This is a genomic window from Williamsia sp. R60 (assembly GCF_054063855.1).
Map to the genome: position 1 here is coordinate 1,022,234 of NZ_JBSSGR010000002.1, position 56,643 is coordinate 1,078,876.

The following is a 56,643-nucleotide window of genomic DNA, read 5'->3' on the forward strand; positions in this document are numbered from 1 at the left end:
CGCGGCCAACTCCGGCGGCACGTCGTGATAGAACAGCGCGACAACATCGTCGTAGTGCGTGCGCTTTTCGTCGCCGAGGCGGGTGTTGGTGAAGTAATCGCCGGGTGCCTCACCGGCGGTCGGGATCATCGGCGCGACCAGAACGAGCAACTCGACGGCGACCCGCTCACAGACGAGGGGAGCGGTGAGTCCGCCCGCCGAATGCGCGACGACAACGATGTCGGACCGATCGCTCACCGCAGTGGCAATCGTGTCGGCATACTCGGCGACGCCGGCTGAGTCGTCCTCGCAAGGCAGATCAGGCGCCACGGTGTCGTGTCCCCGCGTGCGTAGATCGGATTCCACGAGGTGCCAATACCAGCCGACATCCCCGGCCCCGTGGATGAACGCAAAGGTGGCCACGGCTTCCTTCCTCGGCTCGATCGAAGTGCGTCCCGGCCCTGCACCCACGTTGCCGGTTCATGGCGTACGCCACGGTGCGGTCGGGTTTGCGAGTCGCAGATCGGAGGTATCAGTACTCATGCGGCCCGTGTTTTCCCGTGAAGAAGCGTATGCCGGTTGGTCGCGTCTGCACGGCGGTATCGATCCCCGGAGTTCGATGTGGATCAGCGGCTGGGTTCGTATCGCTCACATATGCGCCACCCCGTTGGTACGCGCAGGTGTCAGCCCCAGCACGGTCACGGTCGCGGGAGTCGCGGTCATGGCGGCCGTTCCGCTGATCGCCTCGGCCGGTGCCGCGTGGCCCATGGTGGCCATGCTCGTGATCCTCGTCGGCGCTGTGCTCGACGGTGTTGACGGCGCGATCGCGGTACGCGCAGGCAAGGCGTCGCGGTGGGGCCGGGTACTCGACCCGTTCGCCGACCGCTGTTCAGACCTGTTGCTGATCCTCACCTTGGTTGTCCTCGGTGCCCCTGCGTGGCTCGGGGTTTCCCTCGCCCTGCTCACGTTGCTGCTCGAATCCGTGCGCGCGCACGCGCAGGCCACCGGGATGGAGGGGCCCGGAGTGCTGACATGGTGGGAACGTCCGTCGCGGGTGATCGTCGCATCCTTCGCCACCGCGACCAGCGCCATCGAGTGGGGTGCCAGGCGCTCGGGGATCGACGTGTTGCCCGCACTCGACGGCATCACCCTCGTGACCATCTACTCCATCATCGCAACCGTATTGGCCGTTGCGGGCCTGGCCCAGTTACTGGTCTCTGTTCACTCGGAACTCGAGGACTGACTGCCCTCAGCGTCCCCGATCATGTCGGCCACGATCTTGGCCGACATCATCACCAAAGGCAGGCCGCCGCCCGGATGGGCCGAGCCGCCGACGAGGAACAGGCCAGGAACGGGCGATCTGTTGGCCGGCCGCAAAAATGCCGCCATCGCACCATTGGACGAAGTGCCGTAGATGGAGCCACCCGGTGTCATCGTCCGTCGCTGCAGATCGGCCGGGCTGATGATCACCCGGTTCCTGACCTCGCCACGTACATCCAGCCCGCGGTCGGCCATCAGGTCCAAGATCTGGTCGGCGTACCGGTCGCCCAGCCCGGGGGCGTCCCAATCGGTACCCGATTCGGGGTCGTGCGGAGGCGCGTTGACAAGAACGAACCACGCACCCGCGCCCTCGTGCGGAACGATCGCCGGGTCGGGGGGAGCGCTGACATAAATCGTCGGACGAGGAACCGGACGGGCACGACCATGACGGCCGAAGACCGCGTCGAACTCGTCGTCGTAGTCTTCGGCAAACATCACATGGTGGTGTGGCTGACCGGCAGGGGCGTTCTGCAACGCCAGCAGGATCACGAAGCCGGACAACGAACGGGTGGTGCGACGCAGGCGCCATCGCGCCTGCCGGATCGGCCAACGGCGGGCCGTGAGCAACGTGTTGTAGACCTGGTGTGCATCAGCGTTGGCCACCACCGCATCCGCGGAGATGAACCCGCCGTCGTCGACCCGAACACCGGTGACACCTGTTGCGTGCGAGACGATCTCGGTGACCTTCGTACCAAGACGCACGTCGACGCCCAGGGTCAGCGCGCGATCGAGCAGCGCGGCAGCGATACGCCCCAGACCTCCGGCCACGTACCAGGAACCGAAAGCCTGCTCCGCGTACGGCACGCTCGCGAGTGCGGCCGGGGCACGGCGGGGATCAGACCCGGTGTACGTCGCGTATCGGTCGAGCAACATCCGTAGGCGGGGATCGGACAGGTACGACTTGCCGATCCCGCGCAATGAGCGCCACGGTGCCACCGCCGCGAGCTCATCGAGGTGGCGGGAGAGTCCGAGCATCGTGCGGACGTCGATCGGTGATTCCAGGAACGGGATGCGGGTGACGTCCCAGATCCGTTGGGCACGCTCGGATAATGCACTCCACTGTGCGCCTCGGCCATCGCCCAGTGCCGCGTCGAGCGCGGCGGGGATGTCGCGCATGTCGCCGGGGAGATCGAGGACGGCGCCATCGGGGAAGGTGTACCGGCAGGCGATGTCGAGGCGTTGGAGTCCGAGTTCGTCGGATGCCGAGCCGCCGCCGGTTGCGGCGAACAGATCGTCGAGGACCTGGGGGAGAGTCAACAGGGATGGGCCCGTGTCGAACACGAAGTCGTCGATCTTCTCCACACCGAGCTTGCCGCCGACCGTGGCGGCTTGTTCGACGAGGGTGACAGCGTGCCCCTGTGCCGCCAGACGTGTTGCCGCGGCCAAGCCGCCCACACCCGCTCCGACAACAACGATGTGGCTCAAGCCTTCTCCTCCGGGTCATTGTTGGTGTGGTCGGGTTCGGCCCCACGCCGGCCGTCCACCACGGTGTCGAGGGATCGTGTCACCGCCCACCCCATGATCACCACCATATGCAGGATCCAGAGCCACAGACCGACCGCGACCACACCACCGATGACATCGAGACCCGCGTAGGGGATCCCGACGTCGATGGGCAGCGACAGGAACAATGCGAAGCCCTGGAGGAATCCGGCCATGAACGACGCGGTGGTGACTGCGCCCACCGCTGCCACCCACCATCTCGGGTTGCCCGGTGTCACAGCGCGATACACCCAGACGAGTGCCACCGAGAGCACCAGCCACGTGGCGAGGAAGCCGATCCAGGTGCGGAAGATCAGGTCGCCCGCGCTGCCTGTGCCCCCGCCCTCGGGTGCGAAGGTGACGAGTTGCTCGCCCACGGTCCGGAACACCAGTCCGAAAACCGGTATCGCGACGAGCAAGGCCAAAACGCGGGCCCTGGCCCTCCAGCCGGTGAACCGGTCGGGTTCGGGTGAGATCGCGAGACACGCGCGCCGCAGACCTTCGCCGTAGAACGATGCCGGGAACAACAGGACAAGTGCTTTGAGTGGGTCCATCTGTACCCCCGCCTCGACCAGTGCGTCGTACGCCGGTCGTGCCCCCATGTCAGGCGGGATGAGAACCCGCAGCGCCAGCAGCTCCTGCTGGGCCTGTAGGTCGGGTTCGAACCACGTGGTGCTCCACACCGCGAGCAGGAACCAGGGGACGATCGCGATCGCTGCGAAGTAGGTCAGCGTGGCAGCAGCACCGGCGATGTCGCCGCCGGCCAGACGTCGTCTCGCTCCGCGGAGAACAACGGCGGTCTCGCCGGTCAGTGTGCGCAGATCGATCACGGCGACCACTGCGCGGCTCGAGTGAACGGCTGCACATCCACCCTGGTCAGCGAGGCGTGATGGGCGGCTCGGTGGACCAGGGGAAGTTGATCCAGCGGTCGGTGTACCGCCAGGTGTAGTCGGCCTTGATAACCGATGCGGGCTTCTCGTACAACACCGCCGTCCGTACCTCAGCGGCGTGGTTGCGACAGAAGGTGTGTACGAGTTCCAGTGTCTTTCCACTGTCCGCGACATCGTCGACGACGAGTACGGTCAGGCCGTCCAGTTCGGTGGCATCGAGGATGGGCGGGAGTATCACCGGCTCGTCGAGCGTGGTGCCCACACCGGTGTAGAACTCGACGTTCATCGTGAACAGTGATTTGCAATCGAGCGCGTACGCCAGCGCGCCGGCAGGCACCAGGCCCCCGCGCGCGATACCGAGCACCACGTCGGGCGCGAATCCGGAATCGGCGACCGTCTGAGCGAGGTCACGACTCGCCGCCCCGAACAGGTCCCAGGTGAGTACTTCGCGTTCGCTCATCGAGACATGGTCGCACGCAGGCGCAGGCGATGTCAGCGCCAACCGAGGGCGGGGGCGACGTGCGTCAGGATCGATTCGATGACGTGTGCGTTGTGGTCGGCGCCGAGCTGATTCGGCACGGTGAGAAGGAGGGTGTCCGCTGCTGCGATCGCCTCGTCCTCGCGGAGCTGTTCGATCAACCGGTCTGGTTCGTCGGCATAGCTCCGGCCGAATCGCGCCGTGGTCCCGTCGATGATGCCCACCTGATCGGCATCCTGTCCGCCACGCCCGAAATAGGCGCGGTCCCGATCGTCGACAAGAGCAAAGATGCTGCGGCTGACGGACACTCGCGGCTCGCGCTTGTGTCCGGCCGACTCCCAGGTCTCGCGGAAACGCTCGATCTGTTCGGCCTGCAGTTGATGAAAGGGCACTCCGGTGTCTTCGGTCAGCAGGGTTGAACTCATCAGGTTCATCCCTTGCTCGGCTGTCCACTCCGCGGTGGCGCGTGTACCGGCGCCCCACCAGATGCGGTCTCGCAAGCCGGGCGATTGGGGCTCGATGCCCAGCAGGCCAGGGGGATTGGGGAACATCGGCGACGGGTTCGGTTGGGCGAACTTGGCGTTGTCGATGACCTTGAGGAAGACATTGGTGTGCTGGCGGGCCATGTCCGCGTCCGAGGCGTCCTCGTTCGGCGCATAGCCGAAATACCGGTAGCCATCGATCACCTGCTCGGGCGAACCACGGCTGATCCCGAGCTGCAGTCGGCCGCCCGAGATGAGATCCGCAGAGCCGGCGTCCTCGGCCATGTACATCGGGTTCTCGTAGCGCATGTCGATGACGCCGGTCCCGATCTCGATGCGACTGGTCCGCGCGCCGACTGCGGCAAGAAGTGGAAATGGCGACGCCAGCTGACGGGCGAAGTGATGCACACGGAAATAGGCGCCATCAGCGCCGAGTTCCTCGGCCGCGACCGCGAGATCGATCGACTGCAGCAAAGTCTCCGCGGCTGACCGGGTCTGCGAACCGGGTGAATCCGACCAGTGCCCGAACGACAAGAATCCGATGTTCTTCATGACAATGTAAATGAAACCACGGTCCGTTTAATTCCGTGCCGTGACCCCGTCAAGAAGACGCCGACAACAAGACGCCGGCAACGACGGGCTGTCGGTCTCTCCGACCACTCGTCGTTGCCGGCGCCCATGCACCAGTTCCAGGTCAGCCGAGGTCGGCGAGGATCCTCTGCGCAAGCGGAGCGGACGACGCTGGGTTCTGGCCCGTGTAGAGGTTGCGATCCACGACGACCTTGGGTACCCAGGGCTCGCCCTCCTGGTAGTCGACGCCGAGATCGATCAGCCGGTCCTGGAGCAGCCAGACGGCCTTGTCGGCCAGGCCTGCCTGGGTTTCCTCGGCATTGGAGAACCCCGTCGCCTGGTAGCCGGCGAAGGTGAACGATCCGTCATCGCGGGTGGCGGCCAGCAGTGCTGCGGGAGCGTGGCACACCACGCCCAGTGGTCGCCCGGAATCGATGGCCTCGGTCAACAGTCGACCGGACACCTCGTCGACCGCGAGGTCTTCCATGGGGCCGTGACCACCGGGGTAGAAAACTGCCACGTAGTGGCTCAGGTCAACGTCGTCGAGAGAGATCGGATGCTTCAGTTCTTCATTCGACTCGAGTTTCGCGGCGATCGCGTCGGCGTTGTCCTGTCCACCGTTGGCGTCCGCGGCCAAGCTGCCCTGGTCCACCACAGGCACCTTGCCGCCTGGGGTCGCCACCACCACCTCGTGGCCGGCGTTCGTGAACTCCTCGTAGGGCGCCACGAACTCCTCGGCCCAGAAACCGGTCGGATGCTTGCTTCCGTCCTTCAGGGTCCAATGATCGGCGGCGGTCATCACGAACAACACCTTTGCCACAACATGCTCCTTTGCACTTTTGTCCGGTTCAGCCGTCTGTTCATCGGCCTTGTGGTGCAAGTCCGGACCCCCGGCGGGTTATTCCACGGGTACCCGCGTCGCGAGTTGTGAATCGCTCTTGAGCCGCCCGCCCATGTTGACCGCCACCAGCCCCGACAGCAGTACGGCCGCGCCCGCAAGTTGGGCGACCGTCATGGTCTGGCCCAGCAGCCACCACGACACCACCGCGGACGACAGCACCTCGATGAGCGCCACGAACGACGCGGGAGTGGCGCCGAGGAGCCGAACGGCATGTACGCCGGTGACGTACGCGAGGCTGGTGGAGATCCCAGCTATCGCCAGTGCGACCACCCACCAGGGCACCGAGGTGTCGGCGAGCACGGTGGACCCGGTGCCCGCGGCCATGGGCAGCAGACCCAGCGCGCCGGCGATGCCGATCACCGCTGTACCGAGCAGCAATCCACCGGTGGTCAGGGCCAATGGCTCCACGCTCTGACCCGATGTGCCGAAATCCTCGGTGGCCAGGATGAAATAGGCCGCGAGCCCGACGCCGGCGATGACGGCCCACACGAACCCGACGGGGTCGATGTCACCGATGTCGCCCCCGCCGACGATGACCATCACAAGCCCGGTAAGTGCGATGACACAGCCGATACCGGTCAAGGTCGTCGGCGTGCGTCCTCGGATGAGCCAGTCGTACGCCACGACCAGGATCAGCCCCGAGTATTCGATGAGCAGGGCAACCGGCACGTCGAGGTATCGGACCGCGTTGAAGAAGCTGAGTTGGACGACGGCGACGCCGAGGATGCCGTAGGCGATCACGAGCATCGGCGATCGGGCCCACTGGGCAAACAGGTTGCGGCGCAGCAATATCAGCGGAACGAGGAGTAGGAGCGAACCGGCGCCCAGCCGTACGGCCGTCACCGCGGCCGAGGACCAGCCGCTGTCGATAAGACCCTTGGCGAGCGGTCCCGAGGTGCCGAACGACACGGCCGACGTCACGCCCATCACCAAGCCGAACCCGGGCAGGGTGCGCGCATCAACGAACTTCAAGATTCCTCCGATGAGGGTGACAGGAGTAAAACTGCTTACACTCATGACAGCTAAACGGATCGCTGGTAAGGAGTCAAATGCTATTTGCTCATGACACCGATGTTGCGCTGGTGGCGACAGCTGCTCTGATCAACACCGGACGGGGCGACACGGACACCTTGGCGACCACAGATCAGCTCCGCGGCTTTGTCGAGGAGTTCGTCTACACGGGCCGTCGTGACGGTGACGCCGCCGAGCTCGATGCCGTGCGAGCACTGCGCACCCGGCTCGACACCCTCTGGCAACTGGAGGTCGACGACGCCGCACGTGAGGTCAACGTGATGCTCCGCGAGTCGGAGGCCCGGCCATATCTGGCCCGCCACGACGGCTGGGACTGGCACATCCACGTCACCGAACCCGGCGCGCCGCTGGCCGACCGCATGGCCGCAGAGAACGCGATGGCCTTGATCGACCTGATCCGCACCGATCAGCTGGGCCGACTGAAGACATGTGCAGGAGAGGGCTGCCGGCTCGTCTTCGTCGACTTGTCCCGCAACCGGTCTCGCCGGTTCTGCAGTGATGGGGGATGTGGCAACAGGGCCCACGTCGCGGCATACCGCAGGCGCCGGGCCGAACAGGACTGATCGGGTCGATCAGAGGCGGAACAGCATCGTCTCCGCAGTCAGGCCCGGCCCGAATGCCATCGCACTTCCCATCCCGGTCGGACCGCCTGCGGCTGCCCGTCTCATCATCTCGGCGAGCACGAACAGCACGGTGGCCGACGACATGTTGCCGTAGTTGTCGAGCACGTACCGCGACACCTCCAAGGCGGAGGGCTCGAGTTCGAGTGCGTTCTCCACCGCGTCGAGAATGGTGCGGCCCCCCGGGTGGATCGCCCAGAGATCGATGTCGTCGGGAGTGCGCCCGGCGAGGATGAGTTTGAGGTTCTCCTGGTTCAGTGCGCGGCCCAACTGTCCGGGGACCTTGCCGGAAAGAACCATGTCGTAGCCGGCGTTGCCGATGCGCCAGGTGATCAGCTCCCGCGTATCGGGAACCATGACCTGTTTGAACGAGTCGAGCTCGATGCCCGATCGATCGGCCGAGATGACGGCGGCGGCACACCCGTCCCCGAAGATCAAGAACGACAACATCGATTCCAGGCTCTTGGGCTGCTGCATGTGGACCGAGCACAGTTCGACGCTCACGAGCAGGACTTTCGCCTGTGGGTTCGCGCGGACGATGTTGTCGGCGGTCTTGAGTCCGGTGATACCGGCGAAACAGCCCATGAAGCCGATCTGGGTGCGGTCGACGTTGGGGCTGATGCCACAGGTCTTGATGATGTCGTAATCGATTCCCGGAGAATAGAATCCGGTACAGGTGACGATCACCAGATGGGTGATCTCGTCGGCCGCGTCACCGAGATCGAGGCCTTCGACGGCCTTGCGTGCCAGTTTCGGGGCCTTGTCCTCGTACTCGACCATGCGTGTCTCGGTGTCGACCGAGCTCGGGTTTCCGCCGTAGAAAGTGATCGGGTCCTCCACCGCGGACCACCGATGAGAGATCTGGGCACGCTCTGCCATCCGCCGGAACAACAGCATCTTGCGCCGTTCCTCGATCAGTTCGGGCGCGTGGTCGACGAAGATGTTGTGGACATCGAGGTCGGGTACAGCGGTGCTGATCTGGTTGACAAAGGCAGTAGCCATGAGATGAAGTCCGAATCTTGTCTCAAAAGAACTGGGGCAGTCGTTTTCTCGCATCCGTGCGAACGTCGTGACTGACGCAAACGTAGGTCCGATCGGGTGCCACCGCAACCGTGTGACACCGGTTCGACCGTGATTTTCAGGAGATCTTCAGGGCGTGTCGTTCAGCCGCTCGACCTTTGGGCTGCCGATCCGTCGCGGAGACGTCGACGATGGTGCTCTTGTGGCAACATCGGGAGTTCGGTGGGGCTGGAAGGACGAGGTTCGCAGGTGCCCGGTGTCTTGTTGTGCAGTGCGCCGCTGACAGGCCATGTGGCGCCGATGATCGCCATCGGCCGACAACTCCGACTGGACGGCTGGACCGTTGTGGTTCTCACCGGCAGCCGGTTTCGCCGCCGCATCGAAGAGGCGGGACTGGCACACGTCCCGCTTCCTGCATCGTGTGACTTCGATGACCGCGACCTCGACCGGGTCTTTCCCGGCCGCCACCGGATGCCCGGCGTCCTTCGGTCGCGTTTTGACCTCGAGCATCTGTTCGCAGCAAAGATCGCCGACCAATACCGAGCGCTGTCGGCGCTCGTGGACGAGACCGACGTCGATGTGGTGTTGGCCGAAAACCTGTTCCTGGGTGTTCTCCCACTGCTCCGGCGGGCCGGCCGGCGGCCGAGAGTCGGTTCGGTCTGTACGTCGCCGTTGATGGTGAACAGCCAGGACACGGGTCCGTTCGGGCCAGGGATTCCGCCGTCGACCACACGCCTGGGCATGATGCGCAACCGAATGCTGACCGTGGGCGCCGAACACCTCGTGCTGCGCCGGGTGCAACACCTCGCCGAGACCGCGGTGCGTGAGTGCGTCGGGCACGGTGCCGGCGCGTTCATCCTGGATTGGCCGCTGCTGGCAGACGACATCTTCGTGCTCACCACGCCATCGTTCGAATACCCGCGACGGGACCTGGCCGGCCGACTCGATTTCGTCGGACCGGTTCTCGATCCGGTTGGCAGCCAGCATGATCCGCCGGAATGGTGGCCTGAGGTGACCAGCTCGAGGCGAGTCGTGGTGGTGACGCAGGGCACCCTCGACAACGGTGACCTGAGCAAGCTGGTGGAACCGACCCTGGCCGGTCTGGCGGACATGGATGCCGTGGTGGTCGCTGCAACAGGTGGCAAGCAGCAATCCTCGGTGCGGGTTCGAACGGCCAACTCGATCGTCACGGAGTTCGTTCCGTTCGATCTCATGCTGCCGAAGGCAGACGTGCTGGTCACCAACGGCGGCTGGGGCGGGGTGCACTACGCCTTGAGGCACGGCGTTCCGATGGTGGTTGCCGGGACAACCGAGGACAAGAACGAGGTCGCCGCCCGAATAGTCCGGTCCGGGTGTGGGATTCGGCTCCGATCAGCGCGACCGCGAGCGATTCGTCGCGCGGTCGAGACGGTGCTCTCCGCACCGGGGTACCGTCGGCGTGCTCGTGAACTGGGTAATGAGATCGCGCAGCTCGATGGGCCGGCCAACATCAGCCGGGCGCTCACCCGGCCGCCTCGGGGACAAGCGCGGTCGGCCGGATGACAACGGTGCCGGCGGTGGTGGTCGGGGCCGGACCGACGGGTCTGACCGCGGCCTGCCTGCTGGCCGCACACGGCGTTGATTGTGTAGTCGTCGAACGACGGCGGGGTGTGCATCCGTTGCCTCGCGCTGTCCACTTCGACGACGAGGTCTACCGGATACTGCAAAGTGCCGGTGCCGCAACCGAGTTCGCGCCCAGCGGGCGAGCCGCACATGGCTTGCGCTTGGTGAATCCGCGGGGCCGGGTGTTGATGGAGTTCGCACGTGATCGCACCGTGGGTCACAGCGGCTGGCGTGAGACCACGATGTTCGATCAGCCGGACCTGGAACGGGCACTGCGCTGCGCCCTGGCCGAACACCCGGGAACCCAGGTGATGGAAGGTTCCGTCGTAGAGGCGATCACACCCGGAACCGACGGGGCGGTGGTGAGCGTCCGACGGGACTCTGGTGCCCGCGCCACGCTGCACGCACGCTATGTCCTCGGTTGCGATGGCGCTTCGAGTGCGGTGGCGCAAGCCATCGGAGGGATATGGCGCGACCTGCGATTCACCCAGGAGTGGCTGGTCGTCGATGTCCGTACCTCCCACGAGGTGACGATGTGGCCGGGCGTGCACCAGGTCTGCGCCGGGTCTGGAGCATCGACGTTCATGCGAATCGGAGCTGACCGGTACCGGTGGGAGTTCCGGCTCCCGACCGATCTGGACCGCGAGCCGGACGCGCTATGGGCACTCGGTGAGATACGGAGGTCGCTGCCCGACAGCTGCGACATCGAGGTGGTCCGGACGGCGCGATACCGGCACGCCGCGCGGGTGGCACGGCGTTGGCGCGCAGGCCCACTGTTCATCCTGGGCGATGCCGCACATCTCACCCCGCCCTTCATCGGTCAGGGACTCGGCGCAGGACAACGCGATGCGATGAACCTCACCTGGAAGCTCGCTGCCGTACTCGACGGCCGCGCAAACGACCGTCTGTTGGACAGCTACCAGACCGAACGCGCACCGCACGTCCTGCGGTCGGTGGTCGCGGCAACAGCGCTCGGCAGGGCCATGTCCATCGAGCCCGGACCGGGCAGAGCGGCCGTGGACGCGGTGTTGCGTGGGCTCGGCGGTGCGCCAGGTGCCGCGACCATCGGGCCGCGGCTGATCTATCCGCGGGTCGGCAGAGGAGGCCTGCCCGCACGGGAGCGCATCCGACGGCGCAGTGGTCGACTCGGCGCGTTGTTCCCCCAATTCGTTCTGCGCTCCGGCCCCGACAGTGAGATGGTGGCCGGCTCCGACGACGTGCTGGGGCTCGGCCCGGTGCTGGTGCACCACGGTCGGTTCACCGACGAGCTGGCCGACCACGCGGATGCCGTTGGCGCACGCAGAGTCGTGGTCGGCGAATTCGGCCCGGCCGCACCCCAACTCACCGAGTGGCTTCGCAGCGGCCAGCTCAACGCCGTTCTCGTTCGACCGGACCGGGTGATCGCTGCCGTGGAGTCGACGTCCGGCCGGGTCACCGCGTTCAGGACATGCGCGTTCGGGACATCATCGTGAATGTCGCAGCCCGCGGCGTGCACTGCGCCCATGGGTGTCGCTGGTAAGTTCCTGCCGTGGGTTTGACGAGGCGAGCGGTTGCACTCGCCGCACTGGTTGTGGCCCTTGTGCTCGCCGGCTGCGGCGGCGAGGCGACCTCGTCATCGAACGGCGAGGAGACGAGCTGGACCAACCCGGCGCATCTCCCGTTCCCGGGCCCAGGTGACGTGGTCGAGGTGACGGACTGGGTGTCCGGTGGCGCCGAGGCTACGCAGGTGTCCGGCAAGCGGATCCTGTACCGATCCACCGACATCGAGAACCGGCCGATCGTCGTCTCGGGAACCGTGTTCGTGCCGTCGGGGGAGGCGCCGGAGGGCGGTTGGCCGATTCTTGCGATCGGCCATGGGTCCACCGGGATCAACGTCGACTGCGCACCTTCACTCACCCCGGACCTGTACGGCCTGCTCCGATTGGTCCGCAACTACCTGCGTGCGGGGATGGCCGTCACCTTCGCCGACTACTCCGGGCTCGGAACGCCGAGTGGACCCCACCCCTATCTCGACCCGTATGCGGCGGCCCGAACGGTGATCGACTCCGTACGCGCCATCCGACACGTCTTTCCCAACATGTCGTCGACATGGGCGACCTACGGCATATCTCAGGGTGGAGCAGCCAGCTGGGCGGTCGACGAGCTCGCGGCGGACTATGCGCCGGAACTCCGCCTTGTCGGAGCTGTTGCACAGGTTCCGTCGACGGACAAGACCCCGATGGTGGATCTGGCCGCTGCCGGCACCTTGACTCTCGAACAACAGGGCATCCTCCAATGGCTGGAGGAGTCGTTGGCGCGCAGGCATGCCGATTTCGACCTGAACAACTACCGCCAGGGTGGCCTTGCGGAGCGGTGGACCGATCTCAGTGGCTGCGGGCGGTCGAACGCGCGCGAGCGGGCGCTACGGCAGATCTCTGCCTCCGAGTTCGCGCCGTCGAGTCCTGCCGCCGCCGAACGCTTGCGCACGTTGCTGCAGTCGATGGCGTTGCCGCGCACACGGTTGTCGGCCCCGCTGTACGTCTTGTACGGCGGCGCCGACCGGTTCAATGCCCCCGAGTGGATCACCGCCGGAATCCGGAAGGCGTGCGAACTCGGTGGCCCGATCACCATCACCTACAGCCCCGGGGCCGGGCACGGCAATGTGGACACGAGCGGCATCGCGCGGTATCTGGCCGACCGGGTCGCCGGCGTGCCGGTGCGCGATGATTGTCGTCGATGACCACCCTCTCGAACATCGCGACGAACAAGTGGCTTGTCCTCGGCTGCGCCATCGTCAGCGAGGTCAGTGCCACCCTTGCCCTGCGCGCGTCGGTGGACGACGCGCGGTGGCTGGTTCTGGTGGTCGCCGGATACCTCGGCGGGTTCGCCTTCCTCGCGCTTGTCCTGCGGGCCGGGATGCCGGTGGGGGTTGCCTACGGGATCTGGGCGGCCGTGGGGGTCGCACTCACCGCGGTGCTGGCCGCCCTCATCTTCGGTGATGCGTTCACCGTGGGCATCGGAGTGGGTATCGCGATCGTGATCGGTGGAGTCCTCCTGGTCGAATTGGGCTCGCACGGCGGCCATGAGACTGCGGACGAACTCGAGGCGCCCGAATGACATGGACGTACCTGGTGGTCGCAATCGTCTTCGAGGTCGGGGGCACGCTCTCACTGCGAGCGTCGGACGGCTTCCGCAAGATGATCTGGCTGATTCCGACCGTTGTCGGCTATCTGGTTGCGTTCGGTGCCCTGTCGCTGACCTTGGCCGGCGGCATGCCCGTCGGTGTGGCCTACGGGATCTGGGCCGCGTGCGGCGTCGCATTGACCGCGGTCGTCGCGAGGTTGGTCTTCAAGGACCCGCTGACCTGGGTGATGGGTGCAGGCATCGTCCTGATTGCCTGTGGCGTCCTGGTCATCGAACTGAGTTCTGCGCACCACTGACGGGTCGCAGGCCTTGCGCCGCCGGGCCTTTCGTCGAGGACGCGGCCCCGGGCATCGAACCCGGAGCCGCGCTGTGACCGCGCGCTGGAACTACGCGCTCGAACTATTTCGCGAAGTTCGCACTGATCCGCTGGTGCAGATAGTCCTTCGCGGTGATCGGCGGGTACTTACCGCTGGGTCCCTCGATGACAACCTCGCTGTTGGCCTGGGCGAAGAAGGCGATGGAATACCGCGCACCACGGTCGTCCCCGGCCCCGGGGCTGCGCACCCGATGAAAGTTGGACGGTAGTACGTCGTCGCTCCACCGCATCAGCATGTCCCCGATGTTGCAGGTGATCGCATCATCGGAGGGTTCGACCGACGTCCATTCCTGTGAATCCATCTCCTTGCCCGGGCACACCTGCAATCCGCCCTGACCGTTTCGCTGGAAAAGCAGTGTGAGGCAGTCGAAATCGGTGTGCGCTCCCGCTCGCCACATCCCGGTCAGCTCTGCGTCCTGCGGGACCGCGAAGTAGTGCAGCAGACGCAGGGTGCTCTGGTAGGTGGCCGATGTCGGGTCGTGGGCCGCCGCGAAGAAGTCACGGTGGAAACCCATTTTCTCGGCGAACAGCGACAGCAGATCCATCGCCAGGCGCCAGCATTTGGCTTCGAAACCTTTGATGGTGTCGGTGAACCCGACGAGTTCGTCGTCGGAGGGCCAGAGTCCATCCATGTTCGAGAGGGTGACCTGGTAGGACTCCTTCTGGTCCGGGGTTCCCACCGACGGCCGAACCTGGGTCATGCTCTCCCAACCGGAGTTGAATCGTTTCGGATAACGGGCCTTGACCTCGGCCGGCAGTGCGAAGAATGCTTCTGCCATCGCGAAGGCCCGGCGTACCTCGGTCAGGTCGATACCGTGGTCGACCACCTGAAAGAAGCCGATGTCGGTTGCTGCCGACCACAATTCATCGGCGATCTCGGCGCGTCTGGTGCTGAGGTCGGCCAGCGAGATGCGCCGCACCTCGCGTGTGCTCTCGGTGCCGATTGCGCCCATTCGGCGTTCGCGCTGCAATTCGGTCATGTCGTACGTCATGAGCTGAGGACTTTCCGTTCTGAGGTCTGAGGTCTGAAGGAACACGCTGAGTTCGCGCTGCTGCTGGTCAGGGAATGGCGATGGCGGGGTCGGTGAACTGGTTGCTGAACATCTGCTGCGCGGTCATCGAGGCGGGCACACTATTTCCCCCTGCGGCCAATACCGGTGTCAGTTCTGCGACGTTGCGGCTGGTGCGGGCGTCGTCGTACACACCGAACGCGCCGTTGTCCTCGTTCGCGAGCAGACCCTTCTCCTGTAAGAGATCAGCACTGAAAGCGGCTTCGCCCTCGCTGTAGGGCGAGTAGGTCTGGTCTTGCGACACCACGTCGACGATGACCTTGTTCGTCGCCTCGGGCGAGGTGATGTAGTCGACGCCCGCTTGCTGGATGATGGGCACCAGCTTCTCGAGGCACGGCGAGAACTCGGCGAGTTTGTCAGCTCGCACAGAGACATTCGAGGCGTAGATGTCGTAGCCGGCATCCTTGATCAGGCCGTAGGACACCGGTTTGTCCCACGCGGGCGTCTCCTCCTCGTACGTGTACGGCTCCGAGTTCGCGAACCCCTGCTGGGCGATCGCCGGGTCACCGACGAACCTCGATGGTGCGCCGTCGTAGCTGGTGTCGATCTGGGACGGCTTCAACAGACCTTTCGCCACCATCCACTGCGGGAAGATCTGGTCCTTGGAAACCACCACGGTGGCATCGCCGGTGCCCACATCGCTGACGGATTTCCATTCGGGATGCGTCTGCGGATCCCACATCAGAATCGCCGGGCTGTATTTGAGCAGTGGGGTCACCCCGACCACAGGTTGGTCGGCGGCCGCCGACACCAGCTGATCTCCGTGCACCACACCGAGCATCGCCGAGTCGTCCACATACAGCTGCGAGGTGACGGACTGGAACCCGATCGCCGGTCCGCCGGACTTCAGTGTGATGTCCACTCCCGTGTCCTTGCCTCCCGCCACCAGCGGGCCGGTGACCGATTTGTCGTCGGTGTTCACCTGGTAGCCCGGGCCGAGCATGGCAAAGAGAGCGCCCATGTCGGACTGTGGCTGCCACTGCAACTGCACGCCGACGTTTGCCGGACACACATCGGCGAGACTTTGCTCCGCTGCCGCCGGTTCGATCGAGACCGTTTCTGCCGCGTCGTCGGACCCGAATGCGCAGGCGGACAAGGTCAACGTGGTGAGCGCTACGGCAGTGATGCCGAAACGCCGGCGGTGCGAGAACGTCATGGTTTCTCCTCGAGAGATGGTTGGGGGTGGTCGCGGACGCTCACCTGGATTGCGATCGAGCATGTGCTCGCGCCGCCCGGTCGCCTCGTGCGCCGGAACAATTACATGCAATCAGTAGCGTGTTGCGACGTTGTTACCGCCTGTTAAAACCGTAGGCAGCATCCGATGGAACTTCAAAAAGCCAGTTAGACAGCCCGCAGGGGAACCGATGTCATGAGAACGTAACTGCGTGCAACTCGATTGTCATGCATGTAATCCACCATGGTGAGGAACGAACAGCCCACTGTTACATGTACAAGCCGATCGTATGGAGGTCGAGATGAGACTCGCGGACACAGTGCGGGACGCAGACGCGCGCAGGCTCACGAAGAACACGCAGATCGTCTTCGCCGATGTCGGCAAGCAGTTCGACACCGGGACGGTTGCCGTGGAGGGAGTCGACCTCGAGGTGCGCCGCGGGGACTTTGTGGCGGTTGTCGGGCCGTCAGGGTGCGGGAAGTCCACGCTCTTGCGGATGGCAGCCGGTCTCGAGGAGCCGACCGCGGGATCGGTCGCAGTGGCTGACGATTCGGTCGGCTTCATCTTCCAAGAACCCACGTTGCTGCCGTGGCGAAGTGTTCGGGCGAATGTCGAGTTGTCGGCCGAGTTGCGTCGCGAGAATCGTGCCGCCGTCAAACGTCTTGCCGCCGAGTCGATCTCCGCGGTGGGCTTGGAGCACTTCGCGGATCAACTACCCAAAGCACTTTCTGGTGGCATGAAGATGCGTGTGTCGTTGGCGCGGGCGCTGACGCTGTCGCCGGCCACGATGCTGCTCGACGAACCGTTCGGCGCACTCGACGAGATGACCCGGCTGGACATGCAGGTCGAACTCCAAAGGCTCTACGCCGAAAGGCAATTCACCGCCATGTTCATCACACATTCGGTGTCCGAGGCGGTCTACCTCGCCAATCGGGTGGTGGTGATGACCGCACGACCGGGACGCATAGCCGCTCAGTTCGACATCGGCTTTCCTTATCCGCGCAGCCCCGAGCTGCGATTCGACACCCGCTTCACCGACCACGTCTCCGAGATCTCGGCGACCCTGCACAGGAGCAACCGATGACCCAGCTCGATGCCACGCTCGCCCGGCCAGGCAGGACATATACGGCGACGGCACGGCCGGGCGCGCCGTCCGGTCGACTGTCCAAGCGGCGGATCCGCACGGCAACAACCGTTGTGCTCGGCCCCTTTCTGTCGTTCCTCGGCGCTCTGGTGCTGTGGTCGATGGTCAGCTACTGGGTGCTGTCGCCGGAGCGGAGATTCCTGTTACCGCCACCGGGTGATGTGCTGAGGAACTCCCTGATGGACTGGACGCACCTGCGGCCCATGCTCGAAGCGCTGGCGGTGACGGCGCAGGTGGCGATGGTCGGATTCCTGGTGGCGGTTGTGGTGGGTGTCGGCACCGGAGTGCTGATGAGTCAGGCCAAGTGGATCGAGCGCATCATCTACCCCTACGCCGTAGTGATCCAGGTGATCCCCATCCTCGCCATCGTTCCGCTCATCGGTTTGTGGTTCGGATACGGGATGATGTCGCGCACCCTGGTCTGTGTGCTGATCGCCGCCTTCCCGATCATCACCAACACCCACTTCGGGATAAGGTCGGTCGACCGCGGACTGCACGAGCTCTTTGCGCTCTCTCGTGCGTCACGGTGGGACCGGTTGGTCAAACTCGAACTGCGGGCCGCACTTCCGGCCATTCTCACCGGTGTGCGCACCGCGTCGGGACTGGTCGTGGTCGGCGCCATCATCGGGGACATGTTCTTCGCCAAGGGACAGCCGGGAATCGGCACACTGCTCGACGTCTACCGCGGCCGTCTGCAGTCCGATGACCTGATCGCGGCCATCGTGCTCGCGTCGATCTTCGGAGTCGCGGTGTTCGGTGTCATGGGGATCGTGTCGAAGTTCGCAGTCGGCAGCTGGCACGAGTCCGGGCGTGACTCGTGAACGATCCGTATCCCGAGACCACAGAGAATCGATCATCGACAAGGGAGCATTCCGTGCCCGGCACACCGTTTGAGGTACCCACCATCGACATCAGCCCGTACCGCGACGACAAGCGCCGCTCGGATCCGTCGGCGCGGGCAGAGGTCGCGTCCGCGCTCGACCGTGCGTGCCGCGACGTCGGTTTCGTCCAGATTGTCGGTCACGGTATCGACACCCACACCATTGCGGGACTCGCCGACGCGCTCGATGATTTCTTTGCCCTGCCTCTGGCGGTGAAGAAGCAGTACCGACGGGACCCGGCGACCAATCGTGGCTACTCTCCGCCCAAGTCGGAGTCGCTCAGCATGAGCCTGGGCATCCCGACAGCAGGACAGATGAACGACTTCTACGAGGCATACACGGTGGGCACCGAAGCGGCGGACTTCATGCCGCTCGAACTACCCGAGACCAGCTACGCACCGAACAACTGGCCCGACGCCGCGCCAGGGTTCGCTCCCGCGATCCAGGCTTACTTCGCTGCAGCACAAATACTCTCGCGCATTCTGATGGGCGCCTTCACCGATGCGCTGGGTCTGCGACCGGGGTACTTCGAGAATCTGATCGACCACTCGATCGAAGCGCTGAAGATGAACAACTACGCCTTGCCAGAAGGCGACACCGAGTTCACCGGTGACCTGACGGGGATGGGGGCCCACACAGATTTCGGGATCCTGACCATTCTGTGGGCCGACCGCGTTCCAGGTCTGCAGGTACTCGACCGCGAGGGACACTGGCACGATGTCCAGCCGGCCGAAGGTGCGCTGCTGATCAATCTGGGAGATGCGATGTCGCGCTGGACCAACGACCGCTGGATGTCGACCATCCATCGCGTCGACCCTCCGGTGGTCGACGGTCAGATCGCGCGGCGTCGTTCGGCGGCCTTCTTCTTCGACGGCAATCACGACGCGGTCATCGAAGCTCTTCCCGGGACGTTGGCAGAGGGCGAGACGGGCTACCCTCCGATTACGATTGCCGAGAACATCGCCATGAAGGTTGCCGGCCTGCGTACCGGTGTGGCACCTGCGACGCAACTTCGCGAGGCCGCGCGCGTTGCCGCGGCCGAGAAGTAGGGAGGGGAGCAGAGGTGACGGCATCTGAGCGTGCCCTGCTCACCGACTCGGTGCACGACGCGCTGCAGGAGATGATCTTCTCCGGCGAATTGGAGTCGGGGAGCCCGTTGAGTGTGCCCGCATTGGCCGCTCGGCTGAAGGTGAGTCGGACTCCGGTCCGAGAGGCGGTGCAGCAGCTCATCTACGAAGGTCTTGCGTCCCATACGCGCAACGCCGGTGCCCGGGTGGCCTCACTCGATGCCCAGACGCTCAAGTCCGTGTTCGAGGTCCGGGAGGTTCTGGACGGACTGGCGGCGTACAACGCCACCCTCACCGCCACACATCAGACGGTGGCGCACCTGCGCAAGATGGTCGAGGTGCAGCGTGAATTGCTCGAGGATCCGGCCGACTCCCGGCGGGACGCCTCCCTCGACCTCCAGTTCCATACCCTCATCCGTGAGACGGCGAACAATCGTCCACTGGGCGAAGCGCTTTCGCGGCTCGATGGCCAGTCGCACCTCTTCCGGTCCGACGTGTGGACCGCCGACCTCAATCGCCGTCTCGCCGTGACCGAGCACGAACGGATCGTCGCGGCGATCGAAGCAGGAGACGCCGAGGGTGCCCGCACCGCCGCGTGCGCCCATGTGGCCGGGGTGTTCGTGCGTACCCAGCGGGTGTGACAGGCGCCTCCGCATCACTTCTCGCCCCATGTGCAGATCAGAAGGTTGAACAATGAATCTCTCTTTGCCGCAATCGCTCTCGCAGCTACGCGGCGCCGTGCTCGCCGACGGATCCGTGGTCGACGTCGACATCTCGAAAGTCGATGGTCACGCGGTCGTGACGGCTGTGCGACCCACAGACGAGCGCGCGGTTGCTCCGGACCGAGCCGACGTACTCGACCTGCGTGGGTACGTTCTGCTCACCGCACCTGCCGAGCCTCATGCGCATCTGGACAAGGCACTTTCGTGGGATGTGTTGCGGCCGCCCCTCGGCGACCTGCACGATGCGATCGCGAACTGGAAGGAAGGCAGCGCCGGTCTCGACGAGGAGTCATTCCGGACACGCGCGCGAACGGCCGCCCTGGCCTTGCTGCGCAACGGCACCACCGCCGTCCGGTCGCATGTCGACATCCTGCTCGGCCCCGACCCCCTCCGGGGGATCCGGGCCATCGACCGGGTTCGAAGGGAACTCGAGGGGGTGATGGACATCGAGATCGTAGCGCTGAGCAAGGTGTACGCCACCGACGAACTGGTGCATCAGGCACTCGACGCAGGCGCCGACCTCGTGGGCGGCTCACCGCACAGTGCGCCGGACCCGCTGGGCGACCTGGACCGCCTGCTGGCGATCGCCGAGGCCAGGGGAGTGGGCGTGGACCTGCACACCGACGAGTTCCTGGAGGGCGATCACCACACCATCGGGGCATTCGCCGAACGCGTGGCGACATGGCCGGCGGGCCGGATCCGCACCGCCGGACACTGCACCCGGCTCGGCACGATGAGCAGAACAGAACTCGCAGGACTGTTGCCGGTCATCGCCTCGAGCGGCATCGGGGTGGTGGCCAACCCGATCACCAACCTCTATCTGCAGGGCAGAGGTCACCCGGTCTCGACTCCGCGGGGAATCACCGCCATCGAACCGCTCCGAGAAGCGGGCATCCGGGTGGCGGCCGGTGCCGACAACGTGCGGGACGCGTTCAACCCGGTTGGGCGCAGCGACGCACTCGAGACCGCGATGCTGGCCATCACGGCAGCGCACGTACACCCGGACATCGCCATGGCGATGGTCACCGAAGACGCGCGGGCAGTGATGGGGCTGCCCGAGGCAGGCCCACGCGTGGGGGCACGCGCAGAGTTCCTGGCCGTCCGAGGAACGAGTGTTCTCGACGTCATCGCCAACGCCCCCGCCGATCGGGTGGTGATCCACGACGGCAAGCTGGTGTCGGTGAGTGAGACCCGAACCCAGATGGCAGTTTCCGCACACTGACTCGGACATTCCGGGCTCATCCGGCCCCCGCGGAAGATCGTGAGCGTTGCTGACGTTGAGGTGCCCGTGCGCACCAGCGAGACTCACCGACCGAAAGGCTCTGCCATGACTGCTGCCGGTGCCGGAGTCGACACCCACACCGGACATCCGGCGCCGGGCCGAGGACTACGGCTGATCGCCTTCCCCGCGGCGGTGTACGCGTTCGCGGTGGTGATGATGGGCACCACGTTGCCGACCCCGCTCTACCCCGAATACCAGCGGGAGTTCGGCTTCGGCAGCTTGATGACCACCGTAATCTTCGCGACGTATGCGGTCGGGGTCATTGCCGCGCTCATCGGGGTGGGACAGTTCTCGGACACGATCGGCCGCCGCCCGATGCTCTTCGCAGGCGTGGCGCTGTCACTGGTCAGCGCGGTCTTGTTCCTGATCGGTGGCAGTGTCGAGATCTTGTTCGTCGGGCGCTTGGTCTCGGGATTTTCCGCGGGCATCTTCACCAGCACGGCAACTGTCGCGGTCATCGAGGCTGCGCCTGCGACTCGACGCCGGATGGCACCGGCGATCGCCACCGCCGCCAACATCGGCGGCTTGGGCCTGGGTCCTCTGGTCGCCGGCGTGGTCACCGAGTTCGCGCCGTATCCGACGCGGACGGTTTTTGTTGTGCATGCCCTCCTGCTCGTGATCGCTGGTGCCGGCCTCGTCACCGTTCCCGAGACGGTGAAGGTGCGCAAAGGGGCTCGGCCGACATTGCAGCGGATCAGTGTGCCGCCCTCGGTGCGCGGGATCTTCCCGCAGGCCGTGATCGGAGCGGTAGCCGGGTTTGCGGTGTGTGGTCTGTTCACCGCGGTCGCCCCCAACTTCATGACCAAGGTCCTGGACATCTCGTCGCCCACGATCACGGGGCTGGTGGTCTTTGTCCTCTTCGCGTCCTCGGCTGCCACACAGATCGTCTTGTCGAATGCACCGGTTCGCCCATCACTTGTCGCCGGATACATCTCACTCACCGTGGGTATGGCCGTGTTGATCGTCAGTCTGGAGGCTGCGTCGCTGGCGGGATTGATCGTCGGCGCCGTGATCTCCGGGGCGAGTCAAGGCCTGTTGTTCAGCAAGGGGATCGCCGCCATCGCCGCCCGGGTGGAGCCCGAGCGCAAGGCCGATGCCACATCCGCCTACTTTGTTGTTGCCTACCTTGCCATCTCGGTACCGATCATCGCGGATGGCTTCGCCGCGCAGGCGTGGACGCTGACCACCGCCGGCGTGGTGTTCGCCTCGGTCATCACCGTGATGGCTGTGGGCGGACTGATCGCCCTGCTGATGCGTCCGCGTGACGCGATCTGACGGGCGTCAGCTGAACGTGTCGTCCAGAGCCGCGGACAGGTCGGCGATGATGTCGGCGGGATCCTCGAGCCCGATGGAGAAACGCAGGTGACCCCACTCGCGGAACTCGCTCGGGTAGTTCGCGACTCGCGCGCCTTCGGTGCCGACGTGCACGATGAGTGATTCGTCGTGTCCGAGCGAGACCGCCGAGGTGATCATCCTCAGGTTCGCAACAAACCGGTTCTGGGTGTCGGAGTCCCCACGGACGGCAAACGCCATCATCGCTCCGTGACCTCGACCGCCGAATTGGCGAGAGGCCAACTCGTGCTGGGGATGTGAGGCCAGTCCCGGATAGGCGACGTAGGCCACCCGATCGTCGGCCTCGAGGAACTGCGCCACCTGCTCGGCCGAGGTGAGATGTCGGGACAGCCTCAGCGGCAGCGTGATCGAACCGCGGCTGATCAACCACGCATTGAACGGCGAGATCACTCCTCCGACATCGACCATGGCATGAGATTTGATGGGATCGATCAGACTGCGTGCGCCCACCACGGCACCGCCCATCGCGTCCCCGTGCCCGTTGTAGTACTTCGTCAGTGAATGCACCACCAGGTCGGCCCCGTCGGCGAGGGGCCGATACAGCGGGGGCGGGGTGAATGTGGAGTCGACGACGAGCAACGCTCCGCCGTCGTGCGCGATGGCGGCGACCGCGGCGATGTCGGTGACCTTGGTGGTCGGGTTCGCGATGGCCTCGACATGCACCAGACGAGTGGTCGGGAGCATGGCCTCTTCGACCGCTCGCGGATCGGATGCGTCGACGAAGGTCGCCTCGATGCCGTATTTGACCGGGAGTAGTTCGGTGAACAGTTTCCACGTGGCCTCGTAGGTGACGTCGGCGACCACCACATGGTCACCGGTGTTGAGATACGTGAAGAAGACCGCGTGCAGCGCGGCAACCCCCGAGGCCAGGGCGACTGCGTCTTCCGCCTCTTCGAGCGCCGCCAACTTCTTCTGCAGCGCAATCTGATTGGCGCCCGAGTTGCGGGTGTACAGCGGGATGTCGGTCCCGGACCAGCTGACGTTCGACGGGTCGTCGGGCAGGGCGTACGAGTTCGCCATCACGATCGGCGTGCGTACGGCGCCAGAGCCCTTGTCCACCGAGTTGCCCGCGTGCACCGCGCGGCTGTCGAAGGACAGGGTGGACGGGTCGTCGTTGTCGGGGCGGCTCATGAGCTCAGATTACGACGCGGGCACCGATGTCACGCGGGCACCGATGTCGCGGAAATGGCTTTGCGTAGGCTCCGCAGTGTCATCGTCTGCACCTTCATGCGGGTGCCGGATGCACGATTGACGTGATCAACGCTGGCATAGAGCAGTGCCCACATCATGTTCACGATCCACTCCGCTTCGAGTTCGGCGTCGATCGAGCCGTCGGATCGTCCGCGTTCGACGGCTTCTATGACCGTGCCGTCCGTGAAGGCGATGTCCTGATCATTCACCCCGGAAGCGAAGAACAAGACGGCGAGCACATCGGTGAGTTCGAAGTACTCCTCGCATAATCGCAAGATCGCTTCCAGACCCGTGCCCCGTGCGAGGTCGGCGCGCTCGCCGGCGTCCGCGACGGACTGCTCGGCGAACCGCGCAACCGCACCGAGCAGATCGGAACGTTCCGGAAAATAGCGGTGCAACGTGGTGCGGCCGACTCTCGCGCGATCTGCGATTTCCGCGAGCGGCGCAGTGGGGGACTTGGCGAGTGCGGCCACAGCCGCGTCGAGAATTGCCCGGCGAGTACGCTCACGCGCTCCGGACTCCTCGGCGGTTGAGGTCGCGACCATGACGTGAGCATAGTCGCGCTGTCATCAACGACGGGTTGTCGCCGTACCGCGACGAACAAGTCGGTTTCCAAAATGGAACATGTGTGTTCCACTTGGGCATGGACACTTCGATCGCAGAGAACAGCCCTCCCGCGGCGGCATCCGGTGACCTGAAGAACATCAAGGTTCTCGCCGGGTTCGCGCGTCCTCACCTCAGATCGATCGTCCTGGGCCTCGTGCTGGCGCTCAGCGGTTCGGTCACCGTCCTCGCGACGCCGATGGTGACCAAGTGGATCCTGGATTCGCTGGGGAACGATTCCTCGATCGTCACCCCGGTCCTGGTGCTCGTGATCTTCCTGGTGGTCGGGGCGGTACTCGGCTGCGCGCAGTGGATCGTGCTGGGAACCGCTGCGGAGTCGATCGTCTACGACGCTCGTTCGTCACTGGTACGCCGGTTGCTCGGATCCAGCGTTCCGTCGGTCCAGGCCCGGCCGGTGGGCGAGTTGGTCACTCGCGTCACCTCCGACACGGTGTTACTGCGCGAGGCGGCGTCGAGCGCGGTGGTCGGGGTCATCAACGCGACCTGCGTCGCCGTCGGGACCATTGTGCTGATGGGTGTGCTGGACCTGGTGTTGCTCGGGGTCACCATGGTCGCGATCATCTGTGTCGCGGCGGTGTTCACGGTGCTGATGCCACGAATTGCCAAGGCGGAAGCGCGCACTCAGGAAGCACTCGGGCATCTCGGCGGTGTCCTGGAAGGCAGTCTGCGCTCGGTGCGAACAGTGAAGGCGGCCGGAGCGGAAGACCGGGTGGGCGCGGTCATCGGCGACAACGCCGCTCGTGCCCGCGCGCATGCGGTGGCCGCGGTGCGTGTCTCTGCCGGCGCCATGACGGCCGGGTGGACCGGCGTGCAGGGCGCGATCATCGCCATCCTCGCACTGGGGGCGTGGCGTGTGGAAGCCGGCTCGATGGATGTGTCGACACTGATCGCTTTTCTGTTGTACGCCTTCACCTTGATGGGGCCCGTGTCGGAGTTGACGCAGAACATCACCGCGCTGCAGTCCGGGATCGCCGCAGCAATCCGTATCCGGGAGATGGAGAGCCTGGAGTCGGAGGTCTCGGCTCCGGCGGTGAAAGTCCCACTGCCCCAGCATGGTGGTGCAGACAGCGGGGGAATCGTGTTCGACGACGTGACATTCCGGTACGGCGACGACCTGCTGCCCGCGCTCGACCGGGTGTCGGTCGAGATCCCCGCCATCGGTCACACTGCCATCGTCGGACCGTCCGGTGCAGGCAAGACCTCGCTCTTCTCGGCGATCCTCCGCTTCATCGAACCCGACAGCGGCGTTCTGCGACTCGGGGGCTTCGGGTATGCGGAGATGACGGTGGCAGAGGTGCGAGAGCAGATCGCCTACGTCGAACAGGAATCGCCGCTCGTACCGGGCACGGTGGGTGACAACCTGAGGTTCATCCACCCCGAAGCCGATGACAGCGAACTCGCAGAGGTGCTCACCTTGCTCAAACTCGACTCGACCATTGCCGCTCTGCCGGCGGGTGTGGACACGCCGATCCGTGACACGGACCTGTCGGGCGGACAACGCCAACGGATAGCGATGGCGCGCGCGATGATTCGTCCCTCGCCCATCTTGTTGCTCGACGAGGCGACATCACAGGTCGACACCCTCACCGAGGCGGTGATCGTGGACTCGATCAGACGACGCGCCCACACGGGCGCCGTGATCACCATCGCCCATCGCTTGTCGACGGTGCGACATGCCGACACGATCATCGTCATGGACGAGGGGCGGGTGAGCGCGGTGGGCAGTCACGACGTGTTGATGAAAACCGATGATTTGTACGGGCGAATGGTGCGAGCCGGAGGATTCGAACTCTCTCACGACGTACATCCGTCGACTCTGAGCTGATGCTCAGGGGAGTAGGTTCATCCGTCGTGCTGCGACTACCGCTTCGTGCCGGGTGTGGGCATCCAGTTTGCGCATGGCACTACGCAGGTAGCTCTTCACCGTCTCGGGACGTAACGACAGTCGCTTGGCCACATCGATGTTGGAACCGCCGAGCGATATCGCGGAGAGGACGTCGATCTCACGGGGGGCGAGTGCCACATCGCCCGGGGTGTCCATGTCAGAATTGATGATTCGGGCGAGGCGTTCGGACATGTCTCGCAGCCGGGTGGCCGCGCGGTTGTCGAGCGTTGCGCCCAACTGGCGCAACTCGGCATGGATGCTCCGGAGTTCCTCTGTGGCAACAGGATCGGTGTGTTGCGGGATGGCGGCGACCGCGGTCATCATCGCCACACGTCGGTCCACCTCGTCGCGGATTGCGATCTCTGCCGCAAGTCGTCGACAGGCCTCGACCACCGCGTCCGTGGTGCGCCCTCCAATGGGTGCGGCGTCACGCCGAGCTGCGTACAGGACGGCGCGCGGACGGTTGTCCACCACCACGGGCACGGCCAGCACCGATCGCAGGCCTTCGCCCAGAACCGGCCGGTCGTAGTGGTGGGTGATGGCGGAGGCGTTGCGGTAGTCCGAGACCGACGCCGGACGCAGTCGGTCGACCACACGGCCGCCCAGCCCCGACGACGAACTCACGGCCAGACCCCGCAGCCCGTTGGTTCGGGTGCCGACGAACTCGCTGAGGATCAGGGTGCCCGCGTGGACCTCACCGCCGAACAGCACCGGCGTCTCCGACCGCGTCGCCACCTGACGCATCTCGCTGCGTAGAGCGTCGGTGTCGCGTGGACGGAGTACGGGGGACGAGCTGGTCATGTGTCACCCCTTTTCGGGGGTAGCGGGCGGACAAGTGTGACCTGGATCCTACTCGTGTGTGGAACGAGCGAGCGAGAAGAGGACTCCGCAGATGAATGCCATCGATGACCGAGTGGCCGAGTTGCTGGCCCAGTACGACAATCCGCAGGCGTGTGCTGCCGACCTGCTGTGTGATCGGCACCCGGGTGATGCGATCGCGTTCACCGTCATCGACTCCGCAGGCGCCGGAAACGTGACGTCGGTGGACCTCACCTATGGCCACCTTCGGGAACAGTCCTCGAGATTCGCGGCGGCCCTTGCCGACCTCGGCGTCGAGCCGGGGGACCGGGTCGCGACGCTCATGGGGAAGTCCGCCGATCTCATCGTTGCGGCACTGGGCATCTGGCGTCGCGGAGCGGTGTATGTCCCGCTTTTCACGGCCTTTGCTCCCCCCGCCATCGCGTACCGACTGCAGTCCAGCGGTGCCAAGATCGTCATCTCCGACCTCGACCAGCTGACCAAGCTCGCGCCCGGCGAGGACATGCCGGCCGACGCGCCGTGGCAGGTGATCGCCGCCGGTAACACCTCCGACGACCGACTCCAACTGTCTGCGCTGATCGACGCGCACACGTCTGACGAACCGGGTGCGGCCGCGGTGACGGTCGGCGGCGACGGCCTGCTGGTCGAACTCTTCACCAGCGGCACCACCGGCACACCGAAGGGCGTCCCGGTCCCGGTGCGTGCACTGGCGTCGTTCCACGCCTACCAGGAGTTCGGCCTGGACGTGCGGCCGGAGGACGTGTTCTGGAACGCCGCCGACCCGGGCTGGGCCTACGGGCTGTACTACGCACTTCTCGGGCCGATGGCCTCGGGCACCCGAAGCCTGCTGCTGCACGCGGGATTCTCGCCTGCCTTGACGTGGCAGGTGCTCCGAGAGTTCGAGGTGACCAACTTCGCCGCGGCGCCGACCGTCTACCGCGCACTGCGAGCGGGGGATGCGCCGCCGGAGAAGATCACGCTGCGCCGGGCGTCGTCGGCCGGTGAGCCGCTGACCCCGGACGTCGTCGGTTGGTCCAGCGATGCTCTGGGTGTGGCGGTGCGAGATCACTACGGGCAGACCGAGCATGGCATGTTCATCGTCAATGCCTGGCACGATTCGCTGCGCACCGATGTACCGGCCGGCTCGATGGGACGGGCACTGCCGGGCTGGTCATGTGCGGTGCTGCAAGAGGATTCGGATGACGTGGCCCCCGCCGGAACGCTCGGGCGGGTGTCGATCGACACCTCATCCAGTCAATTGCTCTGGTTCAACGGCTATGTGAACGCGCCGGAGAAGACGGCGAGCCGCTACACCGGCGACGGCCGGTGGTACCTGACCGGGGACTCGGGGGCGGTGGACGGTGACGGCTTCTACTTCTTCTCCTCGCGCGACGACGACGTGATCATCATGGCCGGTTACCGGATCGGGCCGTTCGATGTGGAGAGTGTCCTTGTCATGCATGACGCGGTCATGGAGGCGGCAGTGGTCGGCAAGTCCGACGAATTGCGCGGCGAGGTACTCGAAGCGTATGTGGTGCTGCATGATTCGGCCGAACCCTCGCCGGAGCTCGAGGCAGACCTGCAGCAACTGGTGAAGAGGAAGTTCGCGGCCCACGCCTATCCGCGCAAGGTTCATTTCATCGATGCTCTGCCCAAGACTCCGAGCGGAAAGGTCCAGCGATTCGTGCTGCGGAAGCGGTGAGAAACGGTCGGAGCCGATCAGGCCTCTGAGCGCGCTCCTCCGCGCGGTTTGGCCGCGGGTGTCTTGGCGATCGGCAGGGCGCCGTGAATCTGCTTGGTCGCCTCGCGGACGATCCGTCTGGCCGAAACCCGCGCCTTGGCCGATGCGTTGCCCGCAGAGGCGATGCCTGCGGACTCGCCGAGAATTGCCACGGCCAATGCGGGCGATGTCCGGTAAGGGATGACCAACAACGTCGCGGTGCGTTTGAGACCGGTCAGGCAGATGATTCGTTGGGCGACCGGGATCAGCGAGTTCCTGATGCCGTCGTAGTCGACGGCATCGAGATCCGGGAACGAGTCGGAGCGCGACCAGTTCACCGACACATCCCGAACAACTCCGAGCAGCGGATTGAGGGCACTGACCAACAACGGCAGTTCGTTGCCGACGCGGGCGGTCTCGGGCCACCAGGCTCCGTCGATGTTGGCGCCGCGCTCGCGGGCGAGCGTGAAGCGGATCGGCGCCGACATCGGTTTACTCATGGTCAGCCACGGTCCGATACGAATGTGGATTGCGCTTCTTGGCGTTTGGCCTTCGGGTCGATCACGAGATCGGAGAACACCGGTTGAGGGATGTCGCCCGACGGGGCTGCTTTGTGCGAGTCATCAGAATGGCTCAGTTCGCGGTGCGAGAAAAGGTCTCGATCCTGCATGTTTGTCTTCTTTCTGGTGTGAGTGCCGATTGTGTGGCGCTCGAGTTTGTGGGCCGCGGCGAGGGGAATGGATCCAGCGGTCGCCGTCGGCGGTGAAGCATGAACACGATCTGCGAGACGAGCCGGGCATCCGGCTGCGATCTAGGGAGTGAACGAGCGGTGTATCGGTTTCAGGTCTGCTACCCGACACCGCAGCGGTATGGATCGGCCTTTCGTAGCCGCTAGCCATTTCATGCCGCTCACCTGGGCTGATGGCCCATTCCGACGCCTTCTCAGGCCAGGTGGGAGAGACGGCGGCCGGTGGATGTTCGAGCACGAACAGCGTTCGTAATGTGTCCGACGTCTCTAGTGTACGGGTACCCCGGCCACAATCGCGGCTGTGGGGCCCGCCTGTCGGCCCGCGCAGTTCACCTGCATGTGTCGCAGTAGACGCGCGCCGCGCGTTGACGACGAACAAAAGGAGAGAAGGATGGTCGGGGAACGCGAAAAAGGAGGTTCAATGGTGAGCTCGACAATTGTTGTCGGAATCGATGGATCGGAGTCTGCCCTCGAGGCAGCGGTGTGGGCGGCACAAGCTGCCGAGCGGCAGGGAAAGTCGTTGACGATCCTGGCCGCCTACGAGACACAGGCCGCGGCGTACGCGCCGGCGTTGGTCATCCCGCAGGACGTCATCGACATCATCCGCAAGGAAGCCGAAGAGAACGTACACAAAGCAGCAGCGAAGGCGCGTGAAACCGCTCCGTCTGTCGACGTGACCGGAAAGGTCGTGGAGGGCCGGCCCAGCCCGGTGTTGATCGACGCCTCGCATGACGCGGCTCTGGTGGTTGTGGGCAGCCGCGGCCTCGGTGGCGTTCGTGGTCTGTTCCTCGGATCGGTCGGTGTGGATGTCGCAGCTCACGCGACGAGCCCGGTTGTGGTCTACGCGGGCCCGGGTGGCCCCGGCCCGGTGGTGGTCGGGATCGACGGCTCGGAGTTGAGCGAGGCTGCACTGTCTGCCGCCTTCGAGCAGGCATCTCAGCTCGGGACAAAGCTCAAGGTGGTGCACACCTGGACAGACCTGGCATCGGACGCGCTGAACGGGTACGGACTCGATGCGGACCAGTTGCAGCGGCTCGCGGACGAAGCCCACGAAGTCGTCGCCGAGCGCATCGCCGGATTCGGCAGCGATTACCCGGACGTCGAGATCGAACGCGTCGTGGTGCCGGACGGCCCGGCCAACCAACTGATCGAACATGCCACCGACGCTCAGTTGCTCGTGGTGGGTAGTCGCGGCCGAGGCGGGTTCCGCGGGCTGCTGCTCGGTTCGACCAGTCAGGCCGTGTTGCACAAGGCCACGTGCCCGGTGCTCGTGGTCAAGCCGGCGCGAACAAAGTAGTCCTCTCACCCGGACAGCCGGACTCCGAGGTTCATCGTCCCTTTGCCGCGCGGTGGCGAAAACCCGTGGCAGATGTGGTGATCTGGGCCTAACGTATGCAGCTGTGCAGGTCATCTTCCGTAGAACAGGTCAGCGGCAATACGCCGTGGAAGCGCGTCGTCAACACGCCGACGATGTGGTGATGAAGCCGGCCCCCGGCTACGACGACCATCTGCCCCATGACCTCATCCACCTTCTGGTGGAACGTCATTGGCGGATCCAGGACGGCATCTTCGGACAATTGGCAGCAGGCGGCGACGCGCGCACCTTCGTGCCCCTCGATGCCCAGCGTGACAAACGATGGGCGAAGCGAAGTTCGAAAAGGAACGTGACCGCAGGACACGGTGTTCAGCGTTCGGAGTCGCTGGCTTTTGTCATTCATGTGCGGTGGCACCAGCGTCATGACGGACATCTGGTGCCACCGCGGCTGGATGATCGGATCGAGATCGCCGGCGCCACCGCGCGCCAAATCGATGACTGCCTCACCGAAGCTGATGGCCTGGCCCGCCGCTGGCGGCAGCTCGGCGTCGGCGGCGAACTGCAGTTCGATTGGCCGTGGCCCGAGCGCGGTCGTGTGAGGCGTGTCGTCGCCTAGCGGTGTTCAGCCCGTTTCCGCGGCGAGTTCGGTTCGTTCGGCGGGCTCGGCCGTTCTGAGCGGGACTGCTGTCCGCGGGAGAAGGAACGACGTCACAAGCGCCGCGACGAGCAGGCCCAATGTCAGCAGGTAGGTGTCGGCTACGGCGTCGGCGAGTTCCGGCCCTGCGTCCGATCGTTCGGCTCCCGAGAGCCCGAGCGCCGCGGCCATACCGCCGTGGTCGAGCAGGGGCACCCGATTGTTGAGGTGAGTCGTGAGCACTGTCGCGGCCGCCGCCGCGCCGATCGCGGCGGCGAACTGGTTGCCGGTCGTCAATATCGTTGTACCCGAGGGCATGTGATCGGCCGAGACGCCACGTAGGGCGGCAGTCATCACGGGCATCAACGTGGAACCGATCCCGATACCCATCACCACGCCGATCAAGGCGACCACGACGTACGAGGTGTTGTCGTCGAGGATCGTTGTCATCAACGACATTGCGACCACCGTGGCCGAGATCCCGAACCACACCACCATTCGCGGGTCCACACGATCGACCAGACGGGTGGCGATCTGCACCACCACGCCGGTGGTGAGTGCCTGGCCGATCATCAGTAGGCCGGCAGTGGTCGCGGTGTCTCCCCGAACTGCCTGGACGTAGATGGGCAGAATCATCATCGAACCGAAATACGCCCCGGCCACCAGCAGCATGGTCAGCGCGCCCGTCGACAACGACCGCTCGCGAAGCAACCGGAGGTCGAGCAAGGGACGTTCGGTGTTCAGTGTTCTCCGCGCGAAAAACGCCAACAGCAGTGCCCCGGCCCCGGCAGGGGCGATGACAGCGAGCGTGAGAGGGTCCCCGTGGTCGCCGGCCTTGGCCAGGCCGAACACGAGCAGTGCGCCACCGGGTGCCAGCATCAGCAGGCCCGCCCAGTCGAGGGGGCGTATCTCTGTTCCCTTTGTTCGCGGGAACACCTTGATGGCCAGGATGATTGCCGCGATCCCGATCGGAACGTTGATCAGGAACAGCGATCGCCAGCCCACGCTGTCGACGAGGAACCCACCCGCAGTGGGGCCGAGGACCGGCCCGATGAGCAACGGGAGGCCGAGCCAGCCCATCATCTTCCCTCGGTGCCGTTCATCGACGAGCTGAAGAGCTATCGTCATGCCGACCGGTTGCAGGAAACCTCCGCCGAATCCCTGAACCGCCCGAAAGGCGATGAGGCTCTCCACATTCCAGGCCAGACCTGCCAGGGCCGATCCTGCCACGAAGATGGTCAGTGCGCAGATGTACACGCGTGCGGCACCGAATCGTCCGATCATCCATGCCGCTGTCGGCATCACGGCGACAAGTGCGAGAGCGTAGGCGGTGGTCACCCATTGCACGGTCGCGAGATTTGTGTCGAACGAGTCGGCGAGCCCGGGGATCGCAACAACGGTCACCGTGACGTCCAGCATCACCATCAGGGTGCCCAGCGCGAGAATCGCTGCCACCTTCCTTGCTCGAGCATCCATGATCACGCCGCCCCTTGATCCGCCACGCGTGCCGATTTCAACAACTCGGCCCACCAGGTCAATTCGTCCATCGCCGCCCCGGCGGAGGTGACGGCGGCATCGTCGAGTTCGAGCGTTCCGTCGACCAAGTGGTCCCACGGCGCGTGGATCACCACGCCATTGCGGGTGCCGACCGAATAGAGTTCGGCGAACACGGCGCGAAGATGTTCCACGGCACGAAGACCGCCCGACATCCCGCCGTAGGACACGAAAGTGACGGGCTTCTTCTTCCACTCCTCACGGTGGGCATCGATGAGGATCTTGAGCTCGCCGGGGTAGGAGTGGTTGTACTCGGGGGTGACCACGACGAAGCCGTCGGCGGATGCCAAGACGGCGCTCGTCCGGGTGTCGCTGGGGTGGGCGAGGTCCACCATCTCGAAATCGGCGTCGCGAGAACGCATGTGCTGTAGGAACCACTCCGCGACCTTGAGGCCGATCCGGCCCGGACGGACCGAACCGACGATGAGAACGAACTTTGGCTGTGTGTGCGTCATGGAAAACGAGTATTCAAGTTCAAGTGAACTTGAAGTCAAGCTACGATGTGGTCATGCCACCGAAGAAATTGGAGATGACGGTCGGGGAGCTGGCCATCCGAGCAGGGGTCGCGCCATCGGCGGTTCGATACTACGAGGATCGCGGATTGATATTCAGCAGGCGCACGACAGGTAATCAGCGCCGCTACCACCGGGCGATGTTGCGCAGGGTCGCGTTCATCCGCGCATCGCAGGCGGCAGGCATTCCGCTCGCCACCATCGGCTCGGTACTCGAAGCTCTCGGGGAGCACGAGTCGCCGACCAAGTCGATGTGGCACCGCGCGTCACAACGATGGGTCGACGACCTCGACGAGCGAATTGCTCTGCTGCAACGTATGAGAGACCTGATGGACTCGTGCGTGGGGTGCGGCTGCTTGTCGATGAAGGCGTGCATGCTGCTCAATCCCGGAGATGCCTATGCGCAACAGGGGTTGGGCAACAACCGGCTGATCACCGACTCCTGCGAACGCAAACTCGAGGCGACCGACTAGCGGCAGCCGGCCCACGGCGTCGCCGGGCGCGTTCGGCTCCGGATGGCTGGCCGTCCCTGTTGCGGTGTGCGCAGCGGTGTTGCGCACTACGCTGTTGTTACCGCAACGAGCATTGACCGGAGGGCGGACTCATGATGAGTGCACAAACGCACGCCGATTGGACACCTCGAACCCCGTGGCCGACCGTCCGGCGCAAGTCGGTTGCCGGCAGTCGCGAGGTCGTCGAGTTGATTGCCCAGAACATCACCGCCGACCCCCTGGACGACCCCCACGCGTTCGCGCGCCAGAGCCGTCTCGCGACGGCGCTGCTACCGGCCGAACTGAGGGAGTTGCTGTTCGACTTCCTCGTCGACGGCGACGGGGGGCTGTTGCTCAGCGGGCTCGAGGTCGGCCCGATTCCGCCGACTCCCGACAATGCGGTGGGTGCGAACACACGCCACACGCTGATGGCCAGGCAATCGGCCCTGCTGCTGTCGAGCATCGTGCATCTCGTGGGTTACCGGCCGGAATGTCGCGGAGAACTGGTCCAGACGCTTGTCCCGGTGCGTCGCCATCTGCGTCGGCAGACGTCCACCGGGAGTGCCGTGGACCTCGAGAGCCACACCGAGCAGTGTCACAACCTGCGCACCCGCCCGGACTTCATCGCGTTGGGCTGCCTGCGCGGCGACCCCAACGCCTCGACGTACCTGCTCTCCGCGCGAGAGTTGCAGCGCAGACTGCCCGCGGAGACCTCGCGACTACTGCGCGATCCGGTCTATTTCACGCGCGTCGACAGCTCGTTCATCGATGGTGGCGTCCCAGACGAGGTGCGTGGTCCCATTCCGGTGCTGAGTGGTTCCTGGGACGACCCGGTGCTCACGTACGACGAGGACCTGATGTCGACGGCCAGTACGGAACATCGGAGTGCGCTGGCGGCCGTCCGGGACGTGTGGATGGCCCACCGCAGCGAGGTGGTGCTGCATCCGGGTGAACTCTTCATCCTCGACAACAGTCGAGCAATCCACGGCCGCAGCGCATTCACCGCACAGTGGGACGGCGGCGACCGATGGCTGTGTAGGACTCAGGGGCTGTGCAACCTGGCGACATCTCGCTTCGCCCGGCGTGAGGGATCGCCGATCATCGAGATCGAGGGTTGCTGATCAGTTCGGCGCCGGGCTGAAGATCCGGCGCGCGGACTCGCGAACGATCGATCTGCGGTGATCGACGACAGCGGGGGAGACATCGGCGTGGCCGTCTGACCCCGGGGTGGTGACCCAGCTCGACACCAGCCCGAAGATGATCGTCAGTACGTCTTCCGGATCCCAGTGCGGCTCGATCTGCCCCGCTTGCTGTGCGGCACGGATGGCGTCGATGCGGATGCGCCATCGCGGATCGGATGTCGCGAGCTCACGCAGTCGCGGAGCGCGGCCCTCGAGTTGGCCCCACAACAGCAATCGCTGGGTCTGGGGTCTGGCGACGAGGTCGTCGAAAAGGGCCACCACATAGGCGGGCACATCCTCGGCGTCGAACGGGACCGCATCGAGGAAGCGATCAAAATCGGCGTCGAGGATCGCGTGGAACAAGGCCACTTTGTCGCCGAAGTACGCGTAGAGACGCTCCTTGCTGGCGCTGGCATTCGAGGCGATGCGATCGATTCTGGCGCCGGCCAGTCCATGGACCGCGAACTCGTCTCGCGCTGCGTCGAGAATTCGCTGCTTTGTCGCCGTCACATCGGTGGGGGCCATCGATCAAGCATAGTCAGTCGAACTAGTTCGTTTGATTTTGGGGAGAAACAGGATTACCGTCGCTTCTCATGACCACATCCCCTGTGGGTACAAACGTGCCCGAAACCGGTTCCGCCGCGATCGACCCCGGACCCGCCAATCCCAATCACCAACGCCGCTGGCTGGTGCTGGCGATCGTGGCCCTGGCCCAGCTCATGGTGGTCCTCGACAGCACGATCGTCTCGATCGCCTTGCCGGACGCCCAGGCCGATCTGGGCATCACCGACGGCGACCGCGCGTGGGTGGTCACCTCGTATGCGCTGGCGTTCGGAGCGTTGCTCCTACTCGGCGGTCGCATCGCCGACTACTGGGGGCGCAAGCGCTCGTTTGTCGTGGGCATGGTCGGCTTCGCGGTGATGTCCGGCGTCGGTGGCATCGCGCAGAACGGCATCGAGCTGTTCATCGCCCGCGCCGGTCAAGGTGTGTTCGCGGCGCTGGTCGCACCGGCCGCGCTTGCGATTCTCACCACCACATTCACCCGAGATGAAGAGCGTGCCAAGGCATTTGCTGTCTACGGCGCTATCTCCGGAGGTGGCGCGGCCATCGGACTGCTCCTGGGTGGCGCTCTGACCCAGTATGTCGACTGGCGCTGGTGCCTGCTGGTGAACATCCCGATCGCAGTGGTCGCGATTGCCGCCGCCGTTCCGGTGGTCAAGGAGACCAAGGCGCACGGCGACACCAGTTATGACCTGCCCGGGGCGATCCTGGTCGCCGTGGGACTGGGTTCCCTCGTCTACGGTTTCACCCGCGCCGAGCACGGTTGGCTGGAACCCGACGCCATCGGGTTCATCGTCGGCGGACTCGTTGTGCTCGCGTTGTTCGCGGTGGTGGAACACCGGTCGGCCAATCCGCTGCTGCCCCTGTCGGTTCCGTGGCACCGCAACCGTGGTTCGGCACTCATCGGTATCGCACTCGCCGGCGTCGCGCTCGTCGGGAGCACGCTGTATCTGGCCATCTACCTTCAAGCGGTTCTGGGTTTCAGTCCGATGATCGCCGGTGTCGCCTGTCTGCCGATCACGGCGTTCATCGTGCTTGCGTCGGGCATCGCCGCGAAACTGGCTGTGGCGGTGGGGCCCAAGGTCCCGATGGCCATCGGCCCGGTGGTCGCCGCCGCGGGTCTACTGTTGCTCGCCCAGGTCGACGTGGACAGTTCGTACTGGACCGGTGTCTTCCCGGCCCTGGCCGTCTTCGGATTCGGTATGGGACTGCTGATGGTGCCGGTGCAGAACGTGGCGCTGATCGGTGTACGTGACCATGACGCCGGCGCCGCCAGTGCACTCTCGAGCGCGGGCCTGCAGGTCGGCGCGGCACTGGGTACCGCTCTTCTGACCACGGTGTACACCTCGGCGAAAACAGATGCACTGCCGTCGAATCCGGCCACATCCGATGCGACAGCGTTCCTCGCCGCCGAGGTGTCGGGTTACACGTCCGCGTTCGCGTGGGCAGCGGGTCTGCTGGTCCTGGTGACACCGGTGGTGCTGATCCTGGCCCGGGTCAAGAAGCACGACCTGCCTGCGCAGGGCGCGGTCCACATGGGCTGACGCCCGGGCCTCGTCAGACGGCGGAGACGGTCACGGGCACGCCATTGAGTACGGCGTTGCCCGAGACCGCATCCAGCAACTGCGGGTCGGTCACGTCGTTGGCGCTCGGTGCGTCGATGAGACCGGCCACCGCCAGTTGGACGCCGCTGCGGTTCTGACCGAAGCCGTGGGGCAGGCTGACCACACCCGGCATGATGTCCTCGGTCTCGGCGACCGTGACCGTGGTGCTGCCGGCGCGTGAGCGCAACACAGCCTTGTCGCCGGCACACAGTCCGCTGTGCGCCAGGTCTTTGGGGTGCATCAGAAGATGATGACGCTCTTGGCCTTTGGACAGTCTCTCGGAATTGTGCATCCAGGAGTTGTTCGATCGGAGATGCCGCCGTCCGATCAGTAGGAGCTCGCCGTCGTGTGTACCCACGAGGTCGCTGTGGACCCGCTCGAGATCGTCCACGATCAGCGAAGGAGCGACGTTCACCGTTTTGGACTTCGCAACCAGTTTGCGTCGGAGGCCGGGACGCAACGGCCCGAGGTCACGACCCGAGGGCGACTTCAGGAGGTCGCGCATCGTGAGATCACCGGGCCCGGTTCGCAGCAGCAACGCGATCAACATCTTCGGGGTTGCATGGATTCGAGCCGACGATGTGGCCGAGGCGGGGACGGCACGAAGCCGCTCACGCAGGCTTCGCTTGGTGGTGCGTGCCCGCCCGAGCGCCAGGGTCAGGTCACGGAAGATTTCCCAATCATGCTTGGCGCCAGCACTTTTCTTGACCACCGCGGGTGAGAACCGGGCGGTGTTGCGGACCGCGAGCTGATGGAACACCAGGTCGTAGTGGTCTCGTTCGAGGATCATCGTCGGCGGCAGGATGATGTCGGCATGGCGCGTGGTCTCGTTGACGTAGAAGTCCAGCGAGACCATGAAGTCGAGGTTCTCGAGGGCGTGGTCGAGGCGGCTTCCGCCGGGGGTGGATGACACCGGATTGCCGGCGAGGGTGATGAGCGTCTTGATCTGCCCGGCGCCAGGGGTGAGTATCTCGTCGGCGAGGGTGGCCACCGGCAGTTCGCCGCCGAACTCGGGCAGGTCTCGGACGCGGCTGCGCCACTTGTCGAAATGCCCACGACCGCTCAGCTTCCGGGCCACCAGGTCGATCTCGGGATCGGTCAAAAGAGACCCGCCCACGCGGTCGAGGTTGCCGGTGACAGCGTTGATCGCCTGGATCGCCCACTGGCACACGGTGCCGAACTGCTGGGTCGACACACCCATCCGGCCGTACGCCACGGCACGATCTGCCTCGGCAAAATCACCGGCGATGCGACGGATCTCGCCAGGATCGATCCCGGTGATCGGTCCGGCCCAGTCCGGTGTGGTGGTGGCGCACGCATCGCGCACGCCGTCCATGCCCGACAACGGGAGATGTTCGATGCGTGCGTTGTCCACGCCCCGCTCATGCACCAGCACATGCAGGATCGCCAGCAGCAGCGCCGCATCGGTGCCGGGCCGGACGAAGTGGTGCTCGTCGGCGATGGCGGCGGTCTCGGTGCGGCGAGGGTCGATCACTACCAGCCGCCCGCCGCGACGGCGCAGGTCGCGCATGCGGTTCCGGAAGTCGGGTGCGGTCATCATCGAGCCGTTGGACACCACCGGGTTTGCGCCGAAGACCAAGAAAAGATCGGTGTTGTCGAGGTCGGGAATGGGGATCTGGAGCTGGTGTCCGTACATCAGATGCGCCACCAGCTGGATGGGCAGCTGGTCGGCCGATGTCGCAGAGAACATGTTCTTCGAACCCAAGGCACCGAGGAAAGACAGGCCGTGGGTCGCGAATCCCAGGCTGTGCACACTCGGATTGCCGAGGTAGAGGCCCACCGCGTCGCGGCCGTGGACACGTTGTGTTGCCGAGATACGTTCGGCCACCAACGTTGTCGCGTCTTTCCAGCTGATCGTCTCCCACCCGCCGTCGGCGGTCTTGCGGACCGGGGTGCGGAGCCTGTCGGGATCGGCATGCAGATCGGTCAGTGCTGTCGCCTTGGGACAGATGTGCCCGCGCGACAGTGGATCGTCGCGGTCGCCGCGGATGTCGGTGACGCGGTTGTCTACCACGGTGACCTGCAGTCCGCAGATGGCTTCGCAGAGGTTGCACACGCCGTGCGTGGTGAGGGGCAGCATGCGTGCCGAGCCTAGCCCCCGATCACCGGCTTGCGGTCGCGTTCGGGACAACCGGTCAGAAGACACGGATGCCCAGTTTCCGGCGCGTGCGCAGTCCCGCCAGCATCAGTTGGTTGTAACCCTTGAGCATGCCGGGATTGACCCGGTCGAAGCGGCGGTGCATGGCGATGGCCTTGCGGTAGCGGCGGTCGTCGTCCGCTGTCCAGGTGAAGCCCATCGCATCGCGGAACTCGGGCGGCAGGGCGCCCTTGGTCATGAACAAAGTGCGTTGACCGAGGACCCGCTGCATCACCACTCCGGCCCGTCCGAGGGGCCCCGGCAGAAAGCTGAGGTCGGCCAGCGACACGAGCATCTCCCGCACCGGCGGGTCGATGGAGATCTTCTGCATCTGCTCGGCCCAGTAGGCCTCGAAGGCGGCTCGGTCGGCGGGCCACATGTCGGGACGCACGTTGAGTGTGGTGCCGAGCCGGGCGGCATCGGCGTAGATCGCGTCGGCGGATGCGTCGCTGAGCCTGCCGTACATGAACTCGTACTGGTCGACGAAGTAGCGGAAGAGGCAGGCGGCCACCCACAGCTGCAGGTTGGGGTTGTTCGCGCTGTAGCCGACCGGGCTCTGCGGTGTGGAGGTGACCTGAGAATGGATCGCCTGGATCGCAGTGCGGACGTACTCGGCATCGTCGTCGGTGCCCTGGATGGCCACCGCGAGGTACTGCCCGGTCGTGCGCGCCCGTTTGAACGGGTGCTTGAAGGTGCTGCCGCTGTCTACCCGGCTCTCGAGCACCCCATAGCCCACCCCGGGCAACGACAGCTGCATGATGACGTTCGCCACACCCATGGTGGAGCCGAGTGTGGTCATGAGATCGGCCGTGCGGGTTGGGTTCTTGTGCATCGTGGTGTGGCTCCAGGGGTGTGGAATTGTGGTTACGCGTGTGATCAGATCGTAGACCTTTCGGCCGACTGCCGGCGCAGAACGGGGCCCGGCTCGTTCGCCGGGGCGCGGTTGGGGTCCGGTCAGGCGTCGGCGGTAACTTGGGCGGTGTGAAGCAGATACCCCGCGAGATCTGGGTACTGCTCAGCTCGAACTTCGTCATCGCTCTGGGTTTCGGACTCATCGCGCCGGCGCTACCGACATTCGCCCGCAGCTTCAACGTGGGCATCACCGCTGCGTCGATCATCATCTCGGCGTTTGCATTCATGCGTCTGGCCTTCGCGCCGGTGAGCGGCCGGCTGGTGCGGGTGCTGGGGGAGCGGCGGATCTATCTGGCAGGCCTGCTGATCGTCGCAGCGTCCACCCTCGCGTGTGCATTCGCGCAGACCTACTGGCAACTGCTCGTCTTCCGCGGTCTGGGCGGTATCGGCTCGACCATGTTCTCGGTGTCGGCGACCGCACTGATGATCCGGCTGGCGCCACCCGACATCCGCGGACGTGTGTCCGGCTACTTCAGTGCCGGATTCCTCGTCGGCAACATCACCGGCCCTCTTGTGGGGAGCGCGCTGATCGGCTTCGGGCTGCGGATGCCGTTTGTCGTCTACGCCATCGCGCTGCTCGTCGCCTCTGCAGTGGTGGCCACCCAGTTGCGCGGCGTCGGCGGCCGACCGCAGCCGGGTGCGGCCGCCCAGGCGGCGATGCCGTTGCGAGAAGCGTTGCGCGACTCGGCCTACCGGGCGATTCTCGCGTCCAGTTTCACGCAGGGGTGGGCGTCGATGGGCGTGCGGGTGGCGTTGGTGCCCCTGCTCATCGTCGACGAGCTGGGTGAATCGGCGGCGATGTCCGGTGTGGTGCTGGCCATCTACTCGGCGGGCAACGTACTCGCGATCATGGTCGCCGGGAGGCTGTCGGATTCATGGGGTCGCCGGCCGATCATGTTGCCGGGCCTGGCTCTGATGGGCGGGGCCACCGTGGTGCTCGGCTACAGCGGGAACATCTGGATCGTGGGCGGACTCACTTTTGTCGCGGGCATCGGCTCCGGCCTCTTCGCGCCCACCCACCAGGCCGCGCTCGCCGACGTGCTGGCAGGCAGGGGCCAGGGCGGGCCTGCGTTGGCGACCTTCCAGATGACCACCGATCTGGGATCCATCAGTGGGCCGGTCATCGCCGGGGCCATCGCCCAAACCTGGGGTTTCGGGCCGGCGTTCGCCATGACCGGGGCGATCGCCTTCGCCGCGTTGATCGTCTGGGGCTTTGCCCGGGAGACCGCGCCCGCGCGCACCGGTGTACAGATACCGGCGAAAGAGCCGCGACCGAACTAACGTTGACGGCATGTCTGAGGAGTCCGGTCCCGAGCACCCCGAGTCGGGTGAAGGACCAGCATTGGGTGCCAATTCCGAGGTTGGCCGACTCCGCGCCGTCATGTTGCATCGCCCTGGCGACGAATTGCGGCGTCTGACCCCGCGCAACAGTGACCAACTCTTGTTCGACGGCTTGCCGTGGGTGGACCGCGCGCAGGAAGAACACGACGCCTTCGCCGAGGTGTTGCGTGGGCGTGGCGTCGAGGTACTGCTGCTCGGTGACCTGCTCACCGAGACGATCGCGAACAGCGGCGCCGCCAGGATGCAGGGGATCGCCGCGGCGGTCAGCCCCCGCCGCCTCGGTCACCATCTGGCCCATGACCTCGCCACCGAGTTGCGCAAGTTGTCGCCGACCGACCTGGCGGGCGTCCTGATGGCGGGGATGACCTTCGACGAGATGCCCGAGTCGGCGGCCTCGGCCCGGTCATCTCTGGTCTGGCGAATGCACCACGGGACCGAGTTCGCCATCGACCCACTTCCCAATCTGTTGTTCACCCGCGACAGCTCGTTCTGGATCGGTGATCGTTTCGCGATCACCTCCCTCGCCTTGCCGGCCCGTGTCCGCGAGACGTCGTTGACTGACCTGATCTACGCCCACCATTCCCGGTTCCTCGGCGTCCGGCGTGCCTACGAATCGCACACCGCGCCGGTCGAAGGTGGTGACGTACTGCTGCTCGCACCCGGGGTGGTCGCCGTCGGTGTCGGTGAGCGCACCACTCCAGCAGGTGCGGAAGCGTTGGCGCGCAGCCTGTTCGAGGATGGTCTGGCGCACACGGTGCTCGCCGTCCCGATCGAGCAGCGACGCGCGTCGATGCATCTGGACACGGTCTGCACCATGGTCGACACCGACGCGGTGGTGATGTACCCGGTGATCCAGGATTCCCTGTCGGCGTTCACGATCGCGATGACAGACGGCTCGGTCTCGGTGACGGGGCCCGCCCCTTTCGTCGAGGCGGCGGCCGACGCCATGGGAATCGAGAAGTTACGGGTGATCGACACCGGTCTGGATGCGGTGACCGCCGAGCGTGAACAGTGGGACGACGGTAACAACACCCTGGCCCTCGCCCCGGGTGTTGTCGTTGCGTACGACCGGAACGTGGAGACCAATCGCAGACTCGAGGATTCGGGCGTGGAGGTACTCACCATCGCGGGCAGTGAACTCGGCTCGGGACGCGGCGGTCCGCGGTGCATGTCGTGCCCGGTGTCGAGGGATCCGCTGTGACACACACAGGCGCGGTGCCGGGATGATCGAACTGTCCATCGATCCGGAATCCGACGTCGCACCCTACGAGCAGGTGCGCCGGGGCATCATCGAACTGGTCAATTCGGGCAGGCTGCTCGCCGGCAGCCGGATTCCCACCGTCCGCGCATTGGCCGAAGAGCTCGATCTGGCCCCCAATACCGTCGCCCGGTCATACCGTGAACTCGAGGCCGAGGACGTCATCGAGACCAGAGGGCGACAGGGGTCGTTTGTGAAGGCGCACGCCGATTCCTCGGTGCAGCGGGCCGCGCAGTTGACCGTGGAGCATGTTGCCGCCCTGAGACAATTGCGTGTCGACGACACACAGATCGAGGCGCTGCTCAAGCAGGCATTGCGCAGCTAGGGGCCATTTAGGTCGGTTGCGCAGGGTGAACCCGGTGGTTACGACCAGGTAGCAAATCGGTTGTGAAAGTTGAACAATCGAGGTGAATCCTGTTCTAGTTAGGTTCATGGCATTGACCACTGAAACCACCGATGCGGTTCCGACTCCGGATGTTCGGGGTCCAAAACCGCGGATCGACCTAGTTGTCTTCGGGGTCACCGCTGCTGCAGTGATCGCGTTTGTCATCTGGGGTCTGGTCGACAAAGAGAGTCTGAACACCAGGACGCAGGACCTGCTGGCCTGGATCACCGACAACCTCGGTTGGGTGTTCATCCTGTCGGCCACCTTCTTCGTACTGTTCGCCATCTTCCTGGCGGTCAGCAAATACGGCAAGATCCCGCTGGGCCGTGACGGGGAGAAACCCGAGTACAACACCGTCAGTTGGGTCGCGATGATGTTCAGCGCCGGCATGGGTATCGGCCTGATGTTCTACGGAGCGAACGAGCCCCTCACCCACTTCGTGACCGCACCTCCCGGAACGTCGCAGAACGACGTGGGTATCGCCATGGCAACCACGATGTTCCACTGGGGTTTCCACCCGTGGGCGATGTACGCGGTGGTCGGCCTGGCCATCGCCTACAGCACCTACCGGTGTGGCCGAGGACAATTGGTCAGTGCAGTCTTCGCTCCCATCCTCGGCCACCGTGCCAACGGCTGGGGCGGCAAGGTCATCGACATCCTCGCGATCTTCGCGACCCTGTTCGGTACGGTCGCCTCCCTGGGACTCGGTGCCGCGCAGATCGGTTCGGGCTTTGTGGAGGTCGGCTGGATCAACGACCCGTCGAAGTTGTTGCTGGTGGCCATCATCGCGGTGCTGACCGCAGCATTCGTCGCATCCGCGGTATCGGGCGTCGCGAAGGGCATCCAGTGGCTGTCCAACACCAACATGGTCTTGGCGATCGTGTTGGCGCTGTTCATCTTCGTCGTCGGGCCCACGGTCTTCATCCTGAACGTGCTGCCCACCAGCATCGGCACCTACCTCAACGACATCACCTCGTTCTCGGCTCGATCAGGTGCCACCGTCGACAGCGAGGGTGAGACCTGGCTCGCCGGCTGGACCATCTTCTACTGGGCGTGGTGGGTGTCCTGGACGCCCTTCGTCGGCATGTTCCTGGCCAAGATCAGCCGTGGCCGCACCATCCGCCAGTTCGTGATCGGCGTGCTGCTGGTCCCGACGATCGTCTCGCTGCTGTGGTTCGCCATCTTCGGTGGGACGGCGATACGACAACAACAGGACGGCAAGGGGCTGGCCGACGCGAGTTCGGCGGAGAGTCAGCTCTTCGACATGCTCGGCAACCTGCCACTGACCGGCATCGCGTCGGTGCTCGTGATGGTGCTCGTCGCGATCTTCTTCGTGTCCGGTGCGGACGCGGCCTCACTGGTGATGGGCACCTTGTCCGAACGGGGAGCGCACGAACCGAGCAAGGGCGTCACCATCTTCTGGGGCGTATTGACCGGAGCTGTTGCCGCACTGCTGTTGTGGGCCAGTGGCGACGACGCGCTCAACGGCATCAAGACGATGGCCATCATCGCCGCGCTGCCGTTTGTCATCGTGATGATCTTCATGTGCGTGTCTCTGTACATGGACCTGCGCCGCGATCCGCTCATCGTTGCCCAGCGCAACTACGACACCCAGGTCGACCACACGTTGCGGACGCACGCGAACATCCTGGCCGGCGACGACGAGGCCAACGACGTGCTGCCTTCGGATCAGTTCCCGGCGATCACACCTGACCAGTTGCGGAAGTCTCCCGACGAACTGAAGTGATCATCAAGATTCAGATGTGAACGGGCCCCCTCTCGAGGGGACCCGTTTGCGTCTGGGGGCGGTAGCAACGCGTTTGCCATGGCAGGTTCGATCATGTCCAGCTGGGCAACCACATCTGCATGTTCCACATCTCGCGGGAGATGGGTTCGCCGGTGAGGATCGGCCACATCCACATGAAGTTGGCCACCGCAAGACCCAGATAGATGCTGACCGCGACCGCACCGACCAGCCGCTTCTCGTACGCGTAGTTCTTGGCGCGGCGACTCGCGGCCAGCACGTCCCCGACGCAGAGAGCCAGACCCATGATGAGGAACGGCGCCATCGCGGTGGCGTAGAAGAAGTACATCTGGCGGTCGAGATTGGTGAACCAGGGCAGGTAGGCGGCGCCGTACCCCACCAGAACGACGGCGTACCGCCAGTCACGCCGGATGAACATGCGCCACAGCGCCCACGCGAGCATCGGTAACGCCAGCCACCACATGATCGGGGTGCCGATGAACATCATGGCCTTGACGCACTCGGACTCGCCGCACTTCTCCGGGCCGTACTCGATGTAGTAGAGCATCGGGCGCAGGCCCATGGGCCATGTCCACGGCTTTGATTCCCACGGGTGGTGATTGCCTGCCGAGTTGGTGAGATTGGCGTGAAACGAGAGCACGCCCGACTCGTAGTACCAGAGTGAACGCCAGGCATCGGGAATCCACGCGAAGGGCCCACCGGTGCCGATCTGCCTGCCCACCTCGTACCGGTAAACCGCTGTCTCGGAACTGAACCACGGAGCGAACGTCGCCAGGTAGATCAGCACGGGGGTGACGCCGAGGGAGAAACCGGTGGGGATCACATCGCGGAGCAGCACCCCCCGCCACGGACGCTGCACCAGATAGGCCTTGCGTGCCGCCACGTCGAAACCGAGCGAGAGCACGATGAAGAAGATGACGAAGTAGATGCCCGACCACTTGGTGCCGCAGGCAAGGCCCAGGGCGATGGCAGCAGCAAAACGCCACCACCGGAAACCCAGCCGCGGTCCGTACGGCGAGTCGTGGATCCGGCCCTCGGAGTAGACCTTGTGCATCCGGGACCGCATCTGGTCGCGGTCGCAGACGATCGCGGCGAGCGCGGCCAGGATGAAGAAGATCTGGAAGATGTCGAGCAAGCCCGTCCGCGAGGCCACGAAGGTGACCCCGTCGACGATCATCAGCACCCCGGCGATCGCGCCGACAAGCGTCGAGCGGGTCAGTCGACGGACCAATCGCACGACGATGAGGATCATCAGCGTGCCGCACACCGCCGACATGAACCGCCAGCCCCAGGCGTCGTAGCCGAACAGCCACTCGCCGATGGCGATCATCCACTTGCCGACGGGCGGGTGGACAACCAGACCGTAGGCCGGGTTGTCCTCAAGCCAGTTGTCGCCGGTGAGCACCTGCCAGGCCTGCGGCACGTAATGCTTCTCGTCGAAGACGGGTGTGCCCTTGTCGGTAGGGCTGCCCAGGTTCGCGAAACGAGTGATCGCGCCGATCGCGGTGATCATCAGAGCGACGATCCAGCCGCGCCGACGATCGGTGGGGCCGAAGACAGGCGCGGGGACCTTACGCGCCGCGCCAGGGCTGGTGCCCAGGTCCTCGGCGTGGACGCCGGGTAATTCGTCCGAGGATTGCCACCCGGGAAGGGACCGTCGAGCGTTGTCCGAGGCCTCCGGAACGGAGTTCTCGAGCGGCGGGGCGAACGTCACCTTGCCAATCGTAGGCTGTGCGGTGATGAACTCTCCGCAGCCACAAGGCCAACTCGTACTCGCCGCGACCCCGATGGGACGCATCGACGACGCGTCCCCCCGACTCCGGGAGGCACTGGCCGCTGCCGACGTAGTGGCCGCGGAAGACACCCGCCGCGCGAAGGCGCTGGCTGCGGGGCTGGGCGTGACCATCGGCGGCCGGGTGGTGAGCTATTACGACCAGGTCGAGGTGAAGCGAACCCCGGCCCTGGTGGACGAGGTGCGGTCGGGCGCCACCGTCCTGGTGATCACCGATGCCGGCATGCCGTCGGTCTCCGACCCGGGCTATCGGCTGGTGGTCGCGTGTATCGAGGCGGATCTACCCGTCACGTGCCTGCCTGGACCGTCTGCAGTGACCACCGCGCTGGCGGTGTCGGGTCTGCCGGTGGAGCGCTTCTGCTTCGACGGCTTCGCTCCCCGCAAGTCAGGGCAACGTCGATCGTGGTTCACCGAGTACATCGACGAGGCGCGCACCGTTGTCTTCTTCGAGGCACCACACCGGCTCGCGGACTGTCTGCTCGATGCGGCGGCAGTGCTGGGGCCCGACCGGCGCGCCGCGGTGTGCCGCGAGCTGACCAAGACGTACGAAGAGGTGCGCCGTGGGTCGCTCGGCGAGCTCGCGGAGTGGGCGGCCCAGGGTGTGCGCGGCGAGATCACCGTGGTTCTCGACGGCGCGGTCGCGGGCGAACCGGACATCGAAGCGCTTGTGGCGCGCGTCGAGGAGGTTGTCGCCGGGGGAGTGCGCCTCAAAGATGCCTGTGCCCAGTTCGCGGCGAAGACAGGTGCCTCGCGCCGCGAACTGTACGAGGCGGTGCTTGCGAGCCGCGAGAGCTGATGTCGGCCCTCGCGCACGGGTCGCGGTCTCGCGCACCGGAACGACCGGTGCGCCGTGCACCGGAAAGTGCGTCAGGCGGGCTGGATACCGAGGATGGCCGCGGCTTTGTCCAGGCACTCCTGCCATTCGCCGTCGGGGTCGGAGTCGATGGTGATCCCCCCGCCGACGCCCAGGAACGCCGCGCCATCCGGGGCGATCTCCACGGTGCGGATCGCCACGTTCAGGTCGAGTCCGGAAATGGGGGAGACCACTCCGACTGCCCCGCAGTACAACCCGCGGGAGTTCTGCTCCCACTTCGAAAGCAATTCGCGAGCACGGGCTTTCGGCGTACCCGTCACCGAGGCGGGTGGAAACGTGGCGTCGATCAGCGCCGAGTTCGACACCGACGGCGGCACCGTTGCCTGCACCGTGGACACCAGATGCCACACGCCGGGCGCGGGATGCACGTCGAGCAACTCGGTCACTGCGACGGTGCCGGTGAGCGCCACTCTGCCCAGGTCGTTGCGCACGAGATCGACGATCATGATGTTCTCTGCGACATCCTTGGCGGAGTCGAGCAACAGCTGTGGGTCGAGGTCGATGGGCAGGGTGCCCTTGATGGGGCTCGAGGTCACCACCGATCCTCGTCGATGAAGAAAGGTCTCGGGCGAGAACGAGACAACAGATCCCCAATCGCCATGCAGCAGAGCTGCTTTGCGAGGGCGGGTGAAGTGCACGCCGTCGGCGAAATAGTTGGCCGCCGAACCTGCGAACCGGCCGGCGAAACGGGTGCAGATACAGGCTTGATAGACCTCGCCGGCACGGATGGCCTCGAGGCACTGCGCAATGGCCTCCACGTGTGGTCGCTGCGCGGGCGGCTGCCAGGTGACCGACCATGTGCGGCTGTGATGCTCGCCGAGACTGGCGCGTACCCAGTCCGGACACTCCTGACCGTTCAGCGACGTCCACCACCAGCTGCCCGTCCGGTCGAGTTCGAGCACATTGTCGGTCTCACCGCCGGCAGCGGGAGGCAACGGGTTCTCGCTGACGCGATCCGGGAAACCCTGGTAGCCGAACCAGAACCCTTGCGGGTCATCGGGTATCGGGACTCCGGCCCGAAGGTCGATCGACGGAGCGATGACGGCATCGGAGTCGAGCCAATCGCCGATCAGCGCCGCCGGACCGGGTATCCCGAGTCGCCGGGTGTGAAAGTCCAGGGCGCGCACCACATCAGACGCCGAACCCGGACCGAGTTCAACGCTTCGCAACACCAGTCCGCGCCCTGATCTCGTCAGCTCTTGGGGAGTTCGTACCGGGGGAAGACGGGCGTCGGTTTCGGAAGCGCCGTTCCGGCGGTCAACCGCTCTCCGATGGACTCGAATGTGCGCGAATCCTGCTTCACGGCAAGGAGATCGAGAAGCGTGCCGGTTGATTCCGGCATTGCCGGCTGCGCCAGCAGCGTGGTGATCCGTACGACCTCCGCGCAGACGTACAGCACGGTGCCGGTGCGTTCGAGGTCGGTCTTCGCGAGCTTCCACGGCTGTTCGACGGAGATGTACTTGTTGGTGTCGCCCAGCACCTCCCAGATCACCTCGAGCGCGGTGTGGATGGCTTGCTGATCCATTTCCGTGCGCACGCGAGCGAGCAGGCCGTCGGCCTTGTCCAGCAACGTGGTGTCGGCGTCGGTGAGGGCGGCGGGTGCCGGCAGGACACCGTCGAAGTACTTGCCGACCATGGACAGTGTCCGCTGGGCGAGGTTGCCGAGCTCGTTCGCCAGGTCGGCGTTGACCCGCGCGATGATGGCCTCGTGACTGTAGGACCCGTCCTGTCCGAACGGCACCTCGCGCAGGCAGAAGAAGCGGATGGGGTCGAGACCGAACTCGTTCACCAGCACGTACGGGTCGACGACATTGCCGATCGATTTGCTCATCTTCTCGCCGCTGTTGAGCAGGAATCCGTGCGCGTACACACGTTTGGGCAGTTCGATGCCGGCGCTCATCAGAAAAGCGGGCCAGTACACACAGTGGAACCGGATGATGTCCTTGCCGATGATGTGCAGATCGGCGGGCCAGAACTTCTTCCATCGCTCCGAGTCGGTGTCGGGGTAGCCCGCAGCGGTGATGTAGTTGGTCAGTGCGTCGACCCAGACGTACATGACGTGGTCGTCGTGACCGGGGACCTGCACGCCCCAGTCGAAGGTGGTGCGCGACACCGACAGATCGCGCAGACCGCCGCGGACAAAGCTCGACACCTCGTTACGGCGGGTTCCCGGGCCGATGAATTCCGGGTGCTTCTCGTAGAGATCGAGCAGTTTGTCCTGGTAGGCGGACAGTCGGAAGAAGTACGCCTCTTCTTCGGTCCACTCCACCGGCGTCTGGGTTTCGGTCGAGACCCTCGTACCGTCCTCGTTCACGGTGGTGTCCGACTCGGAGTAGAAGGCCTCATCCCGGATCGAGTACCAACCCGAGTACTTGTCGAGGTAGATGTCGCCATTGGCGACCATTCGTTCCCAGATGGCCTGCGACGCGACATGGTGGTCGGCGTCGGTGGTCCGGATGAACCGGTCGAAGCTGCTACCGAGGGTTTCCTGCAAGGTGCGGAACGCTGCGGAGTTCCGATCGGCGAGGGCCCGGGTCTCGATGCCTTCCTTCTCGGCGGTCTGCTGCATCTTCTGGCCGTGCTCGTCGGTGCCGGTGACGAACAGCACGTCGTAGCCGTCGAGTCGTTTGAATCGGGCGATGGCGTCCGCAGCTATGTACTCGTACGCGTGCCCGATGTGTGGTGCCCCGTTGGGGTAAGCAATGGCCGTGGTGATGTAAAACGGCGGTTTCGATGCAGAAGCCATGGTGGGTGACAGCTTATCGCCGATGTGTCGAGGCCATCACCGGGCCTGACCGGCTCATCTCACTGCTCGGTCAACGGGACTGTGGCGTCTGATAGACGTCCGGGATGCCATCGTGGTTGTCATCGACGCTTTCTTCGGCACAGATGGCCCGGTAGTGCCGATTGCGGATGCGCAGCAGGACGGCCGCGAGTACGGCGGCCAGCAGTGACCCGGTGAGCACGCCGATCTTCACGTGTTCGTCGCGTTCGGAGCCGATGCCGTAGGCCAGGTCGCCGATGAGCAGGGACACGGTGAATCCGATTCCGGCCAACATCGCGATGCCGAGGACATCGATCCAGCGAATCGCCGAATCGAGGCTCGCGCGGGTGAAGGCCGACAGCAGTCGGGTGGTGCCGAAGATCCCCAGCGGCTTACCCAGGACAAGTCCGGCGATGATGCCCAGTGCGATCGGATCTCGCAGGGCGTCGGTGAACCCGGAAAGACCGCCGATGGCGACGCCCGCGGCGAAGAACGCGAACACCGGGACCGCGAAGCCGGCGGAGATGGGCCTGATCCGGTGCTCGAAGTGTTCGGCGAGGCCGGGCCCTGCGTCGGGGCCTCCGGCTGCCTTGCTGCGGATCACCGGAACGGTGAACCCGAGGAGCACGCCGGCCACGGTTGCGTGGATGCCCGACTCGTGTACAAACGCCCACGTCAACGCGGCGAGTGGGAGGAGGACCCACCAGGACCGGATGCGTCGCTGAACACAGACCGCGAACAAGGCGAGCGGCAGCACCGCGAGCGCAAGCGCTCCCACGTTGACGTCCTCGGTGTAGAACACCGCGATGACGGTGATCGCGAGTAGGTCGTCGACAACGGCGAGGGTCAACAGGAACGTGCGTAGCGCGGAAGGCAGATGGGTGGAGATGACGGCCAGCACCGCGACAGCGAAGGCGATGTCGGTGGCCGTGGGGATGGCCCACCCTTCGACGGCGCCGTCACCGGCCGGCAGGGTGATGGCCACGAAAATCGCTGCGGGCACCACCATCCCGCCGACGGCCGCGGCGATCGGGAGCGCGGCACGCGCAGGATTGCGGAGATCGCCGGCGACGAACTCCCGTTTGAGTTCGAGGCCGACAACAAAGAAGAAAATGGCGAGCAGCCCGTCGGCCGCCCAGGTCGCCAGACTGAGGTCGAGGTGCAGCCCCAGCGCGTCCGACCCGACGGTCGTCTCACCCAGCGACGTGTAGGCCTCGGACCACGGCGAGTTCGCCCACACGAGCGCTATCACCGTGGCGACCAGTAGCAAAGCCCCGCCGACGGTCTCTTTTCGGAGAATCGACGAGACCCGTGATGCCTCCGACCACGACCCCCGGGCGAACATGGGGAGGGCGGGTCCCCGCGCGGGTGGCCCGGCCGAACCTGGCGGTGTCGGGCCGGTGGGCTCGGGAGATTGGTTGTCAGACAACGGGATACCTCACATCTGTCGGTGATGACATGACACGGCACGCAGATGCCTTACGCGTTGCACGTGGCCGACCAGACTTCCCGGCACTCCTGGGGTGTCACCTTACAAGGTCTGCGCAGGCTCTGCTGACGGCTCAGTGCGCATCGCCGTCCCCGTGTCCCCAATCGGCGATCTAGGGTGAGTCGTGGCCGTCTCCGACCCGAAACAGTTCTTCGCGAGTGCACCCGTCGCCCGGCTGGGTACGGTGTCCGCCGACCACCGACCCCATGTGGTCCCGGTGGTGTTCGCTGTGGCCGGCGACCTGATCTACACCGCGGTCGACGGCAAGCCGAAGTCCGGCAGACCCTTGCGGCGCCTGGCGAACATCGCCGAATGCCCGGACGTCAGCCTGGTGGTGGATCACTACGAGGATGACTGGAGCCGACTGTGGTGGGTGCGGGCCGACGGGTGTGCCCGCGTTCACGAAAGCGGCCCCGAAATGCATGACGCATTGAGGATGCTGCGTGCCAAATACCCGCAGTATCAGACTGTTTCGCTCGACGGTCCGGTCATCGCCGTCACTGTGCGGCGTTGGAGTTCGTGGACCGGCTGAAGTTGGCCACCAACTCGGAGATGAACTGAGGCCAGAGCGGTTCGGGCAGATCATGGCCCATGCCGTCGATCAACACGAGCTTGGAACCCTTGACCGCCCGCGCGATGGCCTTGCCGCCTGACGGGCGCATCAAACCGTCGGCCTTACCGTGGATCACCACGGTCGGTGCCGTGATCGCGGTGGTGTACTTCTTCAGGCTTCCGGTTCCCATCACTGCGCAGGTCTGACGCACCACGCCGGCGGGGTCGTGCGCGCGGTCGTACGCTGCGGTCGACCGTCGCAGGGCCTCGTCCCAGCTGAGTTCGTACTTCGGGCTGCCGATGGCCCGGATCGCCTTGGCTGCGTTCTCGATGTAGGCCTCGCGGGTGGAGCCTTTTCCGGGTCCGGACAGCAGCGCCCACAATTTGCGCGGATCCGGAGGTGGCAGGAAGGCCTCGTTGGTGCTGGAGAAGAAGATCGCCAGCGACAGCACCCGCTCGGGGTGTCGGCCCGCGAGGACCTGGGCGATCATGCCGCCCATCGATCCGCCGACCACGTGCGCCTTCTCGATCTCGAGGGTGTCGAGCAGGCCCACGGCGTCCTGCGCCATGTCCACGAGGGTGTAGGGGACATCGCTGGGAAGACCGAGTTGGTGGCGGGCCATCCTGGTGAGCATCGAACCGCCGACGCGTACGCCGTCGAGGTGCGTCGATAGGCCGATGTCCCGGTTGTCGAAGCGGATCACCCGATAACCCCTGGCGGCGATGGACTCACAGAAAGCGGTCTGCCAGAACGTCAACTGCGCGCTGAGACCCATGATCAGCAGTACGGCCGGATCGTTCGGGTCACCCATGTCCTCGTAAGCGATCGTGATGTCGCCGACCTGCGCCGTGCCTACCCGGTTCTCGATCTCACTCATCGTCACGACCTTAGTACCCGGCCCCGCGGGCGGAGGGTGAAGTCTCGTCGTCGAACCGCAGGGATTTCGCGTAGCAGCGGCTCAACGGGCTGCCCGCGTAGTGGCCGTAGTTCTCGATGAGGGAGTACCCCAACGACTCGTACAGCGCCATCGCCTCCGGTTGGCGTGTGCCGGTCTCGAGCCGGACCACGTCGGTCCCACGTGTGGTCGCCCGATGCTCGAGTGCATTCATCAGTGACCGCGCCACGCCTCGCCCGCGCTGCCCGGGCTCGACGTACAGCCGCTTGACCTCGTCGAGTCCAGGGCGCACACCGATCAAGACGACAACACCAACCGCTACTCCGTCGACAACGGCCACGAAGTGGTCGCCGGTCGTGGGAAGGGGTTCGAGCTCCACGTCACCGGGGTAGCGGACATTTAGCTCGGCGACGGCAGCGGCAACCAAGCGCTGCACATCGGAGTCGTCGGCCGGCCGGGTCTCGATGTCCGTCCGGGTCCCGCCATCGCGGCCCATGTCCATATCCATTGGAAAACGGTAAATCGACCAGGGCACAATTCACACATGCCCCTGCGCCCCTTCCAGCAAGTCGACGTCTTCGTGTCCGGATCCCTCTCGGGGAACGCTGTCGCCGTCGTCTTCGACGCCGACGGCTTGACCGATGCGTCGATGGCGGCCTTCGCGAACTGGACGAATCTGGCGGAGACGACGTTCTTCCAGACCCCTGACGACCCGGCGGCGGACTACAAGCTGCGCATCTTCACCACCGCCGAAGAGCTACCGTTCGCCGGCCACCCCACCCTCGGGTCAGCTCACGCCTGGTTGCGTGCGCGTGGAGTCCCCAAGGGCGACAACATCGTTCAGGAGTGCGGCGCCGGGCTGGTCACGATCAGGTCCGACGGTGACCGCCTGGCTTTCGCGAGTCCTCCGCTGGTCCGGTCGGGTGCTGTCGACAACTCGGATCTGGCCACGATCCACAAAGCCCTGGGGCTCGCGCCCTCCGATGTGGTCGCCTCGAACTGGGTGGACAACGGGCCACGGTGGATCGGCCTGATGCTCACCTCCGCGCAGCGAGTACTCGATGTCCGCCCGGATTTTGATGCACTCGGGTCGCTCAACGTCGGTGTGATCGGCCCGTATCGGGGAGATGTGCCCATGCCCGCCGATCGGCCGGATTTTGAGGTCCGGGCGTTCATCCCGGGGGTCGCCGCGCCCGAGGATCCGGTGACGGGGAGTCTTAATGCCGGCCTCGCGACGTGGCTGCGCGGTGAACAGCAGGTACCGGCGTCGTACGTGGCCTCGCAGGGGACCGTGCTCGGCCGGGCGGGCCGGGTCTACATCGACGATGACGGCACCGACATCTGGGTCGGTGGCCGCAGTGCCACGGTCATCAGCGGCGAGGTGGACCTGTAGCGATGGCAGACCACCAGAGCACCACCCCTGACGGCAATACCCCTGACGGAAACATCACAGACGGCAACGACTCCTCGGTCAGCAACAAGGAGTTGAAGAAGCAGCGTCGCCGGACCCCGCCGCCGGATCCCGAGCCCCTTGCACCGTTGATCGATTCCCACACCCACCTGGCTGCCTGTGGCGGCCGCGACGCCGATTCGGTGACCGCCATCCTCGACCACGCCGAATCCGTCGGCGTGCGGGCGGTGGTCACGGTTGCCGATGACATGGTCGACGCCCGCTGGGCAGTCTCCGCAGCACAGTGGGACCAGCGGGCGTACGCCGCGGTGGCCCTGCATCCCACCCACGCCCATGAGCTGGACGACGCCGCCAAGGCGGAGCTCGAGCAGATGCTCACCGATCCCAGGGTCGTCGCGGTCGGGGAGACCGGCCTCGACTACTACTGGCCGGGTCGATCGGACGACTGCGCCACGGTGCCGCAACAACACGAGGCGTTCGCCTGGCACATCGACCTCGCAAAGAGGGTCGGCAAGCCGTTGATGATCCACAATCGTGAGGCCGATCGGGATCTGCTGGACATGCTTGCTCGGGAGGGGGCGCCGGACACGGTGATCATGCACTGCTTCTCGGGAGACGAGCAGATAGCGGCTGAGTGCATCGAGCGGGGCTATCTGCTGAGTTTCGCCGGAACGGTCAGTTTCAAGAACTCCATCACGTTGCAGGCGGCCGCCAAGTTGGTGCCGGACCACCTGCTGCTGATCGAGACGGACGCGCCCTTCCTGACCCCGCACCCGTACCGCGGGCAGCCGAACCAGTCGTACGTGCTCCCGTACACCGCGCGAGCGCTGGCGGAGGTGCGAGGACAGGACGCCGCTGAGGTCGCCGGGGCTATCACTGCCAACGCCGCGAGGGCCTACCGTCTCGACATCTGAACAACGGCCTGAACAGGCGGTTTACCTGTCGCTTTGCACAAAACACACCATCCCGTTATCTTAACGTGATCATGTCTGTGCTCTCTCGTATCAACTCGTCGACCTCCCGCACCCCGCGTATCGCTGTCGCCCTTCTGCTCATCGTGCTCATCGCCGGCGGCATCATGGGCACCGCGATGTACAAGAACGTCACCATCGACGTCGACGGGGAGCTCAAGACGGTGGCCACTATGCGCACCTCCGTCGAGGGCATCCTCCAGGAACAGGGCTACGACCCGTCTGGCGGAGATCTGGTCCAGCCGGCCCCGGACGCGGGTGTCGGCGACGGCGAGACCATCACGTTCCACCGGCTCAAGACCCTGACCGTGAACGTCGACGGCAGCCCCCGGGAGATCAAGACCAACGCCACCACCGTCGAGCAGGCACTGGCGCAGGTGAACCTGGTCTCGGACTCGATCGAGATCGAAGGCCCCACCACCGACCAGCTCCCCGTCTCTGGTGGCCTGGTGAACGTGGTGCTGCCCAAGAAGGTGCACCTGACCGACGGATCCGAGAAGGTCACCAAGGACATCGCGGCCAAGACCGTCGCCGAACTCCTCGCGGACACGGGTAAGCCTCTCGCCCCCACCGATGAGGTGACCCCGGCGGCCGACACCCCGGTGACCAACAACATGGACATCACGGTGACGCGTATCCGCACCGAGACGATCACCGTCACCGAACCC

General features: G+C 65.3%; 55 protein-coding genes (2 of these 55 only partly in view). 29 read left to right on the forward strand and 26 right to left on the reverse strand.

Annotated features, from left to right (window positions below):
• Positions 1-402 carry the 5' portion of an alpha/beta hydrolase gene (locus ACVWY6_RS11660; RefSeq protein ID WP_457538138.1) on the reverse strand. 306 nt of this gene lie to the left of the window's left edge, so only the first 402 of its 708 coding nucleotides appear in the window; its start codon is at positions 400-402; its stop codon lies off the left edge, out of view.
• A gap of 118 nt (positions 403-520) precedes the next feature.
• Between ACVWY6_RS11660 and ACVWY6_RS11665 the strand changes: the two genes are divergently transcribed.
• Complete coding sequence (locus tag ACVWY6_RS11665; protein WP_457538140.1) at positions 521-1,222, forward strand: CDP-alcohol phosphatidyltransferase family protein; 702 nt, start codon at positions 521-523, stop codon at positions 1,220-1,222.
• Here the strand turns inward: ACVWY6_RS11665 and ACVWY6_RS11670 are convergent.
• The 6 genes from ACVWY6_RS11670 to ACVWY6_RS11695 form a co-directional block, all read right to left on the reverse strand.
• Complete coding sequence (locus tag ACVWY6_RS11670; protein WP_457538142.1) at positions 1,201-2,724, reverse strand: phytoene desaturase family protein; 1,524 nt, start codon at positions 2,722-2,724, stop codon at positions 1,201-1,203. The two genes, ACVWY6_RS11665 and ACVWY6_RS11670, sit on opposite strands and share 22 nt — an antisense overlap.
• Entirely contained in the window at positions 2,721-3,620 is a 900-nt protein-coding gene (locus ACVWY6_RS11675) for a YihY/virulence factor BrkB family protein (protein WP_457538144.1), read from the reverse strand. Before ACVWY6_RS11675 ends, ACVWY6_RS11670 begins: the two co-directional genes overlap by 4 nt.
• Positions 3,621-3,657: 37 nt before the next feature.
• Positions 3,658-4,131 carry a phosphoribosyltransferase gene (locus ACVWY6_RS11680; RefSeq protein ID WP_457538146.1) on the reverse strand — a complete coding sequence of 158 codons (474 nt, stop codon included), beginning with the start codon at positions 4,129-4,131 and terminating at the stop codon, positions 3,658-3,660.
• Between the two features lie 32 nt (positions 4,132-4,163).
• On the reverse strand, positions 4,164-5,183 hold the full coding sequence (locus ACVWY6_RS11685) for an LLM class flavin-dependent oxidoreductase (protein ID WP_457538148.1): 1,020 nt from the start codon (positions 5,181-5,183) through the stop codon (positions 4,164-4,166).
• Between the two features lie 142 nt (positions 5,184-5,325).
• Positions 5,326-6,021 carry a type 1 glutamine amidotransferase domain-containing protein gene (locus tag ACVWY6_RS11690; protein WP_457538149.1) on the reverse strand — a complete coding sequence of 232 codons (696 nt, stop codon included), beginning with the start codon at positions 6,019-6,021 and terminating at the stop codon, positions 5,326-5,328.
• A gap of 78 nt (positions 6,022-6,099) precedes the next feature.
• Entirely contained in the window at positions 6,100-7,074 is a 975-nt protein-coding gene (locus ACVWY6_RS11695; protein WP_457538151.1) for an EamA family transporter, read from the reverse strand.
• A gap of 77 nt (positions 7,075-7,151) precedes the next feature.
• Between ACVWY6_RS11695 and ACVWY6_RS11700 the strand changes: the two genes are divergently transcribed.
• Positions 7,152-7,697 carry a CGNR zinc finger domain-containing protein gene (locus ACVWY6_RS11700; protein WP_457538152.1) on the forward strand — a complete coding sequence of 182 codons (546 nt, stop codon included), beginning with the start codon at positions 7,152-7,154 and terminating at the stop codon, positions 7,695-7,697.
• A gap of 9 nt (positions 7,698-7,706) precedes the next feature.
• On the opposite strand, the gene ACVWY6_RS11705 is transcribed toward ACVWY6_RS11700, so the two are convergent.
• Positions 7,707-8,756, reverse strand: coding sequence for a type III polyketide synthase (locus ACVWY6_RS11705; RefSeq protein ID WP_457538154.1), 1,050 nt, complete (start codon positions 8,754-8,756; stop codon positions 7,707-7,709).
• Positions 8,757-9,023: 267 nt separating this feature from the next.
• On the opposite strand from ACVWY6_RS11705, the gene ACVWY6_RS11710 reads away from it, so the two are divergent.
• From ACVWY6_RS11710 to ACVWY6_RS11730, 5 genes are read left to right on the forward strand one after another with little or no spacing between them, the layout of a single operon-like run.
• Positions 9,024-10,316, forward strand: a complete 1,293-nt coding sequence (locus ACVWY6_RS11710; protein WP_457538156.1) for a glycosyltransferase — start codon at positions 9,024-9,026, stop codon at positions 10,314-10,316.
• The gene (locus ACVWY6_RS11715) at positions 10,313-11,848 is read left to right on the forward strand and encodes a bifunctional 3-(3-hydroxy-phenyl)propionate/3-hydroxycinnamic acid hydroxylase (RefSeq protein WP_457538157.1); all 1,536 of its coding nucleotides are present in this window, start codon (positions 10,313-10,315) and stop codon (positions 11,846-11,848) included. The genes ACVWY6_RS11710 and ACVWY6_RS11715 overlap by 4 nt, the downstream gene beginning before the upstream one ends.
• Before the next feature lie 56 nt (positions 11,849-11,904).
• The gene (locus ACVWY6_RS11720) at positions 11,905-13,095 is read left to right on the forward strand and encodes a lipase family protein (RefSeq protein ID WP_457538159.1); all 1,191 of its coding nucleotides are present in this window, start codon (positions 11,905-11,907) and stop codon (positions 13,093-13,095) included.
• On the forward strand, positions 13,092-13,472 hold the full coding sequence (locus ACVWY6_RS11725) for a DMT family transporter (RefSeq protein WP_457538161.1): 381 nt from the start codon (positions 13,092-13,094) through the stop codon (positions 13,470-13,472). Before ACVWY6_RS11720 ends, ACVWY6_RS11725 begins: the two co-directional genes overlap by 4 nt.
• Positions 13,469-13,795: a DMT family transporter gene (locus ACVWY6_RS11730; RefSeq protein ID WP_457538163.1), complete on the forward strand. Its 327-nt coding sequence runs from the start codon at positions 13,469-13,471 to the stop codon at positions 13,793-13,795. Before ACVWY6_RS11725 ends, ACVWY6_RS11730 begins: the two co-directional genes overlap by 4 nt.
• 103 nt (positions 13,796-13,898) lie before the next feature.
• Here the strand turns inward: ACVWY6_RS11730 and ACVWY6_RS11735 are convergent, their stop codons facing one another.
• Positions 13,899-14,867, reverse strand: a complete 969-nt coding sequence (locus tag ACVWY6_RS11735; RefSeq protein WP_457538165.1) for an isopenicillin N synthase family dioxygenase — start codon at positions 14,865-14,867, stop codon at positions 13,899-13,901.
• A 67-nt stretch (positions 14,868-14,934) separates the two neighbouring features.
• On the reverse strand, positions 14,935-16,101 hold the full coding sequence (locus tag ACVWY6_RS11740) for a nitrate ABC transporter substrate-binding protein (RefSeq protein ID WP_457538167.1): 1,167 nt from the start codon (positions 16,099-16,101) through the stop codon (positions 14,935-14,937).
• A 319-nt stretch (positions 16,102-16,420) separates the two neighbouring features.
• Between ACVWY6_RS11740 and ACVWY6_RS11745 the strand changes: the two genes are divergently transcribed.
• From ACVWY6_RS11745 to ACVWY6_RS11770, 6 genes are all read left to right on the forward strand, one after another.
• Positions 16,421-17,203 (forward strand): ABC transporter ATP-binding protein, encoded by a 783-nt coding sequence (locus tag ACVWY6_RS11745; RefSeq protein WP_457538169.1) that lies wholly within the window; start codon positions 16,421-16,423, stop codon positions 17,201-17,203.
• On the forward strand, positions 17,200-18,084 hold the full coding sequence (locus ACVWY6_RS11750) for an ABC transporter permease (protein WP_457538171.1): 885 nt from the start codon (positions 17,200-17,202) through the stop codon (positions 18,082-18,084). Before ACVWY6_RS11745 ends, ACVWY6_RS11750 begins: the two co-directional genes overlap by 4 nt.
• A 53-nt stretch (positions 18,085-18,137) precedes the next feature.
• Positions 18,138-19,193 (forward strand): isopenicillin N synthase family dioxygenase, encoded by a 1,056-nt coding sequence (locus tag ACVWY6_RS11755; protein ID WP_457538173.1) that lies wholly within the window; start codon positions 18,138-18,140, stop codon positions 19,191-19,193.
• 14 nt (positions 19,194-19,207) lie between these two features.
• Entirely contained in the window at positions 19,208-19,852 is a 645-nt protein-coding gene (locus ACVWY6_RS11760) for a GntR family transcriptional regulator (RefSeq protein WP_030170626.1), read from the forward strand.
• A gap of 52 nt (positions 19,853-19,904) precedes the next feature.
• Entirely contained in the window at positions 19,905-21,155 is a 1,251-nt protein-coding gene (locus ACVWY6_RS11765; RefSeq protein ID WP_457538175.1) for an amidohydrolase family protein, read from the forward strand.
• A gap of 105 nt (positions 21,156-21,260) precedes the next feature.
• A complete protein-coding gene (locus ACVWY6_RS11770; RefSeq protein ID WP_457538177.1) occupies positions 21,261-22,490 on the forward strand; it encodes an MFS transporter in 1,230 nt (409 codons plus the stop codon).
• Between the two features lie 6 nt (positions 22,491-22,496).
• On the opposite strand, the gene ACVWY6_RS11775 is transcribed toward ACVWY6_RS11770, so the two are convergent.
• Positions 22,497-23,699: a trans-sulfuration enzyme family protein gene (locus ACVWY6_RS11775; protein WP_023962834.1), complete on the reverse strand. Its 1,203-nt coding sequence runs from the start codon at positions 23,697-23,699 to the stop codon at positions 22,497-22,499.
• A 29-nt stretch (positions 23,700-23,728) separates the two neighbouring features.
• Positions 23,729-24,304, reverse strand: coding sequence for a TetR/AcrR family transcriptional regulator (locus ACVWY6_RS11780; protein ID WP_062800510.1), 576 nt, complete (start codon positions 24,302-24,304; stop codon positions 23,729-23,731).
• A gap of 98 nt (positions 24,305-24,402) precedes the next feature.
• Here ACVWY6_RS11780 and ACVWY6_RS11785 point away from each other — a divergent pair, with 98 nt between their 5' ends.
• On the forward strand, positions 24,403-26,208 hold the full coding sequence (locus tag ACVWY6_RS11785) for an ABC transporter ATP-binding protein (RefSeq protein ID WP_457538179.1): 1,806 nt from the start codon (positions 24,403-24,405) through the stop codon (positions 26,206-26,208).
• A gap of 3 nt (positions 26,209-26,211) precedes the next feature.
• On the opposite strand, the gene ACVWY6_RS11790 is transcribed toward ACVWY6_RS11785, so the two are convergent.
• Positions 26,212-27,069, reverse strand: a complete 858-nt coding sequence (locus ACVWY6_RS11790) for a LuxR C-terminal-related transcriptional regulator (RefSeq protein WP_457538181.1) — start codon at positions 27,067-27,069, stop codon at positions 26,212-26,214.
• Between the two features lie 91 nt (positions 27,070-27,160).
• Between ACVWY6_RS11790 and ACVWY6_RS11795 the strand changes: the two genes are divergently transcribed.
• Complete coding sequence (locus tag ACVWY6_RS11795) at positions 27,161-28,789, forward strand: AMP-binding protein (RefSeq protein WP_457538183.1); 1,629 nt, start codon at positions 27,161-27,163, stop codon at positions 28,787-28,789.
• A gap of 17 nt (positions 28,790-28,806) precedes the next feature.
• On the opposite strand, the gene ACVWY6_RS11800 is transcribed toward ACVWY6_RS11795, so the two are convergent.
• Complete coding sequence (locus tag ACVWY6_RS11800) at positions 28,807-29,307, reverse strand: DUF5994 family protein (protein WP_457538185.1); 501 nt, start codon at positions 29,305-29,307, stop codon at positions 28,807-28,809.
• A gap of 2 nt (positions 29,308-29,309) precedes the next feature.
• A complete protein-coding gene (locus ACVWY6_RS11805; RefSeq protein WP_207779615.1) occupies positions 29,310-29,477 on the reverse strand; it encodes a hypothetical protein in 168 nt (55 codons plus the stop codon).
• Positions 29,478-29,976: 499 nt separating this feature from the next.
• On the opposite strand from ACVWY6_RS11805, the gene ACVWY6_RS11810 reads away from it, so the two are divergent.
• Both ACVWY6_RS11810 and ACVWY6_RS11815 read left to right on the forward strand, forming a co-directional pair.
• Positions 29,977-30,852, forward strand: coding sequence for a universal stress protein (locus ACVWY6_RS11810; protein ID WP_165842464.1), 876 nt, complete (start codon positions 29,977-29,979; stop codon positions 30,850-30,852).
• Positions 30,853-30,955: 103 nt separating this feature from the next.
• On the forward strand, positions 30,956-31,486 hold the full coding sequence (locus tag ACVWY6_RS11815; protein WP_457538188.1) for a hypothetical protein: 531 nt from the start codon (positions 30,956-30,958) through the stop codon (positions 31,484-31,486).
• A 6-nt stretch (positions 31,487-31,492) separates the two neighbouring features.
• Here the strand turns inward: ACVWY6_RS11815 and ACVWY6_RS11820 are convergent, their stop codons facing one another.
• Positions 31,493-32,980, reverse strand: coding sequence for a DHA2 family efflux MFS transporter permease subunit (locus ACVWY6_RS11820; RefSeq protein WP_457538190.1), 1,488 nt, complete (start codon positions 32,978-32,980; stop codon positions 31,493-31,495).
• 2 nt (positions 32,981-32,982) lie between these two features.
• A complete protein-coding gene (locus ACVWY6_RS11825) occupies positions 32,983-33,513 on the reverse strand; it encodes an NADPH-dependent FMN reductase (protein WP_457538191.1) in 531 nt (176 codons plus the stop codon).
• Positions 33,514-33,566: 53 nt separating this feature from the next.
• Between ACVWY6_RS11825 and soxR the strand changes: the two genes are divergently transcribed.
• On the forward strand, positions 33,567-34,043 hold the full coding sequence (gene soxR, locus ACVWY6_RS11830) for a redox-sensitive transcriptional activator SoxR (RefSeq protein WP_031333534.1): 477 nt from the start codon (positions 33,567-33,569) through the stop codon (positions 34,041-34,043).
• A 131-nt stretch (positions 34,044-34,174) separates the two neighbouring features.
• Entirely contained in the window at positions 34,175-35,182 is a 1,008-nt protein-coding gene (locus ACVWY6_RS11835) for a TauD/TfdA family dioxygenase (protein ID WP_457538193.1), read from the forward strand.
• Here ACVWY6_RS11835 and ACVWY6_RS11840 read toward each other — a convergent pair whose 3' ends face one another.
• The gene (locus ACVWY6_RS11840) at positions 35,183-35,767 is read right to left on the reverse strand and encodes a TetR family transcriptional regulator (protein WP_457538195.1); all 585 of its coding nucleotides are present in this window, start codon (positions 35,765-35,767) and stop codon (positions 35,183-35,185) included. It lies immediately after the preceding gene.
• A 68-nt stretch (positions 35,768-35,835) separates the two neighbouring features.
• On the opposite strand from ACVWY6_RS11840, the gene ACVWY6_RS11845 reads away from it, so the two are divergent.
• On the forward strand, positions 35,836-37,347 hold the full coding sequence (locus tag ACVWY6_RS11845; RefSeq protein WP_116915900.1) for an MFS transporter: 1,512 nt from the start codon (positions 35,836-35,838) through the stop codon (positions 37,345-37,347).
• Positions 37,348-37,360: 13 nt separating this feature from the next.
• Here ACVWY6_RS11845 and ACVWY6_RS11850 read toward each other — a convergent pair whose 3' ends face one another.
• On the reverse strand, positions 37,361-39,508 hold the full coding sequence (locus ACVWY6_RS11850; protein ID WP_457538197.1) for a molybdopterin-dependent oxidoreductase: 2,148 nt from the start codon (positions 39,506-39,508) through the stop codon (positions 37,361-37,363).
• A gap of 55 nt (positions 39,509-39,563) precedes the next feature.
• Complete coding sequence (locus ACVWY6_RS11855) at positions 39,564-40,397, reverse strand: oxygenase MpaB family protein (protein WP_030170672.1); 834 nt, start codon at positions 40,395-40,397, stop codon at positions 39,564-39,566.
• 149 nt (positions 40,398-40,546) lie between these two features.
• On the opposite strand from ACVWY6_RS11855, the gene ACVWY6_RS11860 reads away from it, so the two are divergent.
• From ACVWY6_RS11860 to ACVWY6_RS11875, 4 genes are all read left to right on the forward strand, one after another.
• Positions 40,547-41,758, forward strand: a complete 1,212-nt coding sequence (locus ACVWY6_RS11860) for an MFS transporter (RefSeq protein WP_030170675.1) — start codon at positions 40,547-40,549, stop codon at positions 41,756-41,758.
• A 10-nt stretch (positions 41,759-41,768) separates the two neighbouring features.
• Entirely contained in the window at positions 41,769-43,019 is a 1,251-nt protein-coding gene (arcA, locus tag ACVWY6_RS11865) for an arginine deiminase (protein WP_457538199.1), read from the forward strand.
• Positions 43,020-43,041: 22 nt separating this feature from the next.
• A complete protein-coding gene (locus ACVWY6_RS11870) occupies positions 43,042-43,401 on the forward strand; it encodes a GntR family transcriptional regulator (protein WP_030170681.1) in 360 nt (119 codons plus the stop codon).
• A 106-nt stretch (positions 43,402-43,507) separates the two neighbouring features.
• A complete protein-coding gene (locus ACVWY6_RS11875) occupies positions 43,508-45,208 on the forward strand; it encodes a BCCT family transporter (protein ID WP_457538201.1) in 1,701 nt (566 codons plus the stop codon).
• A gap of 91 nt (positions 45,209-45,299) precedes the next feature.
• Here the strand turns inward: ACVWY6_RS11875 and ACVWY6_RS11880 are convergent, their stop codons facing one another.
• A complete protein-coding gene (locus ACVWY6_RS11880; RefSeq protein ID WP_457538594.1) occupies positions 45,300-46,826 on the reverse strand; it encodes a dolichyl-phosphate-mannose--protein mannosyltransferase in 1,527 nt (508 codons plus the stop codon).
• A 139-nt stretch (positions 46,827-46,965) separates the two neighbouring features.
• Here ACVWY6_RS11880 and rsmI point away from each other — a divergent pair, with 139 nt between their 5' ends.
• Complete coding sequence (rsmI, locus tag ACVWY6_RS11885) at positions 46,966-47,814, forward strand: 16S rRNA (cytidine(1402)-2'-O)-methyltransferase (RefSeq protein ID WP_457538203.1); 849 nt, start codon at positions 46,966-46,968, stop codon at positions 47,812-47,814.
• Between the two features lie 71 nt (positions 47,815-47,885).
• Here rsmI and ACVWY6_RS11890 read toward each other — a convergent pair whose 3' ends face one another.
• The 3 genes from ACVWY6_RS11890 to nhaA form a co-directional block, all read right to left on the reverse strand.
• Positions 47,886-49,064 carry an aminodeoxychorismate synthase component I gene (locus tag ACVWY6_RS11890; protein ID WP_457538205.1) on the reverse strand — a complete coding sequence of 393 codons (1,179 nt, stop codon included), beginning with the start codon at positions 49,062-49,064 and terminating at the stop codon, positions 47,886-47,888.
• 20 nt (positions 49,065-49,084) lie between these two features.
• Positions 49,085-50,638, reverse strand: coding sequence for a methionine--tRNA ligase (gene metG, locus ACVWY6_RS11895; RefSeq protein WP_457538207.1), 1,554 nt, complete (start codon positions 50,636-50,638; stop codon positions 49,085-49,087).
• A gap of 70 nt (positions 50,639-50,708) precedes the next feature.
• Complete coding sequence (nhaA, locus tag ACVWY6_RS11900; RefSeq protein WP_457538596.1) at positions 50,709-52,001, reverse strand: Na+/H+ antiporter NhaA; 1,293 nt, start codon at positions 51,999-52,001, stop codon at positions 50,709-50,711.
• A gap of 268 nt (positions 52,002-52,269) precedes the next feature.
• Here nhaA and ACVWY6_RS11905 point away from each other — a divergent pair, with 268 nt between their 5' ends.
• Positions 52,270-52,677 (forward strand): TIGR03668 family PPOX class F420-dependent oxidoreductase, encoded by a 408-nt coding sequence (locus ACVWY6_RS11905; RefSeq protein WP_457538209.1) that lies wholly within the window; start codon positions 52,270-52,272, stop codon positions 52,675-52,677.
• Here ACVWY6_RS11905 and ACVWY6_RS11910 read toward each other — a convergent pair.
• Both ACVWY6_RS11910 and ACVWY6_RS11915 read right to left on the reverse strand, forming a co-directional pair.
• On the reverse strand, positions 52,643-53,575 hold the full coding sequence (locus ACVWY6_RS11910) for an alpha/beta fold hydrolase (protein ID WP_457538211.1): 933 nt from the start codon (positions 53,573-53,575) through the stop codon (positions 52,643-52,645). The two genes, ACVWY6_RS11905 and ACVWY6_RS11910, sit on opposite strands and share 35 nt — an antisense overlap.
• A gap of 10 nt (positions 53,576-53,585) precedes the next feature.
• The gene (locus ACVWY6_RS11915; RefSeq protein ID WP_457538213.1) at positions 53,586-54,101 is read right to left on the reverse strand and encodes a GNAT family N-acetyltransferase; all 516 of its coding nucleotides are present in this window, start codon (positions 54,099-54,101) and stop codon (positions 53,586-53,588) included.
• Positions 54,102-54,137: 36 nt separating this feature from the next.
• On the opposite strand from ACVWY6_RS11915, the gene ACVWY6_RS11920 reads away from it, so the two are divergent.
• From ACVWY6_RS11920 to ACVWY6_RS11930, 3 genes are all read left to right on the forward strand, one after another.
• Positions 54,138-54,986, forward strand: a complete 849-nt coding sequence (locus ACVWY6_RS11920; protein ID WP_457538215.1) for a PhzF family phenazine biosynthesis protein — start codon at positions 54,138-54,140, stop codon at positions 54,984-54,986.
• 2 nt (positions 54,987-54,988) lie between these two features.
• A complete protein-coding gene (locus ACVWY6_RS11925) occupies positions 54,989-55,918 on the forward strand; it encodes a TatD family hydrolase (RefSeq protein ID WP_457538217.1) in 930 nt (309 codons plus the stop codon).
• A 71-nt stretch (positions 55,919-55,989) separates the two neighbouring features.
• Positions 55,990-56,643, forward strand: the 5' portion of a protein-coding gene (locus ACVWY6_RS11930; protein WP_457538219.1) for a transglycosylase family protein. The gene runs 468 nt beyond the window's last position; only the first 654 of its 1,122 coding nucleotides appear in the window; it begins with the start codon at positions 55,990-55,992; its stop codon lies off the right edge, out of view.

Coding starts and splice junctions, on each gene's coding strand:
- ACVWY6_RS11665 (WP_457538140.1), top strand. CDS start 521: ATGCGGCCCGTGTTTTCCCGTGAAGAAGCGTATGCCGGTTGGTCGCGT.
- ACVWY6_RS11680 (WP_457538146.1), bottom strand. CDS start 4,131: ATGAGCGAACGCGAAGTACTCACCTGGGACCTGTTCGGGGCGGCGAGT.
- ACVWY6_RS11685 (WP_457538148.1), bottom strand. CDS start 5,183: ATGAAGAACATCGGATTCTTGTCGTTCGGGCACTGGTCGGATTCACCC.
- ACVWY6_RS11700 (WP_457538152.1), top strand. CDS start 7,152: ATGCTATTTGCTCATGACACCGATGTTGCGCTGGTGGCGACAGCTGCT.
- ACVWY6_RS11705 (WP_457538154.1), bottom strand. CDS start 8,756: ATGGCTACTGCCTTTGTCAACCAGATCAGCACCGCTGTACCCGACCTC.
- ACVWY6_RS11715 (WP_457538157.1), top strand. CDS start 10,313: ATGACAACGGTGCCGGCGGTGGTGGTCGGGGCCGGACCGACGGGTCTG.
- ACVWY6_RS11725 (WP_457538161.1), top strand. CDS start 13,092: ATGACCACCCTCTCGAACATCGCGACGAACAAGTGGCTTGTCCTCGGC.
- ACVWY6_RS11730 (WP_457538163.1), top strand. CDS start 13,469: ATGACATGGACGTACCTGGTGGTCGCAATCGTCTTCGAGGTCGGGGGC.
- ACVWY6_RS11735 (WP_457538165.1), bottom strand. CDS start 14,867: ATGACGTACGACATGACCGAATTGCAGCGCGAACGCCGAATGGGCGCA.
- ACVWY6_RS11740 (WP_457538167.1), bottom strand. CDS start 16,101: ATGACGTTCTCGCACCGCCGGCGTTTCGGCATCACTGCCGTAGCGCTC.
- ACVWY6_RS11745 (WP_457538169.1), top strand. CDS start 16,421: ATGAGACTCGCGGACACAGTGCGGGACGCAGACGCGCGCAGGCTCACG.
- ACVWY6_RS11750 (WP_457538171.1), top strand. CDS start 17,200: ATGACCCAGCTCGATGCCACGCTCGCCCGGCCAGGCAGGACATATACG.
- ACVWY6_RS11765 (WP_457538175.1), top strand. CDS start 19,905: ATGAATCTCTCTTTGCCGCAATCGCTCTCGCAGCTACGCGGCGCCGTG.
- ACVWY6_RS11770 (WP_457538177.1), top strand. CDS start 21,261: ATGACTGCTGCCGGTGCCGGAGTCGACACCCACACCGGACATCCGGCG.
- ACVWY6_RS11775 (WP_023962834.1), bottom strand. CDS start 23,699: ATGAGCCGCCCCGACAACGACGACCCGTCCACCCTGTCCTTCGACAGC.
- ACVWY6_RS11780 (WP_062800510.1), bottom strand. CDS start 24,304: ATGGTCGCGACCTCAACCGCCGAGGAGTCCGGAGCGCGTGAGCGTACT.
- ACVWY6_RS11785 (WP_457538179.1), top strand. CDS start 24,403: ATGGACACTTCGATCGCAGAGAACAGCCCTCCCGCGGCGGCATCCGGT.
- ACVWY6_RS11790 (WP_457538181.1), bottom strand. CDS start 27,069: ATGACCAGCTCGTCCCCCGTACTCCGTCCACGCGACACCGACGCTCTA.
- ACVWY6_RS11795 (WP_457538183.1), top strand. CDS start 27,161: ATGAATGCCATCGATGACCGAGTGGCCGAGTTGCTGGCCCAGTACGAC.
- ACVWY6_RS11800 (WP_457538185.1), bottom strand. CDS start 29,307: ATGAGTAAACCGATGTCGGCGCCGATCCGCTTCACGCTCGCCCGCGAG.
- ACVWY6_RS11805 (WP_207779615.1), bottom strand. CDS start 29,477: ATGCAGGATCGAGACCTTTTCTCGCACCGCGAACTGAGCCATTCTGAT.
- ACVWY6_RS11810 (WP_165842464.1), top strand. CDS start 29,977: ATGGTGAGCTCGACAATTGTTGTCGGAATCGATGGATCGGAGTCTGCC.
- ACVWY6_RS11820 (WP_457538190.1), bottom strand. CDS start 32,980: ATGGATGCTCGAGCAAGGAAGGTGGCAGCGATTCTCGCGCTGGGCACC.
- ACVWY6_RS11825 (WP_457538191.1), bottom strand. CDS start 33,513: ATGACGCACACACAGCCAAAGTTCGTTCTCATCGTCGGTTCGGTCCGT.
- soxR (WP_031333534.1), top strand. CDS start 33,567: ATGCCACCGAAGAAATTGGAGATGACGGTCGGGGAGCTGGCCATCCGA.
- ACVWY6_RS11835 (WP_457538193.1), top strand. CDS start 34,175: ATGATGAGTGCACAAACGCACGCCGATTGGACACCTCGAACCCCGTGG.
- ACVWY6_RS11840 (WP_457538195.1), bottom strand. CDS start 35,767: ATGGCCCCCACCGATGTGACGGCGACAAAGCAGCGAATTCTCGACGCA.
- ACVWY6_RS11845 (WP_116915900.1), top strand. CDS start 35,836: ATGACCACATCCCCTGTGGGTACAAACGTGCCCGAAACCGGTTCCGCC.
- ACVWY6_RS11850 (WP_457538197.1), bottom strand. CDS start 39,508: ATGCTGCCCCTCACCACGCACGGCGTGTGCAACCTCTGCGAAGCCATC.
- ACVWY6_RS11855 (WP_030170672.1), bottom strand. CDS start 40,397: ATGCACAAGAACCCAACCCGCACGGCCGATCTCATGACCACACTCGGC.
- arcA (WP_457538199.1), top strand. CDS start 41,769: ATGTCTGAGGAGTCCGGTCCCGAGCACCCCGAGTCGGGTGAAGGACCA.
- ACVWY6_RS11870 (WP_030170681.1), top strand. CDS start 43,042: ATGATCGAACTGTCCATCGATCCGGAATCCGACGTCGCACCCTACGAG.
- ACVWY6_RS11875 (WP_457538201.1), top strand. CDS start 43,508: ATGGCATTGACCACTGAAACCACCGATGCGGTTCCGACTCCGGATGTT.
- rsmI (WP_457538203.1), top strand. CDS start 46,966: ATGAACTCTCCGCAGCCACAAGGCCAACTCGTACTCGCCGCGACCCCG.
- metG (WP_457538207.1), bottom strand. CDS start 50,638: ATGGCTTCTGCATCGAAACCGCCGTTTTACATCACCACGGCCATTGCT.
- nhaA (WP_457538596.1), bottom strand. CDS start 52,001: ATGTTCGCCCGGGGGTCGTGGTCGGAGGCATCACGGGTCTCGTCGATT.
- ACVWY6_RS11910 (WP_457538211.1), bottom strand. CDS start 53,575: ATGAGTGAGATCGAGAACCGGGTAGGCACGGCGCAGGTCGGCGACATC.
- ACVWY6_RS11915 (WP_457538213.1), bottom strand. CDS start 54,101: ATGGATATGGACATGGGCCGCGATGGCGGGACCCGGACGGACATCGAG.
- ACVWY6_RS11920 (WP_457538215.1), top strand. CDS start 54,138: ATGCCCCTGCGCCCCTTCCAGCAAGTCGACGTCTTCGTGTCCGGATCC.
- ACVWY6_RS11925 (WP_457538217.1), top strand. CDS start 54,989: ATGGCAGACCACCAGAGCACCACCCCTGACGGCAATACCCCTGACGGA.